The organism is Curtobacterium sp. MCLR17_059, from assembly GCF_003234665.1.
GTDB classification, from domain to species: domain Bacteria; phylum Actinomycetota; class Actinomycetes; order Actinomycetales; family Microbacteriaceae; genus Curtobacterium; species Curtobacterium flaccumfaciens.
Genome location: NZ_QKSU01000010.1, coordinates 111,239 through 167,082, shown reverse-complemented (window position 1 = coordinate 167,082; position 55,844 = coordinate 111,239). Strand labels below are relative to the sequence as shown.

Genomic DNA, 55,844 nt, shown 5'->3' with positions numbered 1-55,844 from the left:
AACTCCCACGGGTCCTCGCCCTGACGACTGCGGTGCTCGACGAGCATCGAGATCTCCTCGGCGGCCTCGGCGCGCAGCACTTCGAGGCTGCGCCCGGTCCTGCGGGGCTCAGCCATGGTGCCCCCGCAGCACGCCTGCCATGGGAAAAGCGTACGACACTCCATCGGTCACACTGGACGCGTGACCCTTCGCGACGAGAGCAAGTCCCAGCATCCCCGGGTGGTGGTCGTGTACCTGCTGCGCGACGGCGAGGCGGGCACCGAGGTGCTGCTGGGGGAGAAGCGCCGCGGTCTCGGCACGGGCCGGCTGGTCGGCCCCGGCGGCAAGCGCGAGCCCGGTGAGTCGGCGGTCGAGACCGCCGTGCGCGAGGTGCGTGAAGAGGTCGGCCTGCGGCTCGACGCGGTCGACCTGGAGGCCCGTGGCACGTTGGACTACCGGTTCCCGTACCGACCGTCCTGGTCCCAGGTCTCGGACGTCTTCGTCTGCCGCCGCTGGCAGGGAGACCCGTCGGGCTCCGACGAACTGGAGCCGCGGTGGATCCCCGTCGACACCGTCCCGTACGACGCCATGTGGGACGACGCCCGGTACTGGTTGCCGGGGGTGCTCGCGGGCGGCAGCGTCCGCGCGCGGTTCACGTTCGCCGAGGACGACGCGACCGTCGCCGGGTTCACCGGGACGGGTGTCGGTGTCGGCGTGGGTGAGTAGCTGCTTGCTGCTTGCTGCTTGCTGCTAGCGCGGCTGCTGGGTGCGGGTGCTGCCGGTGCGCGCTTCCTCGGCGGCGGCCATGACGTCGGCGTCGCCGCTCCGGCCGCCCAGGGGCCGCACGAAGAAGTCGATGATGCCGACGACGATCGCGCCGATCATCGAGAACATCGCCCACCCGACGAACAGCCCGGCGGTGCCGCGGCCGTCGGCGGGCGCGAGCAGGACGCTCGCGGCGTAGAAGCCGACCGTCAGCACGAGGAACACGACGACGACGGTGATGAGGACGCGGTGCCAGGTGATGCGCGGGTTCATCCGATCAGGATACGCGTCAGCGGTCGGCGTGCTTGCCGTGCGGAACCGCCGCCGGTCGCGGTTCCTTCCGGTTCGCGGGGCGCTGCACGGCGATGCGACCGGTCGGTGTCGCGTCCGGCTCGAGGCCGTCGCGACCGCCGGTGAAGACGTCACCGCCGGTGCGGTCGTCCTCCCAGTCGTCGTCCCGCAGCACGCTCAGGGTGCCGGTCTCGGTGGAGGTCAGGCCGTGGCGCTCGAGCTCGGCGTCGCGCTGCCCGCCGAGGAACTCGCGGTTGGCGGTGTTGGCGTCCTGGAACATCGTGGTCCGGCCGGTGACGATCGCCCGGATCCGTCGGCGCTCCCACCACTTCTTGCCGAAGTACATCAGCACCAGGCCGGCCGTGGCGTAGCAGGCCATCGTGATCAGGCCGCGAGCCGGGCCGGGGCCGACGCCGTAGACCTGGTGCTTGATCATGTCGACCATGCTCGAGCCGACGACGACGTTGTTCAGCCAGGCGAAGGGCTCGGGCATGAACCACTTCGGGTAGGCGCCGCCGGATGACGGCATGGACAGGAAGACGAAGCAGATCATCGCGGGTGCGGCGATGAAACGGCCGACGAAGTAGCTCAGGCCGTTCACCGCCAGGCCGATCGCCACGATCCAGCCCCAGGCGATGAGCACGAGCTGGATCCAGTGCCCGTGGATGGCGCCGAGCACCGGCCCGGCGAGCGTGTTCGTGATGAGCGAGATGACGAGGCCGCCGACGACGATGACCGTCATCCGGGTGCGGTGCCGGAGCGGGCCGCCCATGATGCCGATGAACATCGCGACCATGTAGCCGCCGATGCACCACGCGAGCATGACGTACATCGCGACGGTGCCGTACTCGTCCCAAGCGGGCAGGGGTGCGAGCTCGGTGACCTTCGGGGTCGCCACGCCCAGGCCGGTCAGTACCGCGGTGAGGGTGGCCGGGACGAGGCTCGCGACCTGGAACTGGTGCGCGCTCGCCTTGAAGAACTCGTTCGCGGCGGGGTCGTACGCGACCGCCATGGAGCCACCCACCACGTCGCGCTTCGCCTGCGCGAGCGAGTCGTACGTGTGGAACACGAACTCGCCGGGCAACGCCTGCTGCACCGCCTGCACGAACGCCGGGTCGCTGCCGATCAGGGCGATCGGGACGTCGTGCGGGTGCGGGGCGTGGAACGCGAAGACGTAGCACAGGCAGAACCCGACGATGAAGAACAGCGGCATCCAGAGCTGCAGGCCGATCAGCTGCAGCGACGGGTGCAGGGTCGAGTACCACCGGCGGTAGGCGCCGTGCTGCTGGGGCGCGGGCACCGGAGCCTGTCGCCGGGGTCCCGAACGCGTGTGCCCGGCGACCTTGCCGCCACGGCGCGGCTTGGTCCCACGTGCGGAGGGACGGGTCCCGCGCGGCTTCGGCGGCGTGGGACGGGAACCGCCGGGGCGCTCCGGTCCGTCGTCGTTCCTGGGGACGTCGTTCCGCGGCGTGCTCACTCGGCGCTCTGCTCCTGCTCTCGATCGGAGCGCCAGGATACGCCCGGGGTGCTCAGGAGCGACTGCGCGACGCCTGCGCCGAGTCCATGGCGAGTTCTTCCGCGTCGAGGGTCACGAGCACGCGGCGCATGACCTCCTCGTCGAGGTTCCCCTTCTCGCGCTCCTCGAGCACGATCTCGCGGCGGCGGTCGAGGAGCTCGCGTCGGATGTCCTGGATCTGCGAGCCCCGGAGGCGCAGTGCGACGTTCCGCCCCTCGTCCTCTTCTTCCTCGGCGTCCTGACGGAACGTCTCGGCCTGGCGCTCCAGCCGCGCCTTCAGCCGGTTCACCACCGAGTCGACGGCTTCCGAGCCGTACTGCTTCGCCCACGCCGGACGCCGCTTCTCGAGCAGCTCGATCGCGGCCTCGGTCGTGCGCTGGTTGAGCCGCATCTCACTGCGCACGTCCTCCTCGCCCTCGGCCGGGTCCTGCACCTTGAGCGCGCGGATGACGAACGGCAGGGTGAGCCCCTGCAGCAGCAGGGTGCCGACGGTCACGAAGAAGGCGATGATGAAGATCGTGTCCTGTGCCGGGATCTGAGTCGGGCTGGCCACGACCGACACCGCTGCGGCCAGGGTCACCACACCGCGCATGCCCGTCCAGGAGATGACGGTGAGCTCCCGCCAGTTGAGCTTCGGCTCGGCCGAACCACGCATCCAGCGCAGCGACGGGTGCCCGCGGGACAGCTTGATCCGCAGTGGCCGGAGCCACTTCCCGTTGATGCGGTTGCGCGCGTAGGACTCGAACACGAACAGCGGTCGCACCAGGATCACGACGACGAGCACGACGGCCGCGGCGGTGAGCGTCTGCCCGAGGCTCCGCTCGCTCTCGACCAGGTCCTGCACGACGGTGTTGAGCTGCAGGCCGATGAGCGCGAACACGAAGCCCTCGAGGATGACGTCGATGCTCGTCCAGAGCGGACGTTCCTGCAGGCGGGTGGCGTAGCCCTCCTTCGGCGAGTTGTAGCCGATGTACAGGCCGGCCGTGACGACCGCGATGACGCCGGAGCCGGACAGGTCCTCGGCGAGGATGTACGCGACGAAGGGCAGCAGGATGCTCATGATCGTCTCGACCACGGGGTCGTTGATGCGCATCCGGATCCAGTGCACGACGACGCCGAGCACGATGCCGACGACCAGACCGACGCCGATCGCCAGGCCGAAGATGCCGAGGTCCTGCCAGATCGTCAGCGACGTGCCCGCGATGATGAGCGTGAACACCCGCACCAGGGTCAGCGAGGCCGCGTCGTTGATCAGGCTCTCGCCGGACAGCACGGTCATGACGCGGCGGGGGAGCCCGAGCTTCCGGCCGATCGCGGCGGCGGACACCGCGTCCGGCGGGGCGACGATCGCGCCGAGCAGGATCGCCGCCGGCAGCGTCATGTCCGGGATGAGCAGGTACGCCACCCCGCCGACGACCAGGGCGGTGACGATCACCAGGAAGATGCCGAGCCGTCGGATCTGCTTGATCGAGCCGCGGAAGCTCTGCCACGACACGTCGAGGGCCGCCGAGTAGAGCAGCGGCGGCAGGATCACCGTGAGGATGACCTCGGAGTCGATCTCCATCGGCGGCAGCCCGGGCAGGAACGAGGCGGCCAGGGCGACCGCCGTGACGAGCAGTGGAGCGGGGAGTCCCTTGGCCCGGGCGAACCCCGTCACCGCGAGCGATCCGATCAGCAGGATGAGGAGCTCAGCGGTGTCCATGGACGCATTCTCCCATCGGCATGGTTCCGAAGCTGAACGAGTGTGAAGCTGCGGTGAACAACACGTGGACGATCAGGTTTGCTCGAAGGGCCGACGCCTGGGACACTTGCCCGCGGTGGACATCACACTCATAGTCGTCCTGGTCATCGCGTTGGCCCTCTTCTTCGACTTCACAAACGGTTTTCACGACACCGCCAACGCGATGGCGACCCCGATCGCGACCGGCGCCATGAAGCCCAAGGTGGCGGTCACCGTCGCTGCGGTGCTCAACCTGGTCGGTGCGTTCCTCAGCACCGCCGTGGCGACGTCGATCTCGCACGGATTGATCAACGAGGGGCCCGGTGGCGTCGCCATCAGCCCCGAGATGATCTTCGCGGGCCTGATCGGGGCAGTCGTCTGGAACATGATCACGTGGCTCCGCGGGCTGCCGTCGTCGTCGTCGCACGCGCTGTTCGGCGGGCTCATCGGTGCCGCGATCGTCGGCGCCGGGTTCCAGTCGGTCAACTACGTCGCGCTGCTGACGGTGGTGATCATCCCGGCGTTCGCCTCGCCCGTGATCGCCGCGCTCGTGTCGTTCCTGTCGACGCGCATCGCGTACCGGATCACGAAGCGTCCGGTGTTCCCGAACGAGCGCGGCGGGTTCCGCATCGGGCAGGTCTTCACCAGCTCGATGGTGTCCCTGGCGCACGGCACGAACGACGCGCAGAAGACGATGGGTGTCATCACGCTGACCCTCATCGCCTCGGGCGCGCAGTCGTCGAACCAGGGCGTGCAGTTCTGGGTCGTCGTCGCCTGTGCCCTCGCGATCGCCCTCGGTACCTACACGGGCGGCTGGCGCATCATCCGCACCCTCGGCTCGGGCATCACCGAGATCCGTGCGACGCAGGGCTTCGCCGCCGAGGCCTCGACCGCCGCGACGATCCTCGCGTCCAGCCACCTCGGCTTCGCGCTGTCGACCACGCAGGTGTCCTCGGGCTCCATCATCGGTGCCGGTCTCGGCCGTCGTGGCTCGAAGATCCAGTGGTCGACCGCGGGCAAGATCGTCATCGCCTGGTTCATCACCCTGCCCGCGGCTGCCGCGGTCGGTGCGGTCGCCTCGGGCATCGCCCGCCTCGGCGTCATCGGGCTCGTGCTCGACGCCGTGATCGGTGCCGTCGTGATCCTCGGTCTGTACCTGTGGTCGCTCCGCAAGCCGCACGAGCAGGCCTCCGCGATCGAGGTCGACGTCGCCGCGAACGCGGTCCTGACCCGCAAGGAGCTGCGTGACATGCAGCGCAAGAAGCGTGCCGACGCGGTCGCCCAGCGTCGCGCCGAACTGAGCCGCGAGCGCACGCTCCGTCGCATGGCGGCCCGCAAGGGAGGCCGTCGCTGATGGGCATCGACTGGTTCGCATTCCTCACCGTGGCGCTCGTCGCCGTGGTCTCGTCGTGCTTCGTCGTCGCCGTGTACTCGGTCGGCCTCCGTCTCTGGAGTGCCGCCGACACCCGCGAAGGCAAGTTCACCGTGAAGGAGGACGGCACGATCGGCCCGGCCACCGCCGGCTTCCCGAACCCGGCCGGAGCCTCGGCGGCCGCACGTGCACTCCGCGCCGCGGCCATCGCGTGTTTCGTCGTGTGCGGCGCCGTCGTGCTCTACGGCATCTACCTCATCGTCCCGCAGTTCCACTGACGGGCACGCTCACCGTGTGAGCAGAAGACGCCGTGTCGCCCCTCGCGACCCGGCGTCTTCTGCTCACTCGTCGCGCGTTCGCCGCGCCCGCGCGCGCAGGCGGCGCGCTTGGTGAGCAGGAGATGTCGAGTCGCCGTGTGGGACCCGACCCCTTCTGCTCACGAAGTGCGCGGGCGGACGGACGGGAGGCCCGTGGCGGCCTGGCACCGGGCCTCCCGGCCGTCGCGGGCGAGCGGGCGAAATGCCAGCGTGCGTTGCCGAGTCGACCGAGGCATTCCGCCCGCTCGCGCGGGCGGGTCGGACGGGAGGCCCGTGGCGGCACGCCGCCCGCTCCGCCCAGCCCCGGCGCGTTCCCGGACCGGCCGGACGGACGGGACTAGCCTCGACGTGTGACCGGCAACGAGGAGGCACCTGTGACGACGACGACGCGGACCGAGAGCGACTCGCTGGGATCACGAGAGGTCCCGAACGACGCGTACTGGGGCATCAACACGTTGCGGGCACTCGAGAACTTCCCGATCACCTCCGTGCCGATCGCCGTGTACCCGGACCTCATCGAGGCGCTCGTCACCGTGAAGCAGGCGGCCGCGCGGGCGAACCGGGCGATCGGTGTCCTCGACGAAGAGCGTGCCGACGCGATCGACCGCGCGGCGCAGGAGGTCCGCGACGGAGCACTCCGCGAGCAGTTCGTCGTCGACGTCGTGCAGGGCGGCGCGGGGACGAGCACGAACATGAACACGAACGAGGTGCTCGCGAACCGGGCTCTCGAACTCCTCGGGCGTGAGCGGGGCGACTACGCGTACCTGCACCCGATCGACCACGTGAACCGCAGCCAGTCCACGAACGACACGTACCCGACGAGCATCAAGATCGCGATGATCTTCGGGGTCCGACGTCTGATCGTGCAGCTCGAAGAACTGTCCGCGGCGTTCGCCGAGCGGGGCCGCGCCTTCGCCGACGTGCTGAAGGTGGGCCGGACGCAGCTGCAGGACGCCGTGCCGATGACCCTCGGGCAGGAGTTCACCGGGTTCTCGCACACGATCCAGGAGGACGCTGACCTGCTCCGCAAGGTGATGCCGCTGCTCGCCGAGATGAACCTCGGCGCGACGGCGATCGGCACCGGGATCACCGCGGACCCGCTCTACCGCGACGAGGTCCGCCGACAGCTGCAGGAGGCGAGCGGCATCGACGTCGTCACCGCCCCCGACCTCATCGAGGCGACGAGTGACGCCGGTGCGTTCATGACCCTGTCCGGCACGGTGAAGCGCAGCGCCGCGAAGCTCTCGAAGATCTGCAACGACCTGCGGCTGCTGTCGTCCGGCCCGCAGGCGGGTCTGGGTGAGATCACGTTGCCGGCTCGCCAGGCCGGTTCGTCGATCATGCCGGGCAAGGTCAACCCGGTGATCCCCGAGGTCGTGAACCAGATCGCCTACGCGGTCGCGGGGGCCGACACCACCGTGACGATGGCGGCGGAGAGCGGGCAGCTGCAGCTCAACGCCTTCGAGCCGATCATCGCCCACTCGATCCTGCAGTCGCTGCAGTGGATGTCTCGCGGCTGCGCGACGCTGCGTGAGCACTGCGTCGTCGGCATCGAGGCGAACGAGGCGAAGCTCGCGGCCCAGGTCGACACCAACGTCGGCGTCGTCACCGCGCTGACGCCGTACATCGGGTACGCGGCCGCGGCGTCGATCGCGCACACGGCGCTGACCACCTCGACGCCGATCTCGACGCTCGTCGTGGCCGCGGGGCTGATGGAGGAGGACCAGGTCATGCGGGTGCTCAGCCCGGCACGGCTGTCGGGCATCGAGCTGGCGACGGGTGCGATCCCGATCGTCACCGAGGAGATGCTGGACGCCGAGGCGCGCAAGCGCTGACGCGGGGCGTCCGCACCACAGGAACGCGCGCACCGCGCGCGCAGCCCGTCAGGGCAGCGGCCGCTCGCCCACCCGCACCTGCTGCGCCATCGCCCGCAGGTGCTCCTCGTTCGGGGTCAGCTCGGCGTCCTCTTCCTCGGCCACCCGCGCGGCCTCGGCCCGGACGTGCTGAGCGGCCGCGATGTCCTGGTCCCGCCAGCGCGCGAGCGTGAAGTTCCGCGTGACGTCCCGCAGCGGCAGCCGGATCGACTCGTCCGCCTCGATACCGGCGAGCAGCTGCCGCATCCGGATCACCTCGGAGTCGAGTTCCCCGCCGACCACGAGCACGAAGTTCGAGATGTACAGGTACACGAGCAGCAGGATCGCGCCACCGAGCCACCCGTAGGCGCGGTTCCCGCCGCCGAGGGTCTCCACGTAGAGCGCGAACCCCACCGTGGCGATGGCCCAGGTCACGATCGCGAACGCGGCACCGGCCGACACCCACCGCAGCTGCGGGGTCTTCACGTTCGGCGTCGCGTAGTAGAGCACCGCCACCATCACGACGAGGTCGGCCGCCAGCACCGGCCACTTCACCACGTTCCACACGTCGTCGATCCAGGGCGCCCACCCGAGCTGTCGGATCACGGCCTCGGAGATCGTCGGCGTGCCGAGCAGGATGACGATGGCGACAGCGCCGCCGACCATGACGAGCAGCGTGACGAGGAGCATCATGCTGCGGAACTTCCAGATCCGCCGGCCCTCCTCGACCTCGTAGGCGGTGTTCATCGCCCGCCCGAACGCCGTCGCGTAGCCGGACAGTGACCAGAGCGTCAGCACGACGCCGATCGTGAACCCGAGCCACGGGTTGTCCAGGGTTAGCAGCTGCCGGAGCGGCCCCTCGAGGTGCTGGGCGGTCTCCGGCCGGACGATGAACCCGAGGATCTCGACGATGTCGGTCAGGCTGTCGCCCTTGCGGTCGACGATCGACAGTGCCGACACGACCGCCAGCGCGGTCGGGAACACCGTCAGGAGCGCGAAGAACGTCAGCGACGCTGCCGCGTCGACGACGCGGTGCCGGATGACCGAGTGGTAGGTGCGCCGGACGACGGCGCGGACTCCCGTCCGCTGGAGGTCGCGCGATGCGCTGTCCGGCATGTGTCGTACGGTACCCGACACGTGACGGCCTGGAGGCGCGTGGCGGGCCCGCCCCGCGCCTCCCGTCCGCCTGTTGGTCGCGCTGGTGCGCCGGCAAGACACCGGTGTTCACGCTCCGCACCGCGGAACGCGGGTGTTCGACGTGCGAACACCGGTGTCTTGCGCACCAGGACCGACCGGTCAGTTGGCGTGCGGGTGCAGGGCGTCGTAGCGGCGGAACGAGGGGACCATCCGGAGGAGCAGCGCGACGAGGCCGATGATCAGCACGCCGCCGATGACCGGCGGGTACGCGATGCCGGCCGCGACGACCAGGCCGGCGTACAGGTCGCCGAGCCGTGGGCCGCCCGTGACGACGACGATGAAGATGCCCTGCAGCCGACCGCGCATGCCGTCCGGCGACGCCGCCTGCAGGATCGTGTTCCGGAACACCGAGCTGACGTTGTCCGCACCGCCGGCCATGGCCAGGAACAGCGCCGCGAGCCCGAGCGCCGGCAGGATCTCGACGCCGAACGCCTCACCAGAGCGGCCGCCGAGCACGTGCGCCAGCGCGATGACCACACCGAACGCCGCGATCGCCCCGCCGTACGCCGTGATGGCCCAGCCGACGGCCTCACCCTGGCGTCGGACGTGCCCGAGCGGCCCGGAGAACACGCTCGACAGCAGCGCCCCGATCGCGTACGCGGCGGTCAGGGTGCCGACGGTGATCGACCCACCGCCGATGACGAGCGCGCCGATCGCGGGGAACAGCACGCGCGGCTGCCCGAAGGTCATCGCGATGATGTCGAGCACGAAGGTCATCGTGATGTTGCGCGACCGCCGCAGGAACTTCGCGCCCTCGATGAGCGAGCCGAGCCCCGGCCGCAGTGCGTCGTGGTCGGCGGCCATCCGCGGCAGCGTGAACACCCCGAGGAACGCGAACGTGAACAGCACGACGTCGATCGTGTACGTCGGCGCGAACCCGACGGTCGCGATGAGCACACCGGCGATCGCCGGACCCACGGTGACCTGGAACCCGGACGCGATCCCGCCCAGGGCGCTCGCCGCGGGCAGCAGGTCGGTGCCGACGAGCCGGGGGACGATGGCCGAGCGGGAGGCGTTGCTGACGGTCGCCGCCACGGCGTTCACCGTCGCGAGCACGTAGAGCAGTGCGACGCTGTGCAGGTCGAGCCAGGCGTGCGTGGCGATCAGGGCGACGGCGACCCACGCGATGATCGACGACACGAGCGCGACGAGGCGTCGGTCGAAGGCGTCCGCGAGCATCCCGCCGTACAGGCCGGCGACGATCATCGGCACGAGCGCGATGACACCGACGAGGGCCACGGCGAAGGTCGAGCGGGTGATCTCGTAGACCTCGAGCCCGACGGCGACGGTGGTCATCTGGGTGCCGATCCCGGCGATCGCGGTGCCGGCCCAGAGCCGGGCGAAGGCGGGGGAGCGGCGGAGCGGGGTGAGGTCGGCGAGCAGGCGGCGGCGCGGCGGTGCGGGAGTCGATGGTGTCACGGTGGAACCATTCTGCGGGCTGGACGCTCGTTGCGCGTGCCCGGTGCGCGCTCTGGTTGACTGATCCGCATGACTGACCTGAACAGCAAGCCCGAGTTCGACGCCCCCGAGGGCCCCGCCCCCACCGAGCTCGTCGTCACCGACATCGTCGAGGGTTCCGGCGAGGAAGCGTCCGCCGGCTCGACCGTCAAGGTCCACTACGCCGGCGTCGAGTACGAGACCGGCGAGGAGTTCGACAGCTCTTGGAACCGCGGCGAGCCCATCGACTTCCCGCTCGCGGCCCTGGTGCGCGGCTGGCAGGAGGGCATCCCCGGTATGAAGGTCGGCGGACGCCGCAAGCTCGTCGTCCCGCCGGAGCTCGCCTACGGCCCCGCCGGTGGTGGCCACTTCCTGTCCGGCAAGACCCTCATCTTCGTGATCGACCTGCTCGGGGTCCGCTGATGCAGGTCGGTGCCCCGACGATCGAGCTGAACGACGGCCACCGGTTCCCGGAGCTCGGCCTCGGCACCTACGGCCTGAACGGCGACGAGGGCGCTGCGGCGGTCGGTACCGCGATCGCGAGCGGCTACCGGCTGCTCGACACGGCGCTGAACTACGGCAACGAGGACGCCGTCGGCAAGGCGGTCCGTGAGTCCGAGGTGGCGCGCGAGGACCTCGTCGTCACGTCGAAGCTCCCCGGCCGGCACCACGGCTACGACGAGGCGCACCGCTCGATCGACGAGACCCTCGGCAACCTGGGGCTCGACCACGTCGACCTGTACCTGATCCACTGGCCGAACCCGTCGGTGGACAAGTTCGTCGACACCTGGAAGGCGTTCGTCGACCTCCGCGACAGCGGCAAGGTCCGCTCGATCGGCGTCTCGAACTTCACGCCCGAGCACCTGCGCCGGATCGTCGACGCCACCGGGGTCGCCCCGGCCGTCAACCAGGTGGAGCTGCACCCGTACTTCCCCCAGGCGGAACTGCGGAAGGTGCACCAGGAGCTCGGCATCGTGACCGAGAGCTGGAGCCCGCTCGCGAAGCGGTCGGAACTGCTCACCGAGCAGCCGATCGTCGATGCCGCTGCGGCGCACGGGGTGGCCCCCGGCCAGGTCGTGCTGCGCTGGCACGTCCAGCTCGGTGCCGTGCCGGTGCCGAAGTCGGGCGACGCAGCCCGCCAGAAGGAGAACCTCGACGTCTTCGGCTTCGAGCTGACCGACGACGAGGTGCAGGCGATCTCCGCGCTCGAGCGCGGTCGTCTGTGGGACGGCGACCCGGACACGCACGAAGAGATGTGACTCCGACGCGACCCTTCGGGGACAGCGGGGCTCCCGGTGGGCAGTACACTGGTTCCCCCTCTTCCCGAAGGGTTGCGTGTGTCCGAACCGACCGAGATCGACCGTGAACGCGGCTACGTCGACGGCCTCTTCCGTCGTCTCGACGAGCTGACCGCCGAGGCCGAACAGCGCCTCGCCGAGACCCGCCGACAGGCGGTCGGCGGGAACCACCAGAGCCGCAGCGAGCGCGACGCGTACGCGCGGCTCTACGAGGACACCGTCGCGACGCTCGAGCGGGTGGGGGACCGTCTGGTCTTCGGCCGGCTCGAGGTCGCCGAGCCCGACAACCCCGACGACACCTTCCGGTACATCGGCCGGGTGGGGCTGCGCGACGCCGAGCACCGGCCGCTGCTGCTCGACTGGCGCGTCCCCGGTGCGAGCGCCTTCTACCAGGCCACCGCGGCGCACCCGATGGGCATGCGCTCCCGCCGGCACCTGTCCCTGCAGGGCCGTCGCGTGGTCGGCGTCGAGGACGAGGTGTTCGACGCCTCGCTCTACGACGACGAGCGCACCCACCTGCAGGGCGAGGGGGCGCTGCTCGCCGCGGTGACCGCCGAGCGCACCGGCCGGATGACCGACATCGTCGCGACGATCCAGGGTGAGCAGGACCGCATCATCCGCTCCCCGCTCGAGGGCGTGCTCATCGTGCAGGGCGGCCCCGGCACCGGCAAGACCGCCGTGGCGCTGCACCGGGCCGCCTACCTGCTGTACTCGTACCGCGAGCGGCTGCGGGGCTCCGGCGTGCTCATGGTCGGCCCGTCCCCGGCGTTCCTGACGTACATCGAGCAGGTGCTGCCGTCGCTCGGCGAGACCGGTGTCGTGATGGCGTCGCTCGGCTCGCTCTACCCGGGCGTGCACGCGACGACGCACGACACCCGCGACGTCGCCGCCGTGAAGGGCGCCGCGCAGATGGCGTCCCTGCTGCGCCGGGCCGTGCGCTCGCGCCAGGTCGTGCCGACCGAGTCGGTCACGCTCGACATCGAGGGCGAGCGGCTCGTCGTGCCGCCGCAGCTCGTCGCCGACGCCATGAAGCGCGCGCAGGACCGCGGCAAGCCGCACAACGCCGCCCGCGTCACGTTCAACAAGACCGCCCTCGACGCGATGACCCGCCTGCTCGCCGAGCAGCTGCGGGAGCGCGGCACCACGGTGGACGAGGCCGACGAGAAGGTCCTGCGCGAGGACATCCGGAGCTCGTACGACGCCCGCGTGCTGCTCAACACCGCGTGGTTGCCGCTGCCGCCGGAGAAGTTCCTCGAGGACCTCTACGCCCGGCCGAACTGGCTCGCCTCGCTCACCCCCGACTGGACCCCGGAGCGCCGAGCCCTGCTGCAGCGCGCCCGCGGCACGGCCTGGACCGTCGAGGACGTCCCCCTGCTCGACGAGGCCGCCGAACTGCTCGGCCCGTTCGACCCGACCGGCGGCGCCGCCAAGCGCGCCGCGAAGGCCAGCCGGAACCGCGACATCGAGAACGCCCGCCAGGCGATCGAGAACATGGGCGTCGAGGGCATCGTCAGCGCCGAGCAGGTCGCCGGCTCGTTCGCCGAGGGCGGCGACCCCCGCTCCACCGCCGAGCGCGCCGCCGACGACCGCGAGTGGACCTACGGGCACATCGTCGTCGACGAGGCGCAGGAGCTCTCGCCGATGCAGTGGCGCGTGCTCGCCCGCCGCAACCCGCTGCGCTCCTTCACGATCGTCGGCGACATGGCGCAGGGCTCCTCGCCGGGTGCAGCACGCACCTGGGACGACGTCATCGGGGCGCTCGCGCGTCGCCGACGCGGCCGTGCGCCGCAGGTGCCGCTCGACCACCGCATCGAGCAGCTCACGGTCAACTACCGCACCCCGCGCTCCATCGTGGAGGCCGCCGGGGCCTTCGCGGACAGCGCCGGCCTCACCGTCACCCGCAACGAGGCCGTTCGAGACGGTGACCCCGTCGAGCGCGTCCGAGTCGCCCGGGCCGACCTGCTCGACACCGTCGTGGCCGTCGCCGACGCCGAGCGTGCCCGGATCGGCTCCGGCACCATCGGCGTCATCGTCCCCGAGGCCCAGGTCGACACGGTCCGGCAGCGGCTCGCCCGCACCGAGGCGGACGTCCGGGGCCTCGCCTCGCCGACCGCCGGCTCGCTCACGGTGCTGACGGGGGCGGACGCCAAGGGCCTGGAGTTCGACGGTGTGCTGCTCGTGGACCCGGACGGCGTGGGTGCCGACGCCGCCCGTGCCGCCGCCGCGGTGTACGTCGCGATGACGCGTCCGACCCGTCGCCTGACGGTCATCGACGTCGACTGACGGTCGTGCGCGTGTCCCTGCGCACGATCGGTGGGTGGTGGCGTCCCCGCGGGGCGGACGGGAGGCCCGGTGCGGGCCCGCCACGGGCCTCCCGGATCAGGTCGGGTCGCCCTCGGACCGCACCCGCGCGACCAGGTCGGCCCACGGACCGTCGAGGCGGCGTCCCGGGATCGTCACGGTGGTGCGCTCGACGGTGATCGTCCAGCTGAAGTCGTCGGGGACGGGCGCAGCCGTCGGTGCCGGGGTACGCCGCAGCGCGTCCACGACGTCGGACCACGCCGTGGGGTCGCTGCTCGTGTCGGTGTCGACCCGCCAGCGCCGTGTGGTGCCGGCGAAGCCCCCGGAGCGGCGGACCTCGATGCGCATGCCCTCGACGCTACGCCCGGGTGGCCTGCTCAGTCGAGCACGCCCACCTGCTGCCAGGCCTGACGGACCGCGGTCTGCTCGGCGGAACCGTCCCCGAACCGCCGCCCGGCCGCGTCGACGGTGACGGTGGCGAAGCCCGCGAAGTCGATCGAGGCGGTCACCTCGGCCGACGTCAGGGCGTCCCACCAGACGGCGCCGGCACCGAGCCACGCGGGGCCGCCGATGGCCGTGGCCGTCAGGAAGAACGCGTGGTTCGGGATGCCGGAGTTCGTGTGGACCCCGCCGGCGTCGTCCGTGGTGACGACGAACCCGGCCATGGTCGCCGGCTGCGGGTCCTTCCCGAGCACCGGGTCGTCGTACGCGGTGCCGGGGGCCCGCATCGACCGGAGGGCGTCGCCCTGCACGGCGTCGGTGAACAGCCCCTCGCCGATGAGCCAGCTCGCCTGCTCCGCCGTCTGCCCCGCCGCGTACTGGGCGACCAGGGAGCCGAAGACGTCGCTGATCGACTCGTTGAGGGCGCCCGACTGGCCCTGGTAGGTCAGGTCGGCGGTGTACTGCGTGACGCCGTGCGCGAGCTCGTGGCCGATGACCTCGAGCGCGACGGTGAAACGGCGGAACACCTCGTCGTCGCCGTCGCCGAACACCATCCGGCGGCCGTCCCAGTAGGCGTTGTCGTAGTCCTGGCCGTAGTGCACGGTCGCGTCGAGGGGAAGCCCGGCGCCGTCGATCGACACCCGGTCGAACACCTCGAGCCAGAAGGCGTGCGTGGCGCCGAGGCCCGCGTACGCCTCGTCGACCGCGGCGTCACCGGAGTCGGCGTCGCCCTCGCGCCGGACGACGGTGCCGGGCAGCGTCGTGGTGCCGTGGGCGTCGGTGATCGTCCGCTGCGGGGAGCGGTCGACGGCACCGCTGACGCCGCGTGGTGCGACCAGGTGCTCGTGCTTCGGCGCCTGCACGGCGTCGAGCGAGGCCAGTGCGGTGCGTGCCGCCGAGGCCGCCCGGGGGAACGCGTCGGCGTCGGCGACGGCGCGGAGCAGGTAGGGCGGGACGACGGAGCGGATGCGGTCGGTCGCGGTCATGCGCACATGCAACCACCGGGCACCGACACCCTGCGCGGGCCGTCTCGTGGCGTGGTCAGTCGCGCTTGCGGTGCTCGACGAGGGCCAGCGCGTACGACTCCCACCACTGGCCGGCCGCGGGGCCGCCGTTGCAGGTGCCGTCGCTGAGCCCCGGCGTCTTCACCCAGAGCAGGGCGTCGAGCCGGGTGCTGCCGCCGGTGACGTGCGGCTCCTGGCCGAGGCCGGCGCCCTCGGGGTTGCACCAGGTGCCCCGCCACCCCTGCCCGTTGCGGGAGACGTCGATGACGAAGTGCGGGTCGCCGCCGATCGCGTCGGCGAGCTCGTCGGCGTACGCGCGCTCCTGGTCGACGCGGTAGAAGTTCGACACGTTCGTGAAGAATCCCTGCACCTCGTCGACACCGGCCTGCCGCAGCCAGTCCGCCATGGTGGCGGTCGGCACGCGGTTCTCGTTGCCGCCGTCCAGGTACACGGTGAGGCCGTGGCCGGTCAGCGCGTCGACGGCCTTGCGCAGCAGGGGCAGGCGTTCGTCGCGCAGCCGCTCGCAGTTCTGGATCTGGGCGATCGAGTCGGGCTCGACGAGCACGACGGCGTGCGAACCGGCCATCGCCCGGACGGCGGACCGGACCCACGGCAGGTAGGCGTCGTCCTCGGTGCCGCCCTTCGAGTAGCTGCCGCAGTCACGGTCCGGGATGTTGTAGAGGACGAACACGGGGGTGCCACCGCGTTGCTCCGCCGTGCTGACCACCGACCGGATCGTCGAGCGGGTCTCGGCCCGCGAGGTGTTCGTCAGCCACGTCGCGATCGGCTGGTCGGCGATCACCGCGATCTGCTCGGCGGTCTCGGCGTCGCCCTCGGCCCGGGCCTGGCGCTCGCGGAGGCCGGCCTGGTTCACGGCGGTCGGCTGGCGCGCGAGCCCGCCCGGGAACGCCTCGGCCGCGGACTTCCGCTCGGCGACGCTGCGCCCGCTCGGGGTACGGTCGCCGTCCGGCTGGCCGCCGTTCCACGGGCCGACGACCACGAGGGTCGTGACGACCGCGGCGACGACGACGGCCGCAGCGGCGATCCACCCCCACTGCCGCAGGCCGCCGGTGCGGTTGCGGCGTGGGGTGCTGGGTGCCTCGTGCTCCGGCATGCTGCGGTGCTCCTGATCTGACCGTGCGGTGTCGGTGGTGCGGGCACCGATCGCGCCCGGACCCATGCTGACAGGTGCGGGGGAGTCCTGACCAGCGCCGATCCGCGATCGCCCAGGTGTCGCACCGACGGCTGACAGGAGCGCTCCAGCGACCGCGCAGGACCGTGCAGCACACTGTGCGGATGTTCCGTCGACTCCTCCTCCTCGCCCTGACCGCGGGCTACGCCTGGGTGATCTGGCGGATGACGCTGACCCCGCAGGTCTTCACGTCGGCCCAGAACTCCCTCGTACTGCACGCGATCGCCTGGGTGCAGCAGCTGCCGCACGGTGCCTGGTTCACGTACGAGCGCACCGAGTTCCTCGCCAACATCGCGATGTTCGTGCCCGTGGGGATGCTCGCGGCGCTGTGGTTGCCCCGGCGCTGGTGGATCCTCGGCGCGCTCCTCGCGGTCGCGCTGTCCACGGGCATCGAGTTCGCGCAGGCCACGTACCTGCCGTACCGCGTCGCGGACCCGCGCGACGTGCTGTCGAACGGCCTCGGCGGACTGCTCGGCGCGACGCTGGTCGGACTCGTCCGCAGCCTGCTGCCGGAGCGTCGCCGCCGACGCCGTCTGCACCCCAGGACCGCCTAGGACTCTGGTAGTCTTGTGCGGTTGCCGTCGAACGGCCGCGGACAAAGAGCGCTCGTGCATCAGGCACGGGCACCGCGCAACGGACAGGAAGGGGATCACCATGGCACTTGACGCACAGGTCAAGCAGGAGATCATCGAAGAGTACGCGACCCACCCGGGCGACACCGGATCCCCCGAGGTCCAGGTCGCCGTTCTGACGCGTCGTATCAACGACCTGAACGAGCACCTCAAGGAGCACAAGCACGACCACCACTCGCGTCGTGGCCTGCTCCTCATGGTCGGTCAGCGTCGCCGTCTCCTCGGCTACCTCTCCGACGTCGACATCGCCCGCTACCGCACGCTCATCGAGCGCCTCGGCCTGCGTCGCTAGTCGACCGACACACGCTTGACCGAACGCCCCGGTCCTCTTCGTGAGGACCGGGGCGTTCTTCGTTCCGCGGGGCGTCCGACGCTCGGCGGGGGCCCCGCTCAGTCCGCACTCCGTCCTCGGTCGGTCGCGAGGTCGGTCACGACACGTCGCCCGCGCTCGTCCCGCGGTCACGACTCGTCGGCCACCACGGTCCCAGTCGACACTTCGTGACCGCTCCGCAGTCAGCGCGCGGGGAGTCGTGACCGATCGGCACGCTGTTCGATGGCGGGAATGGTTGCGAGGGGGACCTGGTTGGATGCTATGTTCATGCAAACGCATCGAAAGTCGGGAAGCATCATGACCACCATCGCCGTCGTCTCCGCCGGACTCTCCGAGCCCAGCTCCACCCGCCTGCTCGCCGACCGTCTCGGCGAGGCCGCCGCCGCGTCGCTCGTCGCCGAGGGCACCCCGGCACACGTCGTGCACGTCGAACTCCGGCCGCTCGCGCACGAGATCACCGACGCGATGCTCACAGGCTTCGCGGCCCCGGCACTCTCGGCAGCGATGGCCGCCGTGGTCGAGGCCGACGCCGTCGTGTTCGTCACGCCGATCTTCACCGCGGGCGTCAGCGGACTGGCGAAGTCGTTCCTGGACGTGCTCGACAAGGACTCGATGGCCGACATGCCCGTGCTGCTCGGGGCCACCGGCGGGACCTCGCGGCACTCCCTCGCGATCGACCACGCCCTGCGGCCCGTCTTCGCGTACCTGCGCGCGGCGATCGTGCCCACCGGGGTCTTTGCCGCGACCGACGACTGGGGGACCGACGGTGACGCGGCCGCCCTGGACGGTCGCATCCGCCGGGCCGGAGCCGACCTGACCTGGGCGATCCGGGCCTCCAGGCGGGCCCCGCAGGAAGCCGATGCGCTCCCCGCGACCCCGGACTTCGCGAGCCTGCTCGGCGGCCTCGGCCACTGACCCGCGTCCCGCCGCCGTCGACGGGAGCGCGTGCTCTTAGACGGACCACAGGGTTCGTACGGGCGGTGCGCGGCGGGTGCGCGGCTGGCTCATCGGTGCCCTCGGGAACCTCGTCATGACGACGAGGAGCACCGATGGACACCAGAGGCAGCGGCAGGCGATCCGCACGGATCACGAGTGCGCTCGTCAGCGTGGGCGGGCTCGTGGTGGCGATGGTCACCGGTGCGGGGCTCTGGCTCGGGCACGAGCAGGCGAGCACGAGCACGAGCACGAGCAGTGACACGAGCACGAGCACGAGCAGCTCCAGCAGCAGCGAGTCCAGCAGCAGTGCCGACACGAGCACCGACTCGTCGACCCAGCCGACCGACTCCGCCACGAGCGACTCCGGGACCAGCGACTCGGACACCGGGGTGTCGCAGGGCACCACCGGCGGGACCTCCGACACCACGACGACGGGGTCGTGACCGTGCACGCCGCCACCGACTGGGACCTCTGGACCACGACCGCCCGGGTCGTCCTCGACCACCGGGACCGTCGGCACCTCGCTGCCGCGGAGTCCTGCGTCCGGCAGGTCACCTCCGCCGTCGACGCCGCGTGCAGCCGCTTCCGCGACGACTCCGAACTCACCGCACGCGCCGACGACCTCGTGCGTGGCACCGAGGTGTCGCCGCTCCTCGCCGCACTGGTGCACCAGGCCCTCGACGCAGCCCGGCTCTCCGACGGTGACGTCGACCCCACCCTCGGGTGCCGGATGGTGTCCCTCGGGTACGACGCCGCCTTCGCCGACGCCCGGCCGGTCCCGTCGCCCGAGGCCCTGTCGCGTGCACTCGACGACCGTCCGGCGTGGCAGCGCATCCTGCTGTCGGGCACGTTCCTGCGCATCCCCGAGGGCGTCACCCTCGACCTCGGTGCCACGGCGAAGGCCGCTGCCGCCGACATGGCCGCGGCGAGCATCACCGCACGGCTCGGCATCGGGGCGCTGGTGTCCCTCGGCGGTGACGTCGCGACCGCCGGCCCGGATCCGTCCGGCGGCTGGCAGGTGCGGGTGGAGGACCTCGAGGGTGACCCGGTCGACCACGTCCGGATCGCCTCGGGGTGGTCCGTGGCGACCTCGAGCACGCAGAAGCGCCGCTGGGAGCAGGACGGCACCGCCCGGCACCACATCCTCGACCCCCGGTGGGGTCTGCCCGCCGAGCCGGTCTGGCGCACGGTGACCGTCGTCGCCCCGTCGTGCACCACGGCCAACACGATGACGACGGCCGCCGTGGTGCGCGGTCGCACCGCCGCCGAGTGGCTCCGGCAGAGCGGACGCGCCGCCCGCCTCGTCGCCGCCGACGGCACGGTCGTGCGGCTCGGCGGCTGGCCCGACGACCGAGGCGCCGACGGCCAGCGCGCCGACGACGACCGATCGGCGGTCGCCTGATGGACACCGCGCTCTGGGTGATCGGCCGGGGGACCGGGGTCACCGCCGTCCTGCTCCTCACCCTCACGGTGCTCCTCGGCATCGTCACCAGGGGCGGACGACCGCTGCCCGGACTGCCCCGGTTCGCCGTGCAGCTCGTGCACCGGGACGTCGCCCTCGCCGCCACCGTGTTCGTTGCGGTGCACGTGGGTTCGTTGCTGCTCGACACCGAGGCCGAGCTGCGCCTCCTCGACACGGTCGTGCCGTTCGTCGGCGCCGACCGGTGGTTCTGGCTGGGGCTCGGCACCCTGGCCGTCGACCTGCTCGTCGTGCTCGTCGTCACCGCACTGCTCCGCCGCGCGATCGGCCCGCGGGTCTTCCGCGCCGTGCACTGGGCGGCCTACGCCATGTGGCCGATCGCCCTGGCCCACGCGGTCGGCACGGGGACCGACGGCACCTCCGTGTGGTTCCTCGTACTCGCCGGCGTCTGCACCGCGGCGGTCGTCGTCGCCGTCGTCTGGCGCTGCACCGCCCGTGTCACCGAGTTCCGTTCCGCGAAGCTGGAGGTCGTCCGATGACCCTGACCCACCCCCGCACCGTCGTCCCGCCCACCGGCACCCGACGGCTCCTGGCCGCACCCGGTCCGACGCGCATCGACCACGAGGACACCTTCGGCCCGCTCCCGCAGCTCGGCCCGTGGCTGGTCGACGAACTCGGCCGCGCCGGCGTCGACGGCCGCGGCGGAGCCGGGTTCCCGCTCGCCCGGAAGCTCGCCGCCGTGACCGTCCGCGGCCGCCGTCGGGGACGGGGTGCGCCCCTCGTGGTCGCGAACGCCGCCGAGGGGGAACCCGCCAGCCGCAAGGACGCCGTCCTGCTCGAGCGCGCACCGCACCTGGTGCTCGACGGCATCGTCGTCGCGGCCGCCGCGGTCGGTGCGTCCGAGGCAGTGCTCGCCACGAGCGACCAACTCGCCGGTCCGGTCCGCCGGGCACTGGCGGAACGCACCGACCGCGGCGGCGACCCCGTGCCGATCAGCCTGCGGGTCCTGCCCCACGCCTCCTTCGTCTCCGGGGAGGCCAGCGCCCTCGCCTCGGCCGTCGCCGGTGGCCAGGGTGTGCCCGAGGACCGCGTGGTGCGGCTCGCCGAACGAGGCCCGAGCGGGCGACCGACCCTGGTGTCGAACGTCGAGACCCTCGCCCAGGCAGCACTCGTCGTGCGCTTCGGGGCGGCGTGGGCCCGGGGCGTCGGCAGCCCGAGTGCCCCCGGCACCCGGCTCGTCACGGTGAGCGACGTGACGGACCCGACCACCGCGGTGGTGCTGGAGACCGCCGGGGGTGCGCCGCTCGGGGAACTGCTGCGGGCCTCCCGGCTGCCGGTGACCGATCCGGCGCACACGCGCGCCGTGCTGGTCGGCGGATGGGGCGGGACATGGCTGCCGGCCGCGGCCCTCGACGCGTCGTTCGACCCCGAGGGACTGGCTCGGTGGGGTGCCGCGCCCGGGGCCGGGGTGCTCGCCGTGCTCGACGACCGGACCTGCCCGATCGCGGTGACGGCACGGCTGGCGGCGGCGCTCGCCGGAGCGTCCGCCGGACGGTGCGGACCCTGCGTGAACGGACTGCCGCGGATCGCCGACGTCGTCGGGGACCTGGCCTCCGGGCGAGCAGCGGGGGACCTGGCGGGAGAGGTGCGTCGGGTCGCCGCGCTGGTGGACGGGCGTGGGGCGTGTCACCACCCGGACGGTGTGGCACGGATGGTGCGGAGCGCGCTCGACGTGTTCCACGACGACGTGCAGGCGCACCTCGGTGGCCGGTGCCTGCTGCGACGCGGGGGTGCGCGGTGAGCGGGGGCGTCGGCGCGGGCGCGGGTGTCGTCTCGCTGCACGTCGACTGGACGCGCTGCCGGGGCCGGGGGTTGTGCACGGAACTGTTCGCCGAGCGGCTCGAGCGCGACGAGTGGGGCTACCCGATCGCCCGGGCCGGCACCCCCGGCGCCCGGGCCGGAGGCGACCCCGGCGATCCGGGCGACCCCGGCACCCCCGACCCCGGCACCCCCGACACCGGCACCCGCGACGTCCCGGTCCGTCCGCACGAGCGGGCCGCTGCGGCCGACGCCGTCGCGATGTGCCCCCTGCAGGCGCTCCGACTGGTGGAGCGGTGAGCAGCCGGCGACCGGCGCCCGGCCGGCCCAGCGCTCAGTACCAGTGCGGGTTGACGCTCATCTCGTGGCCCCACGCCCCGCAGGGTGATCCGTAGGCGCTCTTGATGTACGCGAGCCCCCAGTCGATCTGCGTGTTCGCGTTGGTGCGCCAGTCGGCTCCGGCGACCGCCATCTTCTCGGCCGGCAGCGACTGCGGGATGCCGTAGGCACCGCTCGAGGAGTTGAGGGCGTTCGCCCGCCACCCGGACTCCTGCGTCCAGAGCGACACCAGGCACGAGAACTGGTCGGAGCCCCACCCGTACGATCCGAGTGCGCTCCGTGCGTAGGCCTGCGCGGCCGCGGGGTCCACGGCGACGCCTCCGGTGCTCGGGTAGGACGAACCGGTGCCGCCGCTGGTCGCGCCGCCGCTGGAAGCGCTGCTGCCGGCGTTCGCCGCGGCTGCGTTCGCCGCCGCCTCGGCCGCAGCCGCTGCGGCCCGCTTGCGCTGCTGCTCCGCCTTCTGCGCGGCGACCCGCTGGCCGAGCTCGTACCCGGCCTCCTGCTTCGCGGTGCTGTCCTTGAGCGACGCGAGCTGCGCGTACAGCTCGTCGCTGTGCTGCTCCGTCGACTCGACGGCGGCGTCCGCCGCCTGTTCCGCCGACTTCGCTGCGGCCGATCGTTCCTCGGCCGCCTGGGCGCGCGTCGCGCGCTCCGTCTCGGCCCGCTCGGCCTGCTCGTGCAGCGACGACGCCGTGCCGGCCGCGACGGACGCGTCGTCCATGACGCCGGCCCAGGTCTCCGACAGCTGGTCGAGCGCGCCGAGCTGGTAGAGCAGCTGGTCCGGGTTCTTCGCGGTCGCGATGCGGGTGGTCATCTGGTTCGTGCTGCCGTCGCGGTACAGGTTCGCGGCCAGTTGACCGGCCCGCTGCTGGGCCCGGTCCGCCGTCTCGCTCGCGTGCTGCGCCTGGGCCTGGAGGCTCGTGGCGGCCTGGGTGGCCGACGCCAACTCCGACTCGGCCACGTCCGCCTTCGACGAGGCCACCAGGGCGGCCTGCGACTTCGCGGCGGCTTCGTCCTGCGCCGACTGCAGCGCCGCCTGCACCTTCTGCACCTCGGCGCGCTTGGCGGTCTCGTTGCCCTTGGCGCGCTGGACGTCCTGCCAGGTGGGGTACTCGGTGGCGTTCGCGGGGGCAGCGGTCAGGGCCGGGGCGACGAGCGCGCCGACGACCACGGCGGCCGCGACGAGCACGCCCCGCGAGGGGGTGAGGCGCATGTCGGCAGGCTACCGATGTTCACCAGGAGTCCAGCGAGCCGCGCCGCCGACAGCCTGAGGACTGGTAAAGTCCATCGTGTCCGAGGACTCATTCCCCGGACGTCACACACAACACTGCGCAGGCCGGGCACGGAGCTGGTCATCGGTGGTGGCTCGCGGGCCGGAACGGTTTCCCGAGTGCTTCTACTGCTGGCCAGACATGCGTCCGGAACGATCGGCGCGCACGCACCATCGAGTGCCGTCGCCATGGCCTGCCGGAAACACATCAAGGAGGCGCCCTTTTGGAGGGTCCCGAGATCAAGTTCGCCGAAGCCGTCATCGACAACGGCAAGTACGGCAAGCGCACCGTCCGGTTCGAGACCGGTCGGCTCGCACAGCAGGCCCAGGGCGCGGTCGCCGCGTACCTGGACGAGGAAACGATGCTCCTCTCGGCCACCAGCGCCGGCAAGCACCCGCGTGAGGGCTTCGACTTCTTCCCGCTGACCGTCGACGTCGAGGAGCGTTCCTACGCCGCCGGCAAGATCCCCGGTTCGTTCTTCCGTCGCGAAGGCCGTCCGTCGACCGAGGCCATCCTCGTCTGCCGTCTGATCGACCGGCCGCTGCGTCCGTCGTTCGTCGACGGCCTCCGCAACGAGGTGCAGATCGTCATCACCGTCCTGAGCATCGCTCCGGACGAGTTCTACGACGCGCTGGCGATCAACGCCGCGTCCGCGTCGACGCAGATCTCCGGTCTGCCGTTCTCCGGCCCGATCGCCGGTGTGCGCCTCGCGCTCATCGGCGACCAGTGGGTCGCGTTCCCGAAGGCTTCGCAGCTCGCCGACGCCGTGTTCGACCTGACCGTCGCCGGTCGTGTCGTCACGGACGAGGCCGGCAACGAGGACGTCGCGATCATGATGGTCGAGGCGGAAGCCACCGAGCACGCCTGGGACCTCATCCAGGGCGGCGCCACGAAGCCCGACGAGGCCATCGTCGCCCAGGGTCTCGAGGCGGCCAAGCCGTTCCTCAAGTCCCTCGTCGACGCGCAGGCCAAGCTCGCCGCGCAGTCGGCCAAGGAGATCCAGGACTTCCCGGTCTTCCCGCCGTACGCGCCCGAGGTCTACTCGGCCGTCGAGGCCCTCGCGCTCTCCGAGCTCGGTGACGTCTACAAGATCGCCGCCAAGACCGAGCGTCAGGACGCCGACGACGCGCTCAAGTCGCGCGTCAAGGCCGCCATCGCCGAGCAGGTCACCGCGGGCTCGCTGCCCGAGGTTGCCAACTCGCAGGTCGGCGCCGCGTACAAGTCGGTCACGAAGAAGGTCGTCCGCGGCCGCATCCTGACCGAGCAGATCCGCATGGACGGCCGCGGCCTCGCCGACATCCGTCCGCTCGACGCCGAGGTCGCCGTGATCCCGCGCGTCCACGGTTCGGCGATCTTCCAGCGTGGCGAGACGCAGATCCTCGGCGTCACCACGCTGAACATGCTCAAGATGGAGCAGCAGATCGACTCGCTGTCGCCCGTCACGAAGAAGCGCTACCTGCACCACTACAACTTCCCGCCCTACTCGACCGGTGAGACCGGCCGCGTGGGTTCGCCGAAGCGTCGCGAGATCGGGCACGGCTTCCTCGCCGAGCGCGCCCTCGTGCCGGTGCTGCCGTCGCGTGACGAGTTCCCGTACGCCATCCGTCAGGTCTCCGAGGCGCTCAGCTCCAACGGCTCGACCTCGATGGGTTCCGTCTGCGCCTCGACCCTGTCGCTGCTCAACGCCGGTGTGCCCCTCAAGGCCCCGGTCGCCGGCATCGCGATGGGCCTGGTCTCCGACACCGTCGACGGCCAGACCCGCTACGCGGCACTGACCGACATCCTCGGTGCGGAAGACGCGCTCGGCGACATGGACTTCAAGGTCGCCGGTACCTCGGAGTTCGTCACCGCGATCCAGCTCGACACCAAGCTCGACGGCATCCCGTCGACGGTGCTGGACGCGGCGCTCAAGCAGGCCAAGGAGGCCCGCTCGGCCATCCTCGGTGTGCTGAACGAGGCCATCGACGCCCCCGACGAGATGGCGGACACCGCTCCTCGCGTCATCTCGGTGCAGATCCCCGTCGACAAGATCGGCGAGCTGATCGGCCCGAAGGGCAAGACGATCAACGGCATCCAGGACACCACTGGTGCCGACATCTCGATCGAGGACAACGGCACCGTCTACATCGGCGCCGTCGACGGTCCGTCGGCCGAGGCCGCTCGTGCCCAGGTCAACGCGATCGCGAACCCGACCAACCCGGAGATCGGGGACCAGTTCCTCGGCACCGTCGTGAAGATCGCCACCTTCGGCGCCTTCGTGTCGCTGCTCCCGGGCCGTGACGGTCTGCTCCACGTCTCCGAGGTGCGCAAGCTCGCCGGTGGCAAGCGTGTGGAGAACGTCGAAGACGTGCTCGGCGTCGGCCAGAAGGTCCTGGTCGAGGTCACCAAGGTGGACGACCGCGGCAAGCTGTCGCTCGCGCCGGTCGTGGCCGACGAGACCGAGGGTGACTCCACCTCGGCCGAGACGGTCCGCGCCCACGCCGAGGACCCGGCCGAGGGCTGATCCTCCCCGCGTCCTGACGCACGAACGGCCGCCGTCCCTTCCGGGGCGGCGGCCGTTCGCCGTTGCGGGGCAGGTGCCACGCGTGCGTTGGCCGCGCGTGCTTTCGCGGTCAGCGACACCTCACGGGCACGGCGCCGCGTGAACGGTCGCTGTGCGCGAAGGATCGCCGCGCCGTGCCACGTGCCGGTCAGGCCGCGGGGGTCTCCTGCGTGCCCATGAGCTGCGCGCGCCCGAGCAGGTGTCCACGGAGCATGAAGCCCACGACCGCGGGGGTCGCGTCGGCGGGGACCTCGAGCACGGGGACGTCGAGGGCGCTCAGCGTGAAGAAGTAGCGGTGCACACCGTGGCCCGCGGGCGGAGCGGCCCCGAGGAACGTGTCCGTGCCGAACTCGTTTCGGCGGCGGAGTGCCTCGGCGGGCAGCAGGGTGTCGTCGGTACCGGCACCTGCGGGGAGCGAGGTCGCCGAGCCCGGGATGTCGGTCAGGCTCCAGTGCCAGAAGCCGGAGCCGGTCGGGGCATCGGGGTCGTAGACGGTCAGGACGAAGCTCTTCGTGCCCTCGGGCGCGTCCGTCCACTCGAGTGCGGGGGAGCGGTCCTCGCCTCCGACGTCGGAGCCGCGTGCCGAGGTGGGCAGCTCGCCTCCGTCGGTGAAGTCGGGGCTCGTCAGGGTGAAGGACGGGACGTCGGGCAGGTTCCAGTTGGGGTCGTTGGCCATGCCCCCAGCCAACACCCGCCGGCTCGGGCTGCGCTCGGTGCGCGCGCGGGGCTGTGGGAGTTCGCACGTGACGGCCTGGAGGCGCGGTGCGGGCCCGCCACGGGCCTCCCGTCCGGCCGCGGTCGCCTCGACCGCCCCGCGAAAGCGACACATGTGCGTCGCGCGGGCGCGTCGGTGCCGCGAAGGCGACAGGATGCCGCAAGCTGTTCGGGGCTATCTGTCGCTTTCGCGAAAGCGACAGCCGACAGCCGACGGCGACAGCGCTGGCGACGAGCCGGGCGTCAGCCCGCGAGCACCCGGTCGACCACGCGGTTGAGCGCGGCGGTGGCGGCGATCGCGTCACCGGCGTACGCGCCGGCCATCGCACCGTCGCGCGCGAGCATGAGCTCGTCGGCGCCGTCGCCGGGCAGGGGGTGTCCGGCCTCCTGCAGCAGGGTCGCCAGCCGTTCGGTGTACCAGTCGCGGTGCACGGCGACCACCTGGCGGACCGGGTCGCGCGGGTCGTGGTACTCGGCGGCGGCGTGCAGGAACGCACAGCCGCGGAACGCCGGGTCGTTGACGTCGTCGGCCAGTGCGGCGACCCACGCACGGACGGCCCGCTCGGGGGAGCCGGCGTCGGTGATGAGCTGCTCCATCCGCTCCTGCACGCGCTCGTGCTGGGTGCGGATGTAGGCCAGGATCAGGTTGTCCTTCGACCCGTAGTGCTTGTAGAACGTCGCCTTCGTGACGCTCGCCTCGGAGATGAGACGGTCGACGCCGACGCTGTGGATGCCCTCTTCGTAGAAGAGCCGCGTGGCGGTCTCGAGGACACGGACCTTCGCGCCGCCGGAGCGGGGAGTCGGGGGGACGCTCGACCCGTCCGGCGACGCGAGGTTCGTGCTCGGGCCGGGGAGACGCTGGACGGCCGGTTGGGGGGAATCGACCGTCACAGCGTGTACTCCTCGGACTCATCGGCTCCGCGACCGGAGTGGGGGGACTCGGTGGTCGCGCAGGACTGATGTCCCGAGCCGCCGGATCGGAACTTAGGGGGGCTTTCGATCCGGCGTGACCAACAGTAGCACAAGGAGGACAGACAGACGAGTCGGTCTGTCCACATTTTCTGTACCCCACTTCGAGTGGCACGCGACCGAGACCGGGAAACTGGGCGGGAGGCATCGACGGATCACTAGGCTCGTCTGCGATGAACCAGCCAGTGCCACTGCCGCTCGGGGCCCCGGACACGTCGTTCCTGACGTCCGGCGGGGCCTTCGTCCGTCGCACCGTGCTGCCCTCGGGCGTCCGTGTGCTGACCGAGGCGGTGCCGGGTGCCGCGTCGACGAGCATCGGGTTCTGGGTCGGCGTCGGTTCGCGGGACGAGCGTGACGGGCAGTTCGGGTCGACGCACTTCCTCGAACACCTGCTCTTCAAGGGCACCGAGACCCGGTCGGCGCTCGACATCGCCATCGCGTTCGACTCGGTCGGCGGCGAGCACAACGCTGCGACCGCCAAGGAGTACACCTGCTACTACGCACGGGTCCGGGACACCGACGTCCCGATGGCCGTGAACGTCATCGGTGACATGGTCACCGGTTCGGTGCTCGAACCGGACGCCTTCGCCGTCGAGCGCGGGGTCATCCTCGAAGAGCTCGCGATGGCCGCCGACGACCCGGCCGACGTCGCGGGCGAAGCGTTCTTCGCCGCGGCCTTCGGCGGACACCCCCTCGGTCGTCCGATCGGCGGGACCCCGGACAGCATCCGTGCGGTCCAGCGGGACGAGGTACTGGCCCACTACCGCGAGCACTACGCGCCGAACGGCATCGTCGTCACCGCCGCCGGCGCCGTCGACCACGACCGGTTCTGCGAGCTCGTCGCCGGCGTCTTCCACGACGCCCCCGACGCCGACCCGCTGCCGCGCCGCACCCCCGAGACCGTGGCCGACCCGGTCGAGGCGAAGCTGACCGTGGTGCACCGCCCGACCGAGCAGGTCAGCATGCTCCGCGGCTCGCAGGGCCTCGACCTGCGTGACGACCGCCGTCCCTCGCTCAGCGTCCTGAACGCCGTGCTCGGTGGGGGCATGAGCTCGCGTCTGTTCCAAGAGGTCCGTGAGCGCCGCGGTCTGGCCTACGCGGTGTCGTCATTCGCCCCCGCGTACCTGGACAACGGTGCCTTCGGTGTCTACGCCGGCTGCGCGCCGGACAACGTCGCCGGTGTCATCGACATCGTCGACGCCGAGTTCCGCCGGATGGTCGACCACGGCATCACCGACGACGAGCTCCGACGTGCCAAGGGCCAGATCGAGGGCGCGCTGACGCTCTCGCTTGAGGACTCCGACGCCCGCATGACCCGGCTCGGCCGTTCCGAGCTCGGCACCGGCGAGTACACCGACCTGTCGACGGCGCTCGAGCGTGTCGACGGCGTCACGACCGCCGGCGTGCTCGAACTCGCGCGCGACCTGCTCACCCGGCCGACGATCACCTCGGTCGTCGGTGCCGTGCAGCAGGACGAACTCGCCGCGGCCATCGGGATCGGCAGCTGAGCACGGACATGTCGCACTACCTGTACCTCGTCCGGCACGGCGAACACCAGGACGCCGAACACGGCCTGCGGGACGGCAAGCTCTCCGAACGCGGCAAGCGCCAGGCGACCCTGATCGCGGACCGTCTCGGTGGCGTGCCCTTCGACGGCGTGTACCACTCGCCGCTCGAGGCCCCGAGCGAGACCGCCGCGTTCCTGTCGCAGCGCCTGCCGTCGATCCAGCCCGAGCCCTCGACACTGCTGTTCGACTGCATACCCTCGGGCCCGACCCCGGACATGCCGCACGCCTACCAGGGCTGGTACGGCGGCATCACCGAAGAGGAGATCGTCGCCGGGCAGGCCCAGATGGGCGACGCCGTGTCGGAGTGGTTCACCCCGGCGCGCGAGGACCGGCACGACCTGCTGATCACCCACAACGCCGTGATCGGCTGGTTCGTGCGCGAGGCGTTCCAAGCCCCCGAGTGGCGCTGGATGGGCACGAACGTCGCCCACACCGCGCTCACGATCATCCGGATCCGTTCGGCGAAGCCCGCCGAGGTCGTCACGCTGAACGACCTGGCCCACCTGCCGGTGGAGCTGCGCACGGGTCTGCCCGTCGATCAGCCCGTCTAGCGGCTGCCCGTCCGGTCCGCGGTGGCGCGGCCGGGAGGCCCGTGGCGGCTCAGGCGATCGGCTTGCGGTACCAGGCGGTCGCGTTCGGGTTGTCGTTGAACGGCTCGACCCGCTGGTACCCGCGGCCGCGGTACATCGCACCGGCTGCCACGAGCGAGTCGTTCGTGTCGAGGACGATGCTCGTCGCACCGAGGTCGGCCGCGGCCCGCTCGAGCAGGTCCATCACGGCCGTCGCCACGCCCGCGCCGCGCCCGGCCGGCGCCACGAAGACGTGCTTGACCTCGAACCGGACGTCGACGGCACCGGTCGCGTCGACCCCGTCCGGGATCCGACGGAGGCCGCCGCAGCCGACCGCGACGTCGTCGTCGTACGCCACCGCGAACACCCCGTTCGGCGGCGTGAACTCGGCGGCGGGGGTGCGCTTCCGCGAGTACGTGCCCTGCGCGCTCGGGAACGTCGCCTCGCGCTCGTCCAGGTACGCGTCGAGCAGCACGTCGACCTCGGGCAGATCGGCCGGCACGGTCCTGACCTCGACTGACATGCGTCGATCCTAGGATGGACCGCATGGTCACTCCCGTCGCCGTCGTCGGCGCCACCGGTCGTCTCGGGGGCCTCGTGGCGTCCGTCGTCGAGGAACTCCCGGAGTTCGAGCTCGTCGCCCGCCTGTCGTCGAAGGACGGCGCGCACGAGGCGCCGCCGTCGGTCTTCGGCGGCGCGGCCCTGGTGGTCGACGTGACGGTGCCGTCGCTCAGCCCGGCGATCGTGGAGAACGCGCTGTCGAGCAGCGCGAACGTGCTCGTCGGCACCTCCGGCTGGTCGCTCGACCGGCTCGCGAAGCTCCGCACCGGGCTGCGGGAACGCCCGGACCAGGGGGTGCTCGTGGTCCCGAACTTCTCCATCGGCTCCGTGCTCGGCACCCACCTGGCGACGATCGCGGCACCGTGGTTCCCCGCCGCCGAGATCGTCGAGACCCACCACGCCGGCAAGATCGACTCGCCCTCGGGCACCGCGGTGCGCACCGCCGAGCTGATGGCCGACGCCCGGCGCGAGGTCGGTCCCGTGGACGCCCCGCACGTCGACCAGCGCGCCCGCGGCCAGCAGGTCGCCAGCGTGCCCATCCACTCGCTCCGGCTCCCCGGGGTGAAGGCCGTGCAGGACGTCGTGCTGAGCGGACCCGGCGAGACGCTGACGATCCGGCACGACACCAACGACGACGTCGCCTACGTCGCGGGCATCCGTGCGGCGCTGGCGAACGTGGTGTCGGCGCGCGGCCTCACCGTGGGCCTCGGCAGCGTCCTCGGCATCGGCTGACCGCCGTGGGTCGGATGGAGCGGGCCGGACGCACGATCCGCTCGCCGTTCTGGGGTGCAGCGCTGATGGCGGTGCTGCTCGCCCTGTACATCGTGCTCGTCGGGCAGCGCGCCGTCGCCTTCATCGCGACCGGGATCCCGATCGGCATCGGCATCGGCGTCGCGCTGTTCGTCGTCGCCGCGATCGGGGCGCTCCTGCTCGTGCTGGAGTTCCGCTTCGGCATCCGCATCACCCGGCTCGGCGCGCGGCTCGAAGCCGAGGGCGGCACCCCGGACGACGTCGTCCCGGTGCGGCCGTCGGGCCGGCCGATCCGCGACGCCGCCGACGAGCTGTTCCCGCGGTACCGCGACGCGGTCGAGCGGGACCCGGCCGACTGGCGTGCCTGGTACCGGCTCGGTGTGGTCTACGACGCCGCCGGTGACCGCAAGCGCGCGCGTTCGGCGATGCGCACCGCCCTGGCGCGCGCCGCCGACCGCTGACCCCGGGGCCGGAGGCGGATCAGAAGACGGCGTCGATCGCGTCCGCCGCCTGCGTGTACCGGAACGTGTAGCCGGACTCGAGCAGCTTCGTGGGCACCATCCGCTGGCTCGACAGGAGCATGTCGTCGGCGGCGTCCCGCAGCGCCAGGCGCAGGGCGAACTCGGGGATCCGGAAGAGGTACGGGCGGTGCAGGACCTCGGCGACGTGCTTCGTGATGCGGTCGGCCACGACGGGCTCGGGGCCCGCCAGGTTCACCGGACCGGACACGTCCGGTGCCGCGGTCGCCAGGTGCACGATCGCGCCGACCTCGTCCTCGAGTGCGATCCAGGGCCAGTGCTGGCCACCGGTGCCGAGCCGGCTGCCGACGCCGAGCTTCGTCAGCGGGACGAGCGGCGCGAGCGCACCGCCGCCCTTGCCGATGACGATGCCGGTGCGGAGCGTGACGACCCGGACCCCGGCGGGAGCGGCGTTCGCGGCGGCTTCCCACGCGGTGCAGACGTCGGCGAGGAACCCCGTGCCGGGGGCGGCGTCGTCCTGCAGCACGTCGGCCGGGCGGTCGCCGTACACGCCCGAGGCCGAGCCCGAGAGGAACAGCGCCGGGGGAGTGGCGGCGTGCCGCATCGCCTCGACCAGGGTGTCGGTGGCGTCGATGCGCGAGCTGCGGATCTCCGTGCGGTACGCGTCCGTCCACGGCAGCTTGCCGATGTTCGCGCCGGCCAGGTTGATCACCACGTCGGCGCCGTCGAGGATCGCCGGGTCGAGCGGACGCCGCCCCGGTGCCCAGCGGAACTCGGTCGCGGTGCGCGCTTCGCGGCGGACGAGCGTGGTGACGTGGTGCCCCGCCTCGCGCAGGGCGCGGACGAGGGGCGTCCCGATGAACCCGGACGAGCCGGCCACCAGGATCGAGAGCGGTTGTTCCGTCGTGTCGGGCATGCCCGCAACGCTACTCACACCGACGTAGGCTTCTGTGTGTGACCGACAGCGAGACCGTACAGCCCGACGCCTCCGTCCCGACGCCCTACGAAGACCTGCTCCGCCGGGTCCTGACGGAGGGCTCGCCGAAGGGTGACCGCACCGGCACCGGCACCCGGAGCCTGTTCGGCGCACAGCTCCGCTACGACCTGTCGAAGGGCTTCCCCCTCGTCAGCACCAAGCGCGTGCACTTCAAGTCGGTCGCGTACGAGCTCCTCTGGTTCCTGCGTGGCGAGGGCAACGCCACCTGGCTGCAGGAGCACGGTGTCCGGATCTGGAACGAGTGGGCGGACGACGACGGTGACCTCGGCCCGGTGTACGGCGTGCAGTGGCGCTCGTGGCCGACCCCCTCGGGCGAGCACGTCGATCAGATCGCCCAGGTCATCGACCAGATCAAGACCAACCCGGACAGCCGCCGGCTCATCGTCTCGGCCTGGAACGTCGCCGACGTGCCGGACATGGCGCTCGCCCCGTGCCACGCCTTCTTCCAGTTTTACGTGAACGACGGCAAGCTCTCGTGCCAGCTCTACCAGCGGAGCGCCGACATGTTCCTCGGCGTCCCGTTCAACATCGCCTCGTACGCGCTGCTGACCCACATGATCGCGGCGCAGACCGGGCTCGAGGTCGGCGACTTCGTCTGGACCGGCGGCGACTGCCACATCTACGACAACCACGTCGAACAGGTCGAGGAGCAGCTGTCCCGCACGGCGTACCCGATGCCGACGCTCGAACTCGCTCCGCGCGACTCGATCGACGACTACGAGTACGAGGACTTCACCGTCGTCGGCTATGAGCACCACCCGGCGATCAAGGCCGCGGTCGCCGTCTGATGATCGGCATGGTCTGGGCCCGCTCGACCACCGGCGTCATCGGTGCCGACGGCGGCATGCCCTGGCACGTGCCCGAGGACCTGGCGCACTTCAAGCAGGTCACCGGCGACGCGACCGTGCTGATGGGCCGGCGCACCTGGGAGTCCCTGCCCGAGCGCTTCCGGCCGCTGCCCGGTCGGCGCAACGTCGTGCTCACCCGGGACACGACGTGGACGGCCGACGGTGCCGAGGTCGTGCACGACATGCAGGCCGAACTCGAGCGTGCCGAGGGCGCCGACGAGACCGTTTGGGTCATCGGCGGCGGTCAGGTCTACGCCGCCGCACTCGACGCGGCCGACCGCGTCTCCGAGACCCTGATCGACGTCGACGTGCCCGGCGACACCGTCGCGCCGGAGCTCGACGAGGCTGCCGGCTGGATGCTCACCGACGAGGGCCCCTGGCAGGAGTCCCGGAACGGCGGCACCCGCTACCGGTTCCTGGAGTGGCAGCGCCGCGCCTGAGCGCCCGCACGCGCCGGGCGTGACCGGCGGGACGGACGTGATCCGGGCCTCCCGGCCGCGCCGCAGGCGGTCCACCGTCCACACGGACGGCGGTCCTCGCGCGCATCCCCGGTACGCTGGTGCCCGTGTCCCCGCGTGAGAATCCCTTCGGTCAGGTCCTCGTCGCCCTCGTGACCCCGTTCACGGCCGACGGCGAGGTCGACTGGCCCGGCGTCGAGCAGCACATCGACGACTGCATCACCGCCGGCGCCGACGGCATCGTCGTCACCGGCACGACCGGCGAGACGTCAACGCTGACCGACCCGGAGAAGCTCCGTCTGGTCGAGGTCGGCAAGTCCGTCGCCGCCGGCCGCGCGAAGATCATCACGGGCGGTGGCTCGAACGAGACCGCGCACGCGATCCACCTGTACAAGCAGAGCGAGAAGGCCGGCGCGGACGGCGTGATGATCGTCACGCCGTACTACAACAAGCCGACGCAGTCGGGTGTCCTCACCCACTTCCGGATGATCGCGGACGCCACCGACCTGCCGGTGATCCTGTACGACATCCCGGGCCGCACCGGCATCCCGATCACGTACGACACGATCCTGCGTGCGTCCAAGCACCCGAACATCCTCGCCGTGAAGGACGCCAAGGGCGACTTCGCCGAGGTCTCGCGGGTGCTGAACAACACCGACCTCATGTACTTCTCCGGCGACGACACGAACGTGCTCCCGCACCTGTCGATCGGCGCCACCGGCCTGATCGGCGTGACCGCGAACATCACGAGCGCGCCGTACCGCACCATCGTCGACGCCGTGAACCGGGGCGACCTGGCCACCGCGACGGCCGAGCACAAGCGACTCGAGCCGCTCGTCCGCGCCGTGATGACGCACGTTCCCGGTACCGTGGCCGCGAAGTACATCCTGCACGGGCTCGGCCGCATCGGCAGCCCGCGCGTCCGACTGCCGCTCGTCGGCCCCGAGGACTCCGAGGCGTACGCCATCGAGACCTCCCTCGAAGCCGTGCGCGACGTGCCCGGCGCCGACTTCTCGAACTTCCGCCCCGACCGCAACGCGGCGGCCGGCGGTGCACTACCGAAGGTGCCAGGCACCACCCGCTAGCGAACACCGCGGCGCGCAGCACGCGCGTCGCCCGAATCCGTAGGACCGAATGCCCACACAGATCTCCGAACCGCAGCCGCTCGAAGCCGGCACCCTCCGCGTCGTCCCCATCGGGGGCCTCGGCGAGATCGGTCGAAACATGACCGTCTACGAGTACGAGGGCAAGCTGCTCATCGTCGACGCCGGCGTGCTGTTCCCCGAGGAGCACCAGCCCGGTGTCGACCTGATCCTGCCGGACTTCTCGCCGATCCGTGACCGCCTCGACGACGTCCTCGGTGTCGTGCTCACGCACGGCCACGAAGACCACATCGGCGCCGTCCCGTACCTGCTGAAGCTCCGCGACGACATCCCGCTGATCGGCTCCACGCTGACCCTGGCGCTCGTCGAGGCGAAGCTCAAGGAACACCGGATCAAGCCGTACACGCTCGTCGTGGCCGAGGACCAGACCGAGCAGATCGGCCCGTTCCACCTCGAGTTCGTCGCCGTGAACCACTCCATCCCGGACGCCCTCGCCGTCGCGATCACGACCCCCGCCGGTCGTGTGCTGCACACGGGTGACTTCAAGATGGACCAGCTCCCGCTGGACGACCGCATCACCGACCTCCGTGCGTTCGCCCGTCTGGGCGAGGCCGGCGTGGACCTGTTCCTGCCGGACTCCACGAACGCCGACGTGCCGGGCTTCACCGCTCCGGAGCGCGACATCGGCCCGGTGCTCGAGAACATCATCATGCGCGCCCGCAAGAAGGTCGTCGTGGCGAGCTTCTCGTCGCACGTGCACCGCGTGCAGCAGGTCCTCGACGCCGCCGCGGCCGCGAACCGCAAGGTCGCGTTCATGGGCCGCTCGATGATCCGCAACATGACAATCGCCGCCGACCTCGGGTACCTGCGGGTGCCGGAGAACGTGCTCATCGACACGAAGAAGGCGAAGAACGTCCCCGACGACCAGATCGTCTACATGTCGACCGGGTCGCAGGGTGAGCCGATGGCCGTCCTGGCCCGGATGGCGAACCTCGAGCACCAGATCGAGATCGGCGAGGGCGACACCGTCATCCTCGCGTCGTCGCTCATCCCGGGCAACGAGAACGCCGTGTACCGCGTCATCGACGGGCTGACGAAGCTCGGTGCGAAGGTCGTGCACAAGGGCAACGCGAAGGTGCACGTCTCCGGACACGCCTCCGCCGGCGAGCTGCTCTACTGCTACAACATCCTGCGGCCGCGCAACGTGCTCCCCGTCCACGGCGAGCACCGCCACCTGTACGCGAACGCCGACCTGGCGATCCAGACGGGTGTCCCGCCGCGCAACGTGATCCTCGGGCAGGACGGCATCGTCGTCGACCTGAAGGACGGCGTCGCGACGGTCGCCGGCCAGCTCGACATCGGCTACGTCTACGTCGACGGCTCCACCGTCGGCGAGATCACCGACGCCGACCTGAAGGATCGCCGCGTCCTGGCGGAAGAGGGCTTCATCTCGATCTTCTGCGCGGTGGACTTCACCACCGGGCAGTGCGTGATCGGCCCGGAGATCCAGTCGCGCGGCTTCGCCGAGGACGACTCCGTGTTCGACGACGTCCGCCCGCAGATCGCCAAGGCGATCTCCGAGGCCGCCGCCAACGGCACGCGCGACTCGCACGCCTTCGCGCAGGTCGTCCGTCGCACGGTCGGTCGCTGGGTGAACACCAAGCACCGCCGTCGTCCGATGATCGTCCCGGTGGTCATCGAGGCGTAGGGCCCGTTCGCGGGGTGGGCGCGCGTCCGCGTTCGCGTCTGTCCGGCCCGGGAGGCCCGTCCAGCGTCCGTCACGGACGCTGCGGCGGGCCTTCCTGCGTTTGTCCTGAGCGGGCGTTAGGGTTCTGCCCATGGCCGGAGGCACCAAGTCGACCACGCGCTCGCGCGCGTCCACGTCGTCCCGTGGCAACGGGACGCGCGGTTCGTCGCGCACCCAGGCCACGACGAAGAAGCTGCCGCAGGCCGCACCCACGCCGGTGTTCCGCGAGCAGAACCCGCTCGTGACCTTCTGGCTCGCGATGGCGCACGGCGTCGGCGCGATGTTCCGGCTGCTCGGCAAGGAGACCCTCGAGAAGGACCAGCGGCGCGACGGGTTCCCGTTCCTGCTGTTCCTGCTGGCCATCGCCGGCGGGGTCGTCGAGTGGCTCAATCCGACCAACAGTGTCTCCGTCGCACTCGACGCGTACACGTTCGGTGGGCTGTTCGGCCGCCTCGCGTTCGCCCTGCCCGTCATCATGATCGTGTTCGCCGGGTGGTTGTTCCGGCACCCGGCCTCGGTGCACGACAACACCCGGATCGGCATCGGCCTGGGCATCCTGATCGTGTCGATCGCCTCGCTCTGCCACGTCTTCGGCGGCCGACCGAGCGCGGCCGACGGCATGCCCGCGCTGGCCGCCGCCGGTGGGGTGCTCGGCTGGGTGGTCATCGGCTGGCTCGTCACGATCGCGACCGCCTGGGTGGCCGTCCCCGTGGCGATCGTGCTGCTGGTGCTCTCGCTCTTCATCATCACCAAGACGCCGCCGAACAAGCTCGGGCGACGCCTGCACGAGCTCTACGCCTACCTGTTCGGCGCCCCGGCCCCCGCAGCAGAACCCGAGGCCGACGCCGCCGCCGTGGCGGAGCCCGCCGCCCGTGCCCGCACGTCGAAGCGCGGCAAGAAGGGCGACACCGACTTCCAGCTGTTCGACGACCTCGGGTTCGGTGACGAGCAGGCCGCTGCCGACGCCGAAGCCGGTGGCGACAACGTGCCGTGGTGGCGCCGGAACAAGTCCGGGCGCGAAGAGGACCCGGCGTACGACAGCCCCGTGCTGCCCCCGGCCACCGGGGTCGCCCCGGCTGCCGCTGCCGTCGCACCAGCTGCCCCCGTCGTGCCCGCTGCGCCCGCGGTGAGCCCGAACGCCGGTGCCGCCGCCGGGCTCGTCGACCTCACGCCGGCCGAGCCCGCGTCGGTCAACCTCAACGACTCCGTCGAGCAGGACCTGCAGGACGCCGAGCAGGCGCTCCGCGCGTTCGGCACCGACGTCCCCGCGCGGCCGGAGCCGACCGCCGACATCCGTCCCGCGGTGCCCGAGGTGCTGTCCGAGCCCGAGATCGTCGACGAGCCAGAGGACATCGACGCCGCCGCCGAGCTGAGCGCAGCCGCCGCCGGTTCCGACGACGATCCGTCGAAGCCCTACCGGCTGCCCGCCGCCACGACGCTGAGCTCCGGAACGCCCTCGGTCGCGCGGAGCCAGGCGAACGACGACATCGTCGCCGCCATCACCGGGGTGCTCACCGAGTTCAAGGTCGACGCGAAGGTCACCGGGTTCTCCCGCGGGCCGACGGTGACCCGGTACGAGATCGAGCTCGGCCCCGGCGTCAAGGTCGAGCGGGTCACGGCCCTGTCGAAGAACCTGTCGTACGCGGTCGCCTCGAACGAGGTCCGCATCCTGTCGCCGATCCCGGGCAAGAGCGCCATCGGCGTCGAGATCCCGAACACCGACCGCGAGATCGTCTCGCTCGGTGACGTGCTGCGCTCGAACGCCGCCCGCAAGTCGAAGCACCCGATGACGATCGGCGTCGGCAAGGACGTCGAGGGCGGCTTCGTCGTCGCGAACCTGGCGAAGATGCCGCACCTGCTCGTCGCCGGCTCCACCGGTTCCGGCAAGTCGGTGTTCATCAACTCGATGATCACGTCGCTGCTGATGCGCGCGAAGCCGTCCGAGGTCCGCATGGTCCTGGTCGACCCGAAGCGCGTCGAACTCTCGATCTACGCCGGTGTCCCGCACCTCATCACGCCCATCATCACGAACCCGAAGAAGGCGGCCGAAGCGCTGCAGTGGGTCGTGAAGGAGATGGACATGCGGTACGACGACCTGGCGTCGTTCGGGTTCCGCCACGTCGACGACTTCAACAAGGCGATCGAGAACAACGAGATCATCTTGCCGGCGGGCAGCGAGCGGAAGCTCAAGCCGTACCCGTACCTGCTCGTCGTCGTCGACGAGCTCGCCGACCTCATGCTCGTGGCGCCACGTGACGTCGAGGAGTCGATCGTCCGCATCACCCAGCTCGCCCGCGCCGCCGGCATCCACCTGGTGCTCGCGACGCAGCGCCCCTCGGTCGACGTCATCACCGGCCTGATCAAGGCGAACGTGCCGTCGCGCATCGCCTTCGCGGTGACGAGCGTCACGGACTCCCGCGTCATCCTCGACCAGCCCGGCGCCGACAAGCTCATCGGTCAGGGCGACGCGCTCTTCCTGCCGATGGGCTCGTCCAAGTCGCTCCGCGTGCAGGGCGCCTGGGTGCAGGAGGGCGAGGTCGCCGAGGTCGTCCAGCACGTCACGCGGCAGGCGCAGCCCGAGTACCGCCAGGACGTCCAGGCCGTGGTCGAGCGCAAGGAGATCGACGCCGACATCGGTGACGACCTCGAACTCCTGCTCGCGGCCGTCGAGCAGGTCGTGTCGACCCAGTTCGGCTCGACGTCGATGCTGCAGCGCAAGCTCCGCGTCGGCTTCGCCAAGGCCGGTCGCCTGATGGACCTGATGGAGTCGCGCGACATCGTCGGGCCGTCCGAGGGCTCGAAGGCCCGCGACGTCCTGGTGACCGCCGACCAGCTGCCCGCGGTGCTCGCGAAGCTCCGTGGCGAGGAGCCGCCCGCCGCGGCCGCTCCGGCAGCGCCGGCCCCGACGCCGTCCGGCGACAGTGACCGCTACGGAGCAGACCCCGTCGGGGACATGGTCCGCGGGTACGATGAAGTCCACGACGAGCCCGATGAGGACGCGTGGGGACTGACGGGCAGGGAGTGACGGCGATGACCGCCTCGGACAGCACGAACACCACGCACGGCGCACGGTTCCCGTGGCGCGGGCGGCTGCTGCGCAAGGGCCCCGGCCCGGCGTCGACCGCGAACGTCGCGAACATCATCACGGTGGTGCGCATCCTCATGGCGCCGCTGTTCTTCGTCCTGCTGCTCACCGACGCCGGCAACGACGGGCCGCTGCGCATCTGGGCGGCGGTCGTCTTCGTCGTGGCCATCGTCACGGACAGCGCCGACGGCATCATCGCCCGTCGGCAGAACCTGGTCACGGACTTCGGCAAGCTCGTCGACCCGATCGCCGACAAGGTGCTCATCGGTGGTGCGCTCGTCGCGCTGTCGATCCTGGCCGAGCTGCCCTGGTACGTGACCGTGCTGATCATGGTGCGCGAGATCGGCATCACGGTCTTCCGGTTCGCGGTGCTCTCCGACCGGGTGATCCCGGCCAGCCGCGGCGGCAAGATCAAGACCGTGCTGCAGGCCGTCGCCCTGACGGCCGCGCTGTTCCCGTGGTGGAACCTGGTCGGCGACTGGGCGCACTGGGTCAACGGCATCCTGATGACGGCCGCGTTCCTGGCAACGATCCTGAGCGGGATCGACTACCTCTGGCAGGCATGGAAGCACAACCGCACCACCGCATGACCGGGCCCGACCGCTCGACGCGGGCCGCGCCTCCCGTCCCGGTCGCACCGGGACTCATCGCCGAGCTGACGGCGCGGGGCGAGACCCTCGCCGTGGCGGAGTCGCTGACCGGCGGCCTCGTGGTCGCGACCCTCGTCGACGTGCCGGGCGCGAGCGCCGTCGTCCGCGGCGGCGTCGTGGCCTACGCGACGCCCGTGAAGCACTCCGTGCTCGGGGTCTCGGCGGAGCTGCTCGAGGCCGAGGGTGCCGTGCATCCGGAGGTCGCCCGGCAGATGGCCGCCGGTGTCCGGATCGCGCTGTCCGTCGACGGGGAACCCGCGACGTGGGGGATCAGCACGACGGGCGTCGCCGGCCCGGACCCGCAGGACGGCAAGCCCGTCGGCACCGTGTACGTGGGGATCGCCTCCGCCGCGGGGGCTGAGGCCTTCGAGCTGCACCTCGACGGTGACCGGGGAGCAATCCGGCACGCCACCGTCTCCGAACTCCTTGCACGGATGTCGTCCGAGGTCCGGGGCCGGGAATAGGTCCCGTTTCCACTGGGTTACATCTCACGAAATCTCCAGCAGTACGGCAGCCAGCCTGGCTAACATGCTGCAACCGGCAACGCTATTGTTGCTGAACCCGAACTCGATCCACCGGACCGAGCGGGCGCGGAGACGACAGAGAGGAGGAGTTCTCATGGTTCTCGTTCGTCAGGAAATCGGCGATGTGCTCCGGGACTTCCGCTTGCAGAAGGGCCGGACCCTCCGTCAGGTCGCGTCCAAGGCCAGTGTCGCGCTCGGGTACCTCAGTGAGGTCGAGCGCGGGCAGAAGGAAGCCAGCTCGGAGATCCTCGCGTCCGTCGCGGATGCTCTGGACACGCCCATCTCGACCATCATGCGCGAAGTGGGCGACCGCCTCGCGATCGTCGAGGGGCTGACCCCCGTCCCCGACACGCTCCCGGACGACCTCGTCGCCGAGTTCGACAACGACCTCGCGGTTCGCTGAGCGCACCGCACCGAACGCCCTCGCCGGTCCTTCCCGGCGGGGGCGTTCTGCGTTCCGGCCCACGACCACCGCCTAGGCTGGTCGGATGCGCGTGAGTGAGTTCTGGCGAGCAGTCGACCAGGTGTTCGGTGAGGCCTACGGTTCCGTGGTCACCCGTGACGTCGTGCTCGAGGGGCTGGGCGGTCGCTCCGCCGTGGACGCCCTCGCCGCCGGCATCGAGGCTCGCCGGGTGTGGGACGCACTGTGCGACTCGCAGGACGTCCCGATGGACCGGCGGCACGGCAAGGGCCTCGCCGAACCCCAGGACTGAGCGGGTCCCGCGGGCCGCGCACCCGAAACTGTGTTCGGCGTGTTGCTCGAACGCGTGTTCGATCGGTGGTAGCTTCCTCCACAGCGGCGTCGCCCGGATGTTCCATCCACAGATCGCGTGACCGTCGGCAGTGATGTCGGTGGCTCGCCATAGGTTGATGGACATCGGGAACAGCCCGAAGCCTTGTCGCAGAACCATCGGCCTTGCACCATCGGCCGGCGTGGACGCGACAGCCTACAGGCGGCCGAACACGAGCACGAAGGAGCACCCCATGCCATCACCGGCAGACCGCGAAAAGGCCCTCGAGACCGCACTCGCACAGATCGACAGGCAGTTCGGCAAGGGTGCGATCATGCGCCTCGGTTCGGACGAACGCGCCCCCGTCAACGTCATCCAGACCGGGTCGGTGGCGCTGGACGTCGCGCTCGGCATCGGTGGCCTGCCCCGTGGCCGCATCGTCGAGATCTACGGCCCGGAGTCGTCGGGTAAGACGACCCTCACCATCCACGCCATCGCCAACGCCCAGCGCGCCGGTGGCATCGCGGCCTTCATCGACGCCGAGCACGCGCTCGACCCTGAGTACGCCAAGAAGCTCGGTGTCGACATCGACGCCCTGCTCGTGTCGCAGCCCGACACCGCCGAGCAGGCGCTCGAGATCGCGGACATGCTGGTCCGCTCCGGCTCCATCGACCTGATCGTCATCGACTCCGTCGCGGCCCTCGTGCCCCGTGCCGAGATCGAGGGCGAGATGGGTGACTCGCACGTCGGTCTGCAGGCCCGCCTCATGTCCCAGGCCCTGCGAAAGCTCGCCGGTGGCCTGAACCAGACGCAGACCACGATGATCTTCATCAACCAGCTGCGCGAGAAGATCGGCGTGTTCTTCGGTTCGCCCGAGACCACCTCGGGCGGTAAGGCGCTGAAGTTCTACGCGTCCGTCCGCCTCGACATCCGCCGCATCGAGACGCTCAAGAGCGGCACCGACGCGGTGGGCAACCGCACGCGTGTCAAGGTCGTCAAGAACAAGATGGCGCCGCCCTTCAAGCAGGCCGAGTTCGACATCCTGTACGGCGTCGGCATCTCGCGCGAAGGCTCGCTGCTCGACTTCGGTGTCGACCACGGCATCGTCAAGAAGTCGGGTGCCTGGTACACCTACGACGGCGACCAGCTCGGGCAGGGCAAGGAGAACTCGCGTTCCTTCCTGATCCAGAACCCCGAGATCGCTGCCGACATCGAAGGCAAGATCCTCGCCAAGCTCGGCGTCGGCGTCGGCGGTGCCAAGGCCGAGGACGCCCCGGTCGAGTCGATCGCGCCGAAGCTCGCGGAGCGCAAGGGCGCGTGAGCACCGACCACGACGACGACGGCCTCGCACCGGTCACCGACCTGTTCGGTGCGAGGTCTCGTCGTCGCGCTCCTGTCACGCCGGTGATGCCCGCCATCCCCGATCCTCCGGTGTCACCGGACGAACCGCGCGACACCGACGGCTGGGCGCTGCCCGAGTCGGACGAAGGTCGTGCGGACGAGTTCCCCGCGTCGTTCGACGCCGATTCGCCGGTGCCCCTGCACGGTGCCCGCGGGCCGGCAGCGTGGGTGTCGCCCGTCATCGGAGACGGCAGCGGGCGCTCGAACCGTGCGGAGCAGGACGGCTACGACTCCGAGACGGCTGACGCCACCACGGCGTCGGTGTTCTCCATCGCCGGCGGCGAGGAGATCGACCCGGCCGACGCACCCCGTCCGCTCGACGAACAGCGCGCGGACGCCGAACGGCTCAGCCTGCGTGCCCTCGGGCGCAAGGGCGTGAGCGAGTCCGAGATGCGGACCCTGCTGCTGCAGCAGGACCTCGACCCCGACGTGGTCGAGCACGAGATCGAACGGTTGACCCGTGTCGGGCTCCTTGACGACGTCGCCCTCGCCACCGACCTGGTGGATCGGCTGCACGCCCGCAAGGGCCTCGGCCGACAGGGTGTCGTGACCGAGCTCCGTCGCCGGGGGATCGACCAGGTGGCGATCGACACCGCACTCGACGAGGCCGCCGACGACGAGGACGACGAGTTCCTCCGCGCGCAGGAGCTCGCCGACAAGCGGGCGCCGCAGATGCGCGGACTCGACCGGGCGACCGCGGAACGCCGGCTGTCCGGCTTCCTGATGCGCAAGGGCTACAGCTCCGGTGTCGTCCGGATCGCCGTCGCGCGGGCACTCGACGGCGGCGGGAAACGGCCGCCTTCCGGCCGCGGGACCGTCCGGTTCGAGTAGCCGCTCCGACCTACACTGGGACGACCATGGCCACCGTCGAAGCGCGCCCCCGCACCTACGAAGTCCGCACCTACGGGTGCCAGATGAACGTCCACGACTCCGAGCGGTTGAGCGGGTCACTGCAGGCCGCGGGCTACACCGCGGCGGACGGTGCGCAGGCCGACGTCGTCGTCATCAACACCTGTGCCGTGCGCGAGAACGCGGACAACCGGCTGTACGGCAACCTCGGGCAGCTCGCGGGGATCAAGCGCGAGCACCCCGGCATGCAGATCGCCGTCGGCGGGTGCCTGGCGCAGAAGGACAAGAACGTCATCCTCGAGAAGGCGCCGTGGGTCGACGTCGTCTTCGGCACGCACAACATGGGGTCGCTGCCGACCCTGCTCGAGCGGGCGCGGCACAACGACGAGGCGCAGATCGAGATCCTCGAGGCGCTCGACGTCTTCCCGTCGACGCTGCCCACCAAGCGCGACTCGACGCACAGCGGCTGGGTCTCCATCTCCGTCGGCTGCAACAACACCTGCACGTTCTGCATCGTCCCCTCGCTCCGTGGCAAGGAGAAGGACCGCCGTCCCGGTGACGTCCTGGCCGAGATCCAAGCGCTGGTCGACGACGGCGCGATCGAGGTCACGCTGCTCGGGCAGAACGTGAACTCCTACGGGGTCGAGTTCGGCGACCGACAGGCGTTCGGCAAGCTGCTGCGGGCCACCGGTGCCATCGAGGGCCTCGAGCGCGTCCGCTTCACGAGCCCGCACCCGGCGGCGTTCACCGACGACGTCATCGACGCGATGGCCGAGACCCCGAACGTGATGCCCCAGCTGCACATGCCGCTGCAGTCGGGTTCCGACCGGGTGCTCAAGGCCATGCGCCGGAGCTACCGCAGCGAGCGGTTCCTCGGCATCCTCGACCGCGTCCGCGCGAAGATCCCGCACGCGGCGATCTCCACCGACATCATCGTCGGGTTCCCCGGCGAGACCGACGCCGACTTCGAGGACACCCTGCGCGTGGTCGAGCAGGCACGGTTCGCCTCGGCGTTCACGTTCCAGTACTCCATCCGCCCGGGCACGCCGGCCGCGACGATGGACGACCAGCTGCCGAAGCACATCGTGCAGGAGCGCTACGAGCGACTCGTCGCCCTGCAGGAACACATCACCGCGGAAGAGAACGCGCTGCAGGTCGGCCGGAGCGTCGAAGTGCTCGTCGCCTCCGGTGAAGGCCGCAAGGACGACGCCACCCGCCGGCTCTCCGGTCGCGCCGAGGACTCCCGGCTCGTGCACTTCACCGTGCCCGCCGGGTCCGAGGTCCCGCGCCCGGGCGACGTCGTCACCGTCGACATCACCCGTGCCGCACCGCACTTCCTGCTCGCCGACGACGACGCGCCGCTGCGCATCCGACGCACCCGGGCCGGCGACGCCTGGGACCGCGCGCAGGCCGAGAGCTGCGGCGTGCCCACGCCCGCTGCCGCCACGGGCGACGGGCCCCGTCCGGTCTCGCTCGGGCTGCCCACGCTCCGTGTCGGCCGCTGAACTCCCCGGGGCTGTGCCGACGAGCGACGCGTTGCTCGCATCCGGTGACGCCGCGGACTTGATCGCAGTCGTCGGGGCGACGGGCACCGGGAAGTCCGACCTCGGCATCGCGATCGCGGAACGGCTGCGCGCTGCCGGCCGTCGCGCGGAGATCATCAACGCGGATGCCATGCAGCTGTACCGGGGCATGGACATCGGCACCGCGAAGCTCCCGCCGGCCGAGCGGCACGGCATCCCGCACCACCAGCTCGACGTGCTCGACGTCACCGACGAGGCGAGTGTCGCCGCCTACCAGGTCGCCGCCCGCGCCGACGTCGACCGGATCCAAGCCGACGGTGGCGTGGCCGTCCTCGTCGGCGGCAGCGGCCTGTACGTCTCCGCGGTGCTGTTCGACCTCGCGTTCCCGGGCACCGATCCCGCGCTCCGCGCGCAGCTCGAGCGCGAGCACGAGGAGCTCGGCCCGGGCATCCTGCTCGAGCGACTCCGCACCCTCGACCCGGCGGCCGCCGCGACGATCGACGCGCGCAACCCACGGCGGTTGATCCGTGCACTCGAGATCGCGAGCCGTTCCGAGGTCGTGACCCCGAGCCTCCCGGCCGCGCCCAGCGCTTGGCGACCGTCCCGGATCCTGCACCTGCGGCGTGACCGCGAGCAGCTCGTGTCGGCGCTGCACGAGCGGGCCGCGCGGATGTTCGAGGCCGGACTCGTCGACGAGGTCGCGGCGCTCCGCGAGCAGGGACTCGAGCAGGGCAAGACCGCGCGGGGCGCGATCGGGTACTCGCAGGCGCTCGAGGTGCTCGGCGGCACGGCGACCCGCGAGCAGGCGGTCGAGGCGACCGGCATCGCGACCCGGAAGTACGCCCGGCGGCAGGTGTCGTGGTTCCGCCGGTACGCCGAGGCCGAGACGCTCGACGTCACGGGGGCGGACCGCGCCGACCTGTCGGAACTGGCCCGTAGGATCGTGCCGTGACCGAGCTGCACTTCACCAAGGGCCAGGGGACCGGCAACGACTTCGTCCTGTTCGCCGACCCCGATGCCACCGTCGACCTGACCCCCGAGCGGATCCGCGCCATCGCGGACCGGCGCTTCGGCGTGGGCGGCGACGGCGTGATCCGCGCCGTGCGGTCCGAGGCGATCCCCGAGGGGCGGGCGCTCGTGGCCGTCGAGCCCGAGGCGACCTGGTTCATGGACTACCACAACGCTGACGGCACGGTCGCGGAGATGTGCGGCAACGGCATCCGCGTGTTCGCCCGGTACCTGACCGAGTCCGGCCTGGTCGAGCTCGCTCCCGGCGAGACGCTCACCGTCGGCAGTCGCAAGGGTCTGGTCGACATCCAGCGCACCACGAACGGGTTCGCCGCCGACCTCGGTCGCTGGGGCCTGGGCATCGAGGGCGGTGGCTCCGACGACGTGCTCGTCCGGGCCAAGAACCTCGACGGGGCGCGGCCCGGCATCGGCATCGACGTGGGCAACCCGCACGTGGTCGTCGCTGTCGAGACCGAGGACGAACTGGCCGACCTCGACCTGACGTTCCTGCCGGTGCTCGACCCGGCGCCGGAGCACGGTGCGAACGTCGAGTTCGTGCTGCCCGGCGACCCCTTGATCAAGGACGGCGTCGGCGAGATCACGATGCGGGTGCACGAGCGGGGGAGCGGTGAGACGCTGTCATGCGGCACCGGGGCCGTCGCTGCGGCCCTCGCGACGCGCTACTGGGTCGGTGCGGGGGCGCCGGACACCTGGCGCGTGCGGGTGCCGGGCGGGCTGCTGACGGTGCGGATGACGGCGACCGAGGACGGCGAGCACGTCTCGCTGTCCGGTCCCGCCGAGCTCGTGTTCTCCGGCGACCTGACGGTCTGACGGTCTGACGCGGAGCCTCGTTGCCGCTTCGTGAGCAGAAATGGTCGGATGCCCAGCGGCGACCCGACCATTTGTGCTCACGATGTGAGCGCCCGCGCTCGCGCACGCGCCCTACGCGCTGCGCTGCACCCGGATCACGCGAAACCCCTTCGCCGTCGACTCCCGCGTGACCGCGAACCCCGAGCCGAGCGCGCCGACGAGCCACTTCTGCAACGAGTCGCCCCCGAGGTCCTTCGACACGACGAGCCAGGCGTCGCCCCCGACCTCGAGCCGGGGCAGCCACGTCAGCAGGATCTGGTGCAGCTCGTCCTTGCCGACACGGATCGGCGGGTTCGACCAGATCGTGCGGAAGCGCAGGTCGGCCGGCACGTCGTCGGGCAGCGCGATCGTGACGTTCGACGCCCCCGCAGCAGCAGCGTTGGCGCGCGCGAGCCCGAGCACCCGCTCGTTGACGTCGACGCCCCACACCTGGGCGTCGGGGGACTGCAGGGCCATCGTGATCGCGATCGGGCCCCAGCCGCAGCCGATGTCGAGCAGGGCTCCGTCGGCAGCGGGCGCCGGCACCGAACCGAGCAGGACCTTCGTGCCGCGGTCGACGCCGTCGGGGCTGAAGACCCCCGCCGCGGTCGACAGGGTGAGGGGCTGACCGGCGAGCGTGACGTGCACCTGGCGCGGCCGGAGTTCGCTCTCGGGGCTGGCCGAGAAGTAGTGGTCGTTCGCCATGGATGAACCGTACCGGCAACCGAGTGTGTCGCAGGGCCTCCAGAGGTAGCCTGTGCACAGGATGACGGATACCCATCAGCAGAACCACCAGACCAACGACGACAGCGCAGACGGTGTCGTCGAGAGGGTGTTGCGCAACGCAGACCACCGCGCAGCATCGTCCATCTTCGCACCCGCCCAGGCCATCCAGACGCAGTCGGTCGACGACCGCAGTTGGACCGGCGACGGCGACCAGTACGACCGTGAGGACCGTGCGGCTCTGCGCCGTGTCGCCGGCCTCTCCACCGAACTCGAGGACGTCACCGAGGTCGAGTACCGCCAGCTGCGGCTCGAGCAGGTCGTCCTCATCGGCGTGTACCCCCAGGGCGACGCGCAGGACGCCGAGAACTCCCTCCGTGAGCTCGCGGCACTCGCCGAGACCGCGGGCGCCGTGGTGCTCGACGGGCTCCTCCAGCGTCGGCCGAACCCGGACCCGGCCACCTACCTGGGCAAGGGCAAAGCCCAGGAGCTCGCGATGGTCGTCAAGGCCACCGGCGCCGACACGGTCATCGCCGACACCGAACTGGCACCCTCGCAGCGTCGTGCGCTCGAGGACGTCGTGAAGGTGAAGGTCATCGACCGCACGGCCGTGATCCTCGACATCTTCAGCCAGCACGCGAAGACCCGCGAGGGGAAGGCGCAGGTCGAACTCGCCCAGCTGCAGTACCTGCTGCCTCGACTGCGCGGTTGGGGTGACTCGATGTCCCGGCAGGCCGGTGGCCAGGTCTCCGGAGGCGCTGGCATGGGCTCTCGTGGCCCCGGTGAGACGAAGATGGAGCTCGACCGCCGCAAGATCCACACGCGGATGGCGAAGCTCCGCCGGCAGATCGCCGGGTTCACCCCGGCCCGTGAGGCCAAGCGTGCCGAGCGCAACCGCAACGAGGTGCCGAGCGTCGCGATCGCGGGCTACACCAACGCCGGCAAGTCGTCGCTGCTCAACCGGCTGACGAGCGCGGGCGTGCTGGTGCAGAACCAGCTGTTCGCGACGCTGGACGCCACCGTCCGTCGGACCGAGAGCGCCAAGGGCCGGGAGTTCACGTTCGTCGACACGGTCGGCTTCGTCCGCAACCTGCCGCACCAGCTCGTCGAGGCCTTCCGCTCCACCCTCGAAGAGGTCGGCGACGCCGACGTCATCGTGCACGTGGTCGACGGCTCGCACCCCGACCCCGGTGCGCAGCTGTCCACCGTGCGCGAGGTCATCGGCGACGTCGGTGCGGGTGACATCCCGGAGATCGTCGTCTTCAACAAGGCCGACCTGATCGACGACGCGCAGCGCCTCGTGCTCATCGGACTCGTGCCGGACGCGGTGTTCGTGTCTGCGCGCACCGGTGAGGGCATCCCGGAGCTCCTCGGCGTCATCGAGGACCGCCTCCCCGAGCCCGACGTCGACCTGACCATCGTCGTGCCGTACGACCGCGGCGACCTGGTGTCGTCGCTGCACGACACCGGCTCGGTCGAGTCCGTCGACTACGTCGAGGACGGCACGCGCCTGCGGGTGCGCGTCTTCCAGCGGCAGGTCTCCGAGCTCGAGCCCTACGTGGTCACGCCGGTCCCGACCGTCTGACGACCGGCTCCGGCGGGCGCTGGCGCTGGGGAGCGCTGCCGCGCGGCCTGGAGGCCCGTGACGGGTCCGCCGGACACCGTCACGTCGCCGAGACGCCCCGGAACACACGAAACGCCGCCGGATCCGGCGGCGTTTCGTCGTGCAGGGGGCGTCGTGCGGTGACGACGGCGTCCCGCGTCGGTGCAGCGCGAGCCGCGGTCAGAGGGAGCGGAGGACCGCGACGACCTTGCCGAGCACCGAGGCCGCGTCGCCGAGGATCGGCTCGAAGGCGGAGTTGCGCGGCAGCAGCCACGTGTGACCGTCGCGCTGGCGGAAGACCTTGACCGTCGCCTCTTCGTCGAGCATGGCCGCGACGATGTCACCGTTCTCGGCTGTCTGCTGCGACCGGACGACGACCCAGTCCCCGTCGCAGATCGCGGCGTCGATCATCGACTCACCGACGACCTTGAGCATGAACAGCTCGCCCGTGCCGACGAGCTGTCGGGGGAGCGGGATGATCTCGTCGACGTGCTGTTCGGCGGTGATCGGGACACCGGCGGCGATCCGGCCGACGAGCGGCACGAGCGTGGTGGCGTCGATGTCCGGTCCGCCGACGTCGGACGACGGCTCGTCGACCAGGACCTCGAGCGCGCGCGGTCGGTTCGGGTCGCGGCGGATCCAGCCACCGAGCTCGAGCTGGCCGAGCTGGTGGGAGACGCTGGAGAGTGAGGAGAGCCCGGCGGCGTCGCCGATCTCGCGCATGCTCGGCGGGTAGCCCCGTGAGGCGATCGACGCACGGATCGCGTCGAAGATCGCCTGCTGCTTCGGCGTCAGCGGCTTCTGGCCCCGCAGTTCGTCCACCACGTCGTCTCGCTTTCGTCGGTGCCGGTCCGGCCGCGGCGGGAATGTCGGTGGTCCCCGTCAGGCTTGTCCCAGTCGATCGAAACAGTATCCGACCAGCCAGGGCCGGACAAACACCTGTTCGAGCGTGTCGCAAGAAAACCCCGCAGAAATCCACTCCCAGGACTTGTGCGTCGTCTGATTCGAAACTATGTTCGGTACACGACTTCGGTTCCACCGAACGGGAAGGCAAGAACGACATGAGCACCATCGCCATCGCTGACATCCAGCGCACCGCGGCGCCCGCGGTGCGAACCCGCCTGCGTCTGACGCGTCGCGGCCGCATCGTCTTCACGACGCTGGCCGCGCTCCCGCTCCTCATCGTCGTCGCCCTCGGCGTGCTGAACGGCGGGCAGGCCTCCGCCGGAGACGCCACCGCCGGCGGCGCCCGCACCCAGTTCGAGACCGTGACGATCCAGCCGGGCGAGACGCTCTGGCAGCTCGCCGAGCAGACGGCGCCGAACTCGGACCCGCGTGACTTCGTGCAGGACGTCGTGAGCCTCAACGCGCTCGACGGCTCCGCGCTGCAGGCCGGCGAAGAGATCGCCATCCCCACCAAGTACACCGACGGCGAGTAGCCACTCGGGCAGCGCCGTCCAGACGGCTGGTCGTCGCACGGTGACAGCGGCCTACGATGGATCGGTGGCATTCACGCTCGAAGACCTCCCGATCCGAGACGACCTGCGCGGGCAGAGCCCCTACGGCGCCCCGCAAAAGCACGTCCGCGTGCAGCTCAACGTCAACGAGAACACGCATCCCGTTCCGGACGACGTCGCTGCCGACATCGTCGAGTCGATCCGGCAGGCCCTGCTGACGGTCAACCGGTACCCGGACCGCGAGTTCACCGAGCTCCGGCAGTCGCTCGCCGACTACCTCGGGCACGACCTGACCGCCGAGCAGCTCTGGGCGGCGAACGGGTCGAACGAGGTGTTGCAGCAGCTCCTCCAGGCGTTCGGCGGGCCCAGTCGCTCAGTGCTCGGGTTCCCGCCCACCTACTCGATGCACTCGATCCTCGCGTCGGGCACCGGCACCAGGTGGATCCCTGCCCAGCGCGACGACGAGTTCCGCATCTCGCCCGAGACCGTCGTGGCGGCGATCCGAGAGCACCAGCCGGACATCGTGTTCCTCTGCGGGCCGAACAACCCGACCGGCACCCCGCTCGACATCGAGACGATCGCGGCCGCCTACGACGCGACCGACGGCATCGTGATGGTGGACGAGGCGTACGCCGAGTTCATGCCGTCCGACGCCCCGAGCGCCCTCACGCTGCTGCCCGGTCGTGAGCGCCTGGTGGTCTCCCGCACGATGAGCAAGGCGTTCGCGTTCGCCGGTGCCCGGGTCGGGTACATGGCCGCGCACCCCGCCGTCGTCGACGCCGTCCGACTGGTCCGGCTGCCGTACCACCTGTCCGCGCTCACCCAGGCGGCCGCGATCGCGGCACTCCGGCACGCCCCCGAGATGCTGGCGATGGTCGACGACATCAAGGGGCAGCGCGACCGCATGGTCACCGAGCTCCAGGCCATGGGGTACCGCACCTACGAGACCTGGTCGAACTTCGTCCTGTTCGGTGGTGTCGCCGACCCGAACGCCGCGTTCGAAGCGCTGCTCGAGCGCGACGTCATCGTGCGCGACCTCGGGATCCCGAACCACCTGCGGGTGAGTGCGGGGACCGAAGCCGAGACGACCGCGTTCCTCGACGCCATGCGGCAGGTCGCCGCCGAGCAGCCGCCGGTTAGGGTTGAGGCATGACCGCCCGCACCGCCTCGATCAGCCGTTCGACGAGCGAATCGAGTGTCGAACTCGAGCTCGACCTGGACGGCACCGGGACCTCGTCGATCTCGACCTCCGTCCCGTTCTTCGACCACATGCTGACCGCGTTCAGCAAGCACTCCCTGATCGACCTGCGGGTGCGCTCGACGGGTGACACCGACATCGACGTGCACCACACGGTCGAGGACACCGGCATCGTGCTCGGTCAGGCGATCAAGCAGGCCCTCGGCGACCGCTCCGGCATCGGCCGGTACGGCGACGCCCTGGTCCCGTTGGACGAAGCGCTGGCCCAGGCCGTCGTCGACGTCTCCGGGCGTCCGTTCCTGGTGCACTCCGGCGAGCCCGCGGGCTTCGAGTTCCACCGCATCGGCGGCCACTTCACCGGCTCGATGGTCCGCCACGTGTTCGAGGCGATCACGTTCAACGCCGGCATCACCGTCCACATCCGCGTGCTCGAGGGCCGCGACCCCCACCACATCGCCGAAGCCGAGTTCAAGGCGTTCGCCCGAGCCATGCGCAAGGCGGTCGAGCTGGACCCGCGCGTCGACGGCATCCCCTCCACGAAGGGCGCCCTGTGACAACCGCCAAGCCGAACGTCGTCGTCCTCGACTACGGGTCGGGGAACGTCCACTCCGCCGCCAAGGCACTCGAGCGCGCCGGCGCCGAGGTCACCCTGACCTCGGACAAGCAGGCGGCGCTCAAGGCCGACGGCCTGCTCGTCCCCGGCGTCGGGGCGTTCGCCGCCGTGATCGACCAGCTCGAGGGCGTGCAGGGCGGCGAGATCGTCGACCACCGTCTGGCCGGAGGGCGACCCGTGCTCGGCATCTGCGTCGGCATGCAGGTCCTGTTCTCGCGCGGCATCGAGCGTGGTGCCGACGTCGAAGGGCTCGGCCAGTGGCCCGGCACCGTGCAGGAGATCCAGGCCGAGGTGCTGCCGCACATGGGCTGGAACACCGTGCAGGCGCCCGAGGACTCCGTGCTGTTCGACGGGCTGCACGACGAGCGCTTCTACTTCGTGCACTCCTACGGCGTGACCGACTTCCCGCTCGAGGCGTACGGGCCGTTCCGCGCGCCGCGTCTGACCTGGGCCGAGCACGGGCAGCCGTTCATCGCCGCGGTCGAGAACGGGCCGCTCACCGCCACGCAGTTCCACCCCGAGAAGTCCGGCGAGCCGGGCATCCGCCTGCTCTCCAACTGGGTGCGTTCGCTCTGAACCCGGCCGGTGCCGGGCGCGACGGCCGTGCCGGACGCGCACCGGGCCTCCCGGCTGTCCGCAGCCCCTTCTCCACCGCAACGAAACCGACAGGACCATGACCGACCTCACCGACACCCCGCCCCTCGTCCTGCTGCCGGCTGTCGACGTCGTCGACGGACAGGCCGTGCGACTCACCCAGGGCGAGGCGGGGAGCGAGACCGGCTACGGCGACCCCGTCGCCGCTGCCCGGACCTGGCGTGACCAGGGTGCCGAGTGGATCCACCTCGTCGACCTCGACGCAGCCTTCGGTCGTGGCGACAACCGCCGGGTGATCGCGCACGCCGTCCGCGAGGTCGAGGGCGTCTCCGTCGAGCTGTCCGGTGGCATCCGTGACGACGCCTCGCTCGAAGCGGCACTGGCGACCGGTGCGGCGCGCGTGAACCTCGGCACCGCGGCGCTCGAGAACCCGGACTGGGCCGCGCGGGTGATCGGTGAGTACGGCGAGCAGATCGCCGTCGGGCTGGACGTCCGCGGCACCACGCTGTCGAGCCGCGGCTGGACCGAGGACGCCGGTGACCTGTGGGAGGTGCTCGACCGGCTGGAAGCCGCCGGGTGCGCCCGCTACGTGGTTACCGACGTCACGAAGGACGGCACGCTGCAGGGGCCCAACGTCGAACTGCTCCGCCAGGTGTGCGACCGGACCGACCAGCCCGTGGTGGCCTCCGGCGGGATCTCGACGCTCGACGACCTCCGTGCGCTCCGCGAACTCGTGCCGTACGGGCTCGAGGGCGCGATCATCGGCAAGGCGCTGTACTCCGGGGCGTTCACGCTGCCGGCCGCACTCGACATCGCCTCCGAGTAACGCCGTGGCGGGCATCTCGAACGGCCGCGGCACCGGGCCGGACGCCGACGACGCGCACACCCCCGGCGGGGCGGCGGACTCGGCGGGCTTCTCGTGGGAAGGCCGCACGTTCGACCACCACGACACCGCGTTCGCCGACGACGACGGACTCGCCGATCCCGCGGTGGTCGCGGCCATCGGTGCGATCGCCGACGGTGCGTCCCAGGCGGCGATCGTCGAGGCGCTCCGGACCGCCCGGCTGCTCATCCCGCTCATCGCCGAGGCCGGTGACGTGGGGGAGACCGACGAGGGCAAGCTCGTCGACAAGACCCAGGAACTCTCGATCGTGACGGTCGCCGGTCCGGACGGTCGCAGCGTGATGCCGGCGTTCACCTCGGTGGACGCCATGCACGCGTGGGACCCGGACGCGCGACCGGTGCCGGTGGAGTCCCGCCGTGTGGCGATGGCCGCGGCGAGCGAGGACACCCAGCTCGTCGTGCTCGACCCGAAGTCGCCGACCGAGTTCGTGCTGCGTCGTCCGGCGGTGTGGGCGCTCGGGCAGGACCTGCCGTGGACCCCGTGCTTCGAAGACCCCGAGGTGGCCCGGGCCTTCGCGGCCTCGGTCGAGGGGGAGCCCAGCGTCGCCCGTGTCGAACTCGCGCCGGGCGACCCGGTCGGCCGGTTCGCCGGGCCGGAGCTGACGGTGGGACTGGCCCTGCACCCGGGGCTCGACCGCGAGCAGGTCGGCGAGCTCGTCGGTCGGCTGCAGCAGCGGTGGTCGACCGACCCCGTGATCGCGGAGCGGGTCGACAGCATGCGCGTCGCCCTGCGCGCTGCCTGACGAGCAGCAGCGCGGCGGTCCCGCGGCGGTGCGACCCGGCCCAGCCCGAGGTCGCCGGTACGATGACGGGGTGAGCCCGAACCCGACGACCAACCCCACCGGCGCGACCACCCACGGTCCGACGGGGCGTCCCGTCCGGGACTTCCCCGTGCCCGAGGAGCTCGACAGCACCGGACCCGCCCGCATCATCGCGCTCTGCAACCAGAAGGGCGGGGTCGGCAAGACCACGACCGCCATCAACCTGGGCGCCGCGCTCGCCGAGTACGGCCGCAAGGTCCTGGCCGTCGACTTCGACCCGCAGGGTGCGCTGTCCGCGGGCCTCGGCGTCCGGACGCACGACATCCACACCGTGTACGACCTGCTCATGGGTGCCGTGAAGGACCCGAACCAGGTCATCCAGCCGACGAACACCCCCGGCCTCGACGTCATCCCGGCGAACATCGACCTGTCCGCGGCCGAGGTGCACCTGGTGAACGAGGTCGCCCGCGAGCAGATCCTGGCGAGCGTGCTGCGCAAGGTCGCGAACGACTACGACGTGATCCTGGTCGACTGCCAGCCGTCGCTCGGCCTGCTCACCGTGAACGCCCTGACCGCGGCACACGGCGTCCTCATCCCGCTCGAGTGCGAGTTCTTCGCGCTCCGCGGTGTCGCCCTG

Annotated in this window: 58 protein-coding genes (2 of these 58 running past the window's edge); 42 read left to right on the top strand and 16 right to left on the bottom strand. The window is 71.3% G+C overall.

Features of this window, described 5'->3' with window-relative positions:
- Window positions 1-116: the beginning of a tryptophan synthase subunit alpha gene (locus DEJ12_RS14345; RefSeq protein ID WP_027464736.1), read on the bottom strand. Its footprint begins 235 nt before the window's first position; only the first 116 of its 351 coding nucleotides appear in the window; it begins with the start codon at window positions 114-116; its stop codon lies beyond the left edge, outside the window.
- A gap of 64 nt (window positions 117-180) precedes the next feature.
- Between DEJ12_RS14345 and DEJ12_RS14340 the strand changes: the two genes are divergently transcribed.
- Window positions 181-705, top strand: a complete 525-nt coding sequence (locus tag DEJ12_RS14340; protein ID WP_181433034.1) for an 8-oxo-dGTP diphosphatase — start codon at window positions 181-183, stop codon at window positions 703-705.
- 24 nt (window positions 706-729) lie between these two features.
- On the opposite strand, the gene DEJ12_RS14335 is transcribed toward DEJ12_RS14340, so the two are convergent.
- The 3 genes from DEJ12_RS14335 to DEJ12_RS14325 form a co-directional block, all read right to left on the bottom strand.
- Window positions 730-1,017 (bottom strand): hypothetical protein, encoded by a 288-nt coding sequence (locus DEJ12_RS14335; protein ID WP_027464737.1) that lies wholly within the window; start codon window positions 1,015-1,017, stop codon window positions 730-732.
- A 16-nt stretch (window positions 1,018-1,033) separates the two neighbouring features.
- A complete protein-coding gene (locus DEJ12_RS14330) occupies window positions 1,034-2,335 on the bottom strand; it encodes an ABC transporter permease (protein ID WP_146245544.1) in 1,302 nt (433 codons plus the stop codon).
- 229 nt (window positions 2,336-2,564) lie between these two features.
- Window positions 2,565-4,253: a sodium:proton antiporter gene (locus DEJ12_RS14325; protein WP_110859250.1), complete on the bottom strand. Its 1,689-nt coding sequence runs from the start codon at window positions 4,251-4,253 to the stop codon at window positions 2,565-2,567.
- Window positions 4,254-4,368: 115 nt separating this feature from the next.
- Between DEJ12_RS14325 and DEJ12_RS14320 the strand changes: the two genes are divergently transcribed.
- The 3 genes from DEJ12_RS14320 to DEJ12_RS14310 all read left to right on the top strand — a co-directional run bounded on the left by DEJ12_RS14320 (window position 4,369) and on the right by DEJ12_RS14310 (window position 7,795).
- Window positions 4,369-5,625 (top strand): inorganic phosphate transporter, encoded by a 1,257-nt coding sequence (locus DEJ12_RS14320; protein WP_035807670.1) that lies wholly within the window; start codon window positions 4,369-4,371, stop codon window positions 5,623-5,625.
- The gene (locus tag DEJ12_RS14315) at window positions 5,625-5,921 is read left to right on the top strand and encodes a hypothetical protein (protein ID WP_111030495.1); all 297 of its coding nucleotides are present in this window, start codon (window positions 5,625-5,627) and stop codon (window positions 5,919-5,921) included. The genes DEJ12_RS14320 and DEJ12_RS14315 overlap by 1 nt, the downstream gene beginning before the upstream one ends.
- 413 nt (window positions 5,922-6,334) lie before the next feature.
- Entirely contained in the window at window positions 6,335-7,795 is a 1,461-nt protein-coding gene (locus tag DEJ12_RS14310; protein ID WP_258370489.1) for an aspartate ammonia-lyase, read from the top strand.
- 48 nt (window positions 7,796-7,843) lie between these two features.
- Here the strand turns inward: DEJ12_RS14310 and DEJ12_RS14305 are convergent, their stop codons facing one another.
- Both DEJ12_RS14305 and DEJ12_RS14300 read right to left on the bottom strand, forming a co-directional pair.
- Complete coding sequence (locus DEJ12_RS14305) at window positions 7,844-8,929, bottom strand: YihY/virulence factor BrkB family protein (RefSeq protein WP_111030493.1); 1,086 nt, start codon at window positions 8,927-8,929, stop codon at window positions 7,844-7,846.
- Window positions 8,930-9,109: 180 nt separating this feature from the next.
- Window positions 9,110-10,429, bottom strand: a complete 1,320-nt coding sequence (locus tag DEJ12_RS14300) for an MFS transporter (protein WP_084741172.1) — start codon at window positions 10,427-10,429, stop codon at window positions 9,110-9,112.
- A gap of 69 nt (window positions 10,430-10,498) precedes the next feature.
- On the opposite strand from DEJ12_RS14300, the gene DEJ12_RS14295 reads away from it, so the two are divergent.
- The 3 genes from DEJ12_RS14295 to DEJ12_RS14285 all read left to right on the top strand — a co-directional run bounded on the left by DEJ12_RS14295 (window position 10,499) and on the right by DEJ12_RS14285 (window position 14,028).
- Window positions 10,499-10,870 carry an FKBP-type peptidyl-prolyl cis-trans isomerase gene (locus DEJ12_RS14295; RefSeq protein WP_017885942.1) on the top strand — a complete coding sequence of 124 codons (372 nt, stop codon included), beginning with the start codon at window positions 10,499-10,501 and terminating at the stop codon, window positions 10,868-10,870.
- Complete coding sequence (locus DEJ12_RS14290; protein WP_027464743.1) at window positions 10,870-11,706, top strand: aldo/keto reductase; 837 nt, start codon at window positions 10,870-10,872, stop codon at window positions 11,704-11,706. Before DEJ12_RS14295 ends, DEJ12_RS14290 begins: the two co-directional genes overlap by 1 nt.
- A 78-nt stretch (window positions 11,707-11,784) precedes the next feature.
- Window positions 11,785-14,028 carry an ATP-binding domain-containing protein gene (locus DEJ12_RS14285; RefSeq protein WP_258370490.1) on the top strand — a complete coding sequence of 748 codons (2,244 nt, stop codon included), beginning with the start codon at window positions 11,785-11,787 and terminating at the stop codon, window positions 14,026-14,028.
- 96 nt (window positions 14,029-14,124) lie between these two features.
- Here DEJ12_RS14285 and DEJ12_RS14280 read toward each other — a convergent pair whose 3' ends face one another.
- The 3 genes from DEJ12_RS14280 to DEJ12_RS14270 are packed head-to-tail and all read right to left on the bottom strand — an operon-like array spanning window position 14,125 to window position 16,605.
- Window positions 14,125-14,394 carry a protealysin inhibitor emfourin gene (locus DEJ12_RS14280; RefSeq protein WP_071405582.1) on the bottom strand — a complete coding sequence of 90 codons (270 nt, stop codon included), beginning with the start codon at window positions 14,392-14,394 and terminating at the stop codon, window positions 14,125-14,127.
- Between the two features lie 29 nt (window positions 14,395-14,423).
- Complete coding sequence (locus DEJ12_RS14275; protein ID WP_111030491.1) at window positions 14,424-15,473, bottom strand: M4 family metallopeptidase; 1,050 nt, start codon at window positions 15,471-15,473, stop codon at window positions 14,424-14,426.
- 55 nt (window positions 15,474-15,528) lie between these two features.
- Entirely contained in the window at window positions 15,529-16,605 is a 1,077-nt protein-coding gene (locus DEJ12_RS14270; RefSeq protein WP_146245545.1) for a glycoside hydrolase family 6 protein, read from the bottom strand.
- 182 nt (window positions 16,606-16,787) lie between these two features.
- Here DEJ12_RS14270 and DEJ12_RS14265 point away from each other — a divergent pair, with 182 nt between their 5' ends.
- The 8 genes from DEJ12_RS14265 (at window position 16,788) to DEJ12_RS18255 (ending at window position 22,120) form a co-directional block, all read left to right on the top strand.
- Window positions 16,788-17,237, top strand: coding sequence for a VanZ family protein (locus DEJ12_RS14265; protein WP_111030489.1), 450 nt, complete (start codon window positions 16,788-16,790; stop codon window positions 17,235-17,237).
- Window positions 17,238-17,337: 100 nt separating this feature from the next.
- Window positions 17,338-17,607, top strand: a complete 270-nt coding sequence (gene rpsO, locus DEJ12_RS14260; RefSeq protein WP_017885935.1) for a 30S ribosomal protein S15 — start codon at window positions 17,338-17,340, stop codon at window positions 17,605-17,607.
- A gap of 336 nt (window positions 17,608-17,943) precedes the next feature.
- The gene (locus tag DEJ12_RS14255; RefSeq protein ID WP_111030488.1) at window positions 17,944-18,561 is read left to right on the top strand and encodes a CE1759 family FMN reductase; all 618 of its coding nucleotides are present in this window, start codon (window positions 17,944-17,946) and stop codon (window positions 18,559-18,561) included.
- 134 nt (window positions 18,562-18,695) lie between these two features.
- Window positions 18,696-19,025 carry a hypothetical protein gene (locus DEJ12_RS14250; protein ID WP_146245546.1) on the top strand — a complete coding sequence of 110 codons (330 nt, stop codon included), beginning with the start codon at window positions 18,696-18,698 and terminating at the stop codon, window positions 19,023-19,025.
- On the top strand, window positions 19,022-19,984 hold the full coding sequence (locus tag DEJ12_RS14245) for an FAD:protein FMN transferase (protein WP_111030486.1): 963 nt from the start codon (window positions 19,022-19,024) through the stop codon (window positions 19,982-19,984). Before DEJ12_RS14250 ends, DEJ12_RS14245 begins: the two co-directional genes overlap by 4 nt.
- Window positions 19,984-20,541 (top strand): ferric reductase-like transmembrane domain-containing protein, encoded by a 558-nt coding sequence (locus DEJ12_RS14240; protein ID WP_111030485.1) that lies wholly within the window; start codon window positions 19,984-19,986, stop codon window positions 20,539-20,541. Before DEJ12_RS14245 ends, DEJ12_RS14240 begins: the two co-directional genes overlap by 1 nt.
- Complete coding sequence (locus DEJ12_RS14235) at window positions 20,538-21,803, top strand: NADH-ubiquinone oxidoreductase-F iron-sulfur binding region domain-containing protein (RefSeq protein WP_111030484.1); 1,266 nt, start codon at window positions 20,538-20,540, stop codon at window positions 21,801-21,803. The genes DEJ12_RS14240 and DEJ12_RS14235 overlap by 4 nt, the downstream gene beginning before the upstream one ends.
- Complete coding sequence (locus DEJ12_RS18255; RefSeq protein ID WP_258375599.1) at window positions 21,686-22,120, top strand: ferredoxin; 435 nt, start codon at window positions 21,686-21,688, stop codon at window positions 22,118-22,120. Before DEJ12_RS14235 ends, DEJ12_RS18255 begins: the two co-directional genes overlap by 118 nt.
- A 34-nt stretch (window positions 22,121-22,154) precedes the next feature.
- On the opposite strand, the gene DEJ12_RS14225 is transcribed toward DEJ12_RS18255, so the two are convergent.
- Entirely contained in the window at window positions 22,155-23,372 is a 1,218-nt protein-coding gene (locus tag DEJ12_RS14225) for a hypothetical protein (protein ID WP_111030483.1), read from the bottom strand.
- 281 nt (window positions 23,373-23,653) lie between these two features.
- Between DEJ12_RS14225 and DEJ12_RS14220 the strand changes: the two genes are divergently transcribed.
- A complete protein-coding gene (locus DEJ12_RS14220) occupies window positions 23,654-25,933 on the top strand; it encodes a polyribonucleotide nucleotidyltransferase (RefSeq protein WP_110864729.1) in 2,280 nt (759 codons plus the stop codon).
- Between the two features lie 187 nt (window positions 25,934-26,120).
- Here the strand turns inward: DEJ12_RS14220 and DEJ12_RS14215 are convergent, their stop codons facing one another.
- Complete coding sequence (locus DEJ12_RS14215) at window positions 26,121-26,648, bottom strand: YbhB/YbcL family Raf kinase inhibitor-like protein (protein WP_111030482.1); 528 nt, start codon at window positions 26,646-26,648, stop codon at window positions 26,121-26,123.
- A 281-nt stretch (window positions 26,649-26,929) separates the two neighbouring features.
- A complete protein-coding gene (locus DEJ12_RS14210; RefSeq protein WP_071405592.1) occupies window positions 26,930-27,577 on the bottom strand; it encodes a TetR/AcrR family transcriptional regulator in 648 nt (215 codons plus the stop codon).
- A 251-nt stretch (window positions 27,578-27,828) separates the two neighbouring features.
- Here DEJ12_RS14210 and DEJ12_RS14205 point away from each other — a divergent pair, with 251 nt between their 5' ends.
- Both DEJ12_RS14205 and DEJ12_RS14200 read left to right on the top strand, forming a co-directional pair.
- The gene (locus tag DEJ12_RS14205) at window positions 27,829-29,163 is read left to right on the top strand and encodes a pitrilysin family protein (RefSeq protein WP_111030481.1); all 1,335 of its coding nucleotides are present in this window, start codon (window positions 27,829-27,831) and stop codon (window positions 29,161-29,163) included.
- A gap of 8 nt (window positions 29,164-29,171) precedes the next feature.
- Window positions 29,172-29,774 carry a histidine phosphatase family protein gene (locus DEJ12_RS14200; RefSeq protein ID WP_027464756.1) on the top strand — a complete coding sequence of 201 codons (603 nt, stop codon included), beginning with the start codon at window positions 29,172-29,174 and terminating at the stop codon, window positions 29,772-29,774.
- A gap of 49 nt (window positions 29,775-29,823) precedes the next feature.
- Here the strand turns inward: DEJ12_RS14200 and DEJ12_RS14195 are convergent, their stop codons facing one another.
- Window positions 29,824-30,315 (bottom strand): GNAT family N-acetyltransferase, encoded by a 492-nt coding sequence (locus DEJ12_RS14195; RefSeq protein WP_111030480.1) that lies wholly within the window; start codon window positions 30,313-30,315, stop codon window positions 29,824-29,826.
- A gap of 23 nt (window positions 30,316-30,338) precedes the next feature.
- On the opposite strand from DEJ12_RS14195, the gene DEJ12_RS14190 reads away from it, so the two are divergent.
- Window positions 30,339-31,085 (top strand): 4-hydroxy-tetrahydrodipicolinate reductase, encoded by a 747-nt coding sequence (locus tag DEJ12_RS14190; RefSeq protein WP_246552017.1) that lies wholly within the window; start codon window positions 30,339-30,341, stop codon window positions 31,083-31,085.
- Window positions 31,086-31,099: 14 nt separating this feature from the next.
- Window positions 31,100-31,564, top strand: a complete 465-nt coding sequence (locus tag DEJ12_RS14185; RefSeq protein ID WP_051596537.1) for a tetratricopeptide repeat protein — start codon at window positions 31,100-31,102, stop codon at window positions 31,562-31,564.
- A gap of 19 nt (window positions 31,565-31,583) precedes the next feature.
- Here the strand turns inward: DEJ12_RS14185 and DEJ12_RS14180 are convergent, their stop codons facing one another.
- Complete coding sequence (locus DEJ12_RS14180; RefSeq protein WP_111030478.1) at window positions 31,584-32,498, bottom strand: TIGR01777 family oxidoreductase; 915 nt, start codon at window positions 32,496-32,498, stop codon at window positions 31,584-31,586.
- 38 nt (window positions 32,499-32,536) lie between these two features.
- Between DEJ12_RS14180 and DEJ12_RS14175 the strand changes: the two genes are divergently transcribed.
- The 14 genes from DEJ12_RS14175 (at window position 32,537) to dapF (ending at window position 47,337) form a co-directional block, all read left to right on the top strand.
- Complete coding sequence (locus tag DEJ12_RS14175) at window positions 32,537-33,367, top strand: thymidylate synthase (protein ID WP_111030477.1); 831 nt, start codon at window positions 32,537-32,539, stop codon at window positions 33,365-33,367.
- Window positions 33,367-33,867, top strand: a complete 501-nt coding sequence (locus DEJ12_RS14170) for a dihydrofolate reductase (protein WP_111030476.1) — start codon at window positions 33,367-33,369, stop codon at window positions 33,865-33,867. The genes DEJ12_RS14175 and DEJ12_RS14170 overlap by 1 nt, the downstream gene beginning before the upstream one ends.
- Window positions 33,868-33,992: 125 nt before the next feature.
- On the top strand, window positions 33,993-34,970 hold the full coding sequence (gene dapA, locus DEJ12_RS14165; protein WP_017885921.1) for a 4-hydroxy-tetrahydrodipicolinate synthase: 978 nt from the start codon (window positions 33,993-33,995) through the stop codon (window positions 34,968-34,970).
- A gap of 49 nt (window positions 34,971-35,019) precedes the next feature.
- Entirely contained in the window at window positions 35,020-36,696 is a 1,677-nt protein-coding gene (locus DEJ12_RS14160; RefSeq protein ID WP_027464761.1) for a ribonuclease J, read from the top strand.
- 130 nt (window positions 36,697-36,826) lie between these two features.
- Window positions 36,827-39,760: a DNA translocase FtsK gene (locus DEJ12_RS14155; RefSeq protein ID WP_111030475.1), complete on the top strand. Its 2,934-nt coding sequence runs from the start codon at window positions 36,827-36,829 to the stop codon at window positions 39,758-39,760.
- Between the two features lie 5 nt (window positions 39,761-39,765).
- Window positions 39,766-40,410 carry a CDP-diacylglycerol--glycerol-3-phosphate 3-phosphatidyltransferase gene (gene pgsA, locus DEJ12_RS14150; RefSeq protein ID WP_164941245.1) on the top strand — a complete coding sequence of 215 codons (645 nt, stop codon included), beginning with the start codon at window positions 39,766-39,768 and terminating at the stop codon, window positions 40,408-40,410.
- Window positions 40,407-40,934 (top strand): CinA family protein, encoded by a 528-nt coding sequence (locus DEJ12_RS14145; protein ID WP_111030473.1) that lies wholly within the window; start codon window positions 40,407-40,409, stop codon window positions 40,932-40,934. The genes pgsA and DEJ12_RS14145 overlap by 4 nt, the downstream gene beginning before the upstream one ends.
- Window positions 40,935-41,088: 154 nt before the next feature.
- Entirely contained in the window at window positions 41,089-41,397 is a 309-nt protein-coding gene (locus tag DEJ12_RS14140; protein ID WP_027464765.1) for a helix-turn-helix domain-containing protein, read from the top strand.
- Window positions 41,398-41,482: 85 nt separating this feature from the next.
- The gene (locus DEJ12_RS14135; RefSeq protein ID WP_071405602.1) at window positions 41,483-41,707 is read left to right on the top strand and encodes a DUF3046 domain-containing protein; all 225 of its coding nucleotides are present in this window, start codon (window positions 41,483-41,485) and stop codon (window positions 41,705-41,707) included.
- Window positions 41,708-41,978: 271 nt separating this feature from the next.
- Window positions 41,979-43,046: a recombinase RecA gene (gene recA, locus DEJ12_RS14130; protein ID WP_111030472.1), complete on the top strand. Its 1,068-nt coding sequence runs from the start codon at window positions 41,979-41,981 to the stop codon at window positions 43,044-43,046.
- The gene (locus tag DEJ12_RS14125; RefSeq protein WP_111030471.1) at window positions 43,043-43,957 is read left to right on the top strand and encodes a regulatory protein RecX; all 915 of its coding nucleotides are present in this window, start codon (window positions 43,043-43,045) and stop codon (window positions 43,955-43,957) included. The genes recA and DEJ12_RS14125 overlap by 4 nt, the downstream gene beginning before the upstream one ends.
- Before the next feature lie 26 nt (window positions 43,958-43,983).
- Entirely contained in the window at window positions 43,984-45,480 is a 1,497-nt protein-coding gene (gene miaB, locus DEJ12_RS14120; RefSeq protein WP_111030470.1) for a tRNA (N6-isopentenyl adenosine(37)-C2)-methylthiotransferase MiaB, read from the top strand.
- Window positions 45,481-45,538: 58 nt separating this feature from the next.
- Window positions 45,539-46,450 carry a tRNA (adenosine(37)-N6)-dimethylallyltransferase MiaA gene (gene miaA / locus DEJ12_RS14115; protein ID WP_258370492.1) on the top strand — a complete coding sequence of 304 codons (912 nt, stop codon included), beginning with the start codon at window positions 45,539-45,541 and terminating at the stop codon, window positions 46,448-46,450.
- Entirely contained in the window at window positions 46,447-47,337 is an 891-nt protein-coding gene (gene dapF / locus DEJ12_RS14110; RefSeq protein ID WP_027464770.1) for a diaminopimelate epimerase, read from the top strand. Before miaA ends, dapF begins: the two co-directional genes overlap by 4 nt.
- Before the next feature lie 111 nt (window positions 47,338-47,448).
- Here the strand turns inward: dapF and DEJ12_RS14105 are convergent, their stop codons facing one another.
- On the bottom strand, window positions 47,449-48,060 hold the full coding sequence (locus tag DEJ12_RS14105; RefSeq protein WP_111030469.1) for a class I SAM-dependent methyltransferase: 612 nt from the start codon (window positions 48,058-48,060) through the stop codon (window positions 47,449-47,451).
- Between the two features lie 61 nt (window positions 48,061-48,121).
- Between DEJ12_RS14105 and hflX the strand changes: the two genes are divergently transcribed.
- Complete coding sequence (gene hflX / locus DEJ12_RS14100) at window positions 48,122-49,663, top strand: GTPase HflX (protein WP_111030468.1); 1,542 nt, start codon at window positions 48,122-48,124, stop codon at window positions 49,661-49,663.
- 198 nt (window positions 49,664-49,861) lie between these two features.
- Here the strand turns inward: hflX and lexA are convergent, their stop codons facing one another.
- Complete coding sequence (gene lexA / locus DEJ12_RS14095) at window positions 49,862-50,506, bottom strand: transcriptional repressor LexA (RefSeq protein WP_027464773.1); 645 nt, start codon at window positions 50,504-50,506, stop codon at window positions 49,862-49,864.
- A gap of 236 nt (window positions 50,507-50,742) precedes the next feature.
- On the opposite strand from lexA, the gene DEJ12_RS14090 reads away from it, so the two are divergent.
- The 7 genes from DEJ12_RS14090 to DEJ12_RS14060 all read left to right on the top strand — a co-directional run.
- Window positions 50,743-51,120, top strand: a complete 378-nt coding sequence (locus DEJ12_RS14090; RefSeq protein WP_027464774.1) for a LysM peptidoglycan-binding domain-containing protein — start codon at window positions 50,743-50,745, stop codon at window positions 51,118-51,120.
- A 64-nt stretch (window positions 51,121-51,184) separates the two neighbouring features.
- On the top strand, window positions 51,185-52,291 hold the full coding sequence (locus DEJ12_RS14085; RefSeq protein ID WP_111030467.1) for a histidinol-phosphate transaminase: 1,107 nt from the start codon (window positions 51,185-51,187) through the stop codon (window positions 52,289-52,291).
- The gene (hisB, locus tag DEJ12_RS14080; RefSeq protein ID WP_111030466.1) at window positions 52,288-52,890 is read left to right on the top strand and encodes an imidazoleglycerol-phosphate dehydratase HisB; all 603 of its coding nucleotides are present in this window, start codon (window positions 52,288-52,290) and stop codon (window positions 52,888-52,890) included. The genes DEJ12_RS14085 and hisB overlap by 4 nt, the downstream gene beginning before the upstream one ends.
- The gene (hisH, locus tag DEJ12_RS14075) at window positions 52,887-53,525 is read left to right on the top strand and encodes an imidazole glycerol phosphate synthase subunit HisH (RefSeq protein WP_111030465.1); all 639 of its coding nucleotides are present in this window, start codon (window positions 52,887-52,889) and stop codon (window positions 53,523-53,525) included. The genes hisB and hisH overlap by 4 nt, the downstream gene beginning before the upstream one ends.
- 97 nt (window positions 53,526-53,622) lie before the next feature.
- Window positions 53,623-54,369, top strand: coding sequence for a bifunctional 1-(5-phosphoribosyl)-5-((5-phosphoribosylamino)methylideneamino)imidazole-4-carboxamide isomerase/phosphoribosylanthranilate isomerase PriA (gene priA, locus DEJ12_RS14070; protein ID WP_017885902.1), 747 nt, complete (start codon window positions 53,623-53,625; stop codon window positions 54,367-54,369).
- Between the two features lie 4 nt (window positions 54,370-54,373).
- Entirely contained in the window at window positions 54,374-55,189 is an 816-nt protein-coding gene (locus DEJ12_RS14065; RefSeq protein WP_111030464.1) for an SseB family protein, read from the top strand.
- A gap of 70 nt (window positions 55,190-55,259) precedes the next feature.
- Window positions 55,260-55,844, top strand: partial view of a ParA family protein gene (locus DEJ12_RS14060; protein ID WP_017885900.1) — the 5' portion only. Its footprint extends 291 nt past the window's final position; the window shows 585 of its 876 coding nt (coding positions 1-585); its start codon is at window positions 55,260-55,262; the stop codon falls past the right edge of the window.

Coding starts and splice junctions, on each gene's coding strand:
- DEJ12_RS14335 (WP_027464737.1), bottom strand. CDS start 1,017: ATGAACCCGCGCATCACCTGGCACCGCGTCCTCATCACCGTCGTCGTC.
- DEJ12_RS14325 (WP_110859250.1), bottom strand. CDS start 4,253: ATGGACACCGCTGAGCTCCTCATCCTGCTGATCGGATCGCTCGCGGTG.
- DEJ12_RS14315 (WP_111030495.1), top strand. CDS start 5,625: ATGGGCATCGACTGGTTCGCATTCCTCACCGTGGCGCTCGTCGCCGTG.
- DEJ12_RS14305 (WP_111030493.1), bottom strand. CDS start 8,929: ATGCCGGACAGCGCATCGCGCGACCTCCAGCGGACGGGAGTCCGCGCC.
- DEJ12_RS14295 (WP_017885942.1), top strand. CDS start 10,499: ATGACTGACCTGAACAGCAAGCCCGAGTTCGACGCCCCCGAGGGCCCC.
- DEJ12_RS14290 (WP_027464743.1), top strand. CDS start 10,870: ATGCAGGTCGGTGCCCCGACGATCGAGCTGAACGACGGCCACCGGTTC.
- DEJ12_RS14280 (WP_071405582.1), bottom strand. CDS start 14,394: ATGCGCATCGAGGTCCGCCGCTCCGGGGGCTTCGCCGGCACCACACGG.
- DEJ12_RS14275 (WP_111030491.1), bottom strand. CDS start 15,473: ATGACCGCGACCGACCGCATCCGCTCCGTCGTCCCGCCCTACCTGCTC.
- DEJ12_RS14270 (WP_146245545.1), bottom strand. CDS start 16,605: ATGCCGGAGCACGAGGCACCCAGCACCCCACGCCGCAACCGCACCGGC.
- DEJ12_RS14265 (WP_111030489.1), top strand. CDS start 16,788: ATGTTCCGTCGACTCCTCCTCCTCGCCCTGACCGCGGGCTACGCCTGG.
- rpsO (WP_017885935.1), top strand. CDS start 17,338: ATGGCACTTGACGCACAGGTCAAGCAGGAGATCATCGAAGAGTACGCG.
- DEJ12_RS14255 (WP_111030488.1), top strand. CDS start 17,944: ATGACCACCATCGCCGTCGTCTCCGCCGGACTCTCCGAGCCCAGCTCC.
- DEJ12_RS14250 (WP_146245546.1), top strand. CDS start 18,696: ATGGACACCAGAGGCAGCGGCAGGCGATCCGCACGGATCACGAGTGCG.
- DEJ12_RS14240 (WP_111030485.1), top strand. CDS start 19,984: ATGGACACCGCGCTCTGGGTGATCGGCCGGGGGACCGGGGTCACCGCC.
- DEJ12_RS14235 (WP_111030484.1), top strand. CDS start 20,538: ATGACCCTGACCCACCCCCGCACCGTCGTCCCGCCCACCGGCACCCGA.
- DEJ12_RS14225 (WP_111030483.1), bottom strand. CDS start 23,372: ATGCGCCTCACCCCCTCGCGGGGCGTGCTCGTCGCGGCCGCCGTGGTC.
- DEJ12_RS14215 (WP_111030482.1), bottom strand. CDS start 26,648: ATGGCCAACGACCCCAACTGGAACCTGCCCGACGTCCCGTCCTTCACC.
- DEJ12_RS14205 (WP_111030481.1), top strand. CDS start 27,829: ATGAACCAGCCAGTGCCACTGCCGCTCGGGGCCCCGGACACGTCGTTC.
- DEJ12_RS14200 (WP_027464756.1), top strand. CDS start 29,172: ATGTCGCACTACCTGTACCTCGTCCGGCACGGCGAACACCAGGACGCC.
- DEJ12_RS14195 (WP_111030480.1), bottom strand. CDS start 30,315: ATGTCAGTCGAGGTCAGGACCGTGCCGGCCGATCTGCCCGAGGTCGAC.
- DEJ12_RS14190 (WP_246552017.1), top strand. CDS start 30,339: ATGGTCACTCCCGTCGCCGTCGTCGGCGCCACCGGTCGTCTCGGGGGC.
- DEJ12_RS14185 (WP_051596537.1), top strand. CDS start 31,100: ATGGAGCGGGCCGGACGCACGATCCGCTCGCCGTTCTGGGGTGCAGCG.
- DEJ12_RS14180 (WP_111030478.1), bottom strand. CDS start 32,498: ATGCCCGACACGACGGAACAACCGCTCTCGATCCTGGTGGCCGGCTCG.
- DEJ12_RS14170 (WP_111030476.1), top strand. CDS start 33,367: ATGATCGGCATGGTCTGGGCCCGCTCGACCACCGGCGTCATCGGTGCC.
- DEJ12_RS14160 (WP_027464761.1), top strand. CDS start 35,020: ATGCCCACACAGATCTCCGAACCGCAGCCGCTCGAAGCCGGCACCCTC.
- DEJ12_RS14155 (WP_111030475.1), top strand. CDS start 36,827: ATGGCCGGAGGCACCAAGTCGACCACGCGCTCGCGCGCGTCCACGTCG.
- pgsA (WP_164941245.1), top strand. CDS start 39,766: ATGACCGCCTCGGACAGCACGAACACCACGCACGGCGCACGGTTCCCG.
- DEJ12_RS14145 (WP_111030473.1), top strand. CDS start 40,407: ATGACCGGGCCCGACCGCTCGACGCGGGCCGCGCCTCCCGTCCCGGTC.
- DEJ12_RS14140 (WP_027464765.1), top strand. CDS start 41,089: ATGGTTCTCGTTCGTCAGGAAATCGGCGATGTGCTCCGGGACTTCCGC.
- DEJ12_RS14135 (WP_071405602.1), top strand. CDS start 41,483: ATGCGCGTGAGTGAGTTCTGGCGAGCAGTCGACCAGGTGTTCGGTGAG.
- recA (WP_111030472.1), top strand. CDS start 41,979: ATGCCATCACCGGCAGACCGCGAAAAGGCCCTCGAGACCGCACTCGCA.
- miaB (WP_111030470.1), top strand. CDS start 43,984: ATGGCCACCGTCGAAGCGCGCCCCCGCACCTACGAAGTCCGCACCTAC.
- DEJ12_RS14105 (WP_111030469.1), bottom strand. CDS start 48,060: ATGGCGAACGACCACTACTTCTCGGCCAGCCCCGAGAGCGAACTCCGG.
- hflX (WP_111030468.1), top strand. CDS start 48,122: ATGACGGATACCCATCAGCAGAACCACCAGACCAACGACGACAGCGCA.
- DEJ12_RS14090 (WP_027464774.1), top strand. CDS start 50,743: ATGAGCACCATCGCCATCGCTGACATCCAGCGCACCGCGGCGCCCGCG.
- hisB (WP_111030466.1), top strand. CDS start 52,288: ATGACCGCCCGCACCGCCTCGATCAGCCGTTCGACGAGCGAATCGAGT.
- priA (WP_017885902.1), top strand. CDS start 53,623: ATGACCGACCTCACCGACACCCCGCCCCTCGTCCTGCTGCCGGCTGTC.